Origin of the sequence: Shewanella sp. Pdp11 (assembly GCF_002838165.1) — a bacterium.
GTDB lineage: Bacteria > Pseudomonadota > Gammaproteobacteria > Enterobacterales > Shewanellaceae > Shewanella > Shewanella hafniensis.
This window is the reverse complement of sequence record NZ_CP015194.1, coordinates 2,356,812-2,414,482: the sequence shown is the minus strand read 5'-3', so window position 1 is coordinate 2,414,482 and position 57,671 is coordinate 2,356,812. Positions and strand designations below refer to the sequence as shown.

Sequence of the window (57,671 nt, the reverse complement as noted above, 5' to 3'; positions counted from 1 at the left end):
GAGCAGGCACATTGAATATCATGCACACTCAGAAACTCATGACTAATAACACTAGAGTGACGCTTTAAGTCTTGCCATCCCTTCATTGATAGAGACAAGTGCGCGATAGCCTAAATCCCGCTTGGCGGCGCTAATATCAAAATAATGACTGCAGGATAACTGCCTTGCCACGAAGCGCGTCATCATGGGCTCTTCTTGCTTCTTTAGTAGAAAATACACAGTTTCCAGCACTGTGCCTGCCACATAGGCCACAGATTGCGGCACGCGCTTAGTGACTGGCGGTAAAGCATCGCAGGCCAAAATCAGATTGAGCATTTTTGCCATAGTAATGGGTTCATCGTTACTCAAAAAATAGGCTTTTCCCTGACACTTGGGCTTTGCTTGACACAGCTCTAGCGCGGCCAGCACATGGGCATAGGCGGCGTTGTCTATGTAGATGGTATCGACTAGCTTATCTTCGCGGCCAACCAGTTTAAGCTTACCTAAACGGCCGCGCGCCAGTACTCGAGGTACAAGATGGGGATCGCCAGGACCCCAGATTAAATGCGGCCTGAGTGCGACGGTTTTTAACGCATAGGGTGCAGTGGCTTGAGTCGTCACTTGGCTAGATACTTGAGTCACACTAGGATTTTCAAGTGGCATGTCACCCACTTGATTGGCATCAAGCATCATCTTTTCAGCGATGGCTTTAGAATGGGCATAATAATTAAGGAATCTTGTGGCATAGGGAGTAGACTCATCAATACCCGATTCATCCTGCCCAGCAAAGGTCACACTCGGGGTACTGGTATAAACTAACTTATCTATTTTTAATGTCTTACAAGCGACAATCACATTGGCTGCGCCCTTCACATTTGGGCAAAAATAGCTGTCTCTATCGCCCCAAACGCCGGCTTTAGACGCCACATGGAACACGATATCGCAGCCTTGCATCGCCTGTTGCAGTTGGTCTTTATTGACTAAATCCCCTTGCAGCATGACTACGCCCAGCGCTTCAAGTTCGGGATAGTGCCCACGGGCAAAACCTGTGACCTTAATGCCCGCGGCTAACAATCTCAAACAAATCGCTTTACCTAAAAATCCCCCAGCTCCCGTGACAAAGGCGTGTTGCACTTTAAGGGCTAGCTGCGCGAGTGCCGTTTGTTCAGCAGCATCAAATTGCGCAAGCGTCGTGCTCTTGATTGGGTTTATCGTCATTTAGGTATCAACCTTTCGTTTGTGATTGTGCCCAAACGGCTAATTTTTCTCTAAAAATCTTGGCATTATGCCGCACATCCACAGGGAAATCAGGATGGATAAGAAACCGCCTTATGCCCTGAGTCTGGATAAATTGCTCGGCGATGGCGATCAAATCTTGGTACAACTGCTGACTCTTATTGCACACCAATGACTGGTCGAGTTCGATACAGATCAAGGGCTCTATCTCGTTCGCCACTTTCACTCCAACTAAGGCAGAGCGCTTCACATTGGGATGGGTATTAAAAATGCGTTCACAGGGAATGGAATAGTAACGCTTAGCAAATATGCCATTACGGGTGGCGTCGACTCTGTGGGCCTTGCGACCGCACATCCATAGCCGACCTTGGTCATCGAGATAGCCCAAATCGCCCATGCGGTGCCTAACGGTATTGGTAGCTGAGTCCCACATTTTGGCCGCCGCAGTTGCGCGATTGCCTTGGCTATCGTGCTGACTATCGTTTTGCCTATCATGTTGGCTATTGTTTAGATAATAGGACTGACTCACCATAGGCCCCTGCACCACGATTTCGCCGATTTCACCGTTATTCAGCACTAAGGACTCATCCCACTCGGGAATAACGGCTTCACTAATACCTATGATGCGAATCGTCACGCCTTCAATAGCGCGACCAACACAGATACCACCGCCGTTATCTGTGATATCTGTGGTGGCAAATAACGCATCGCTGGCAATCATACTAATGGGCAAAGATTCGGTTGCGCCGTAGGAATTTAAAATCGGCACACCTTGGCTCAGCATCTGGCTAAATCGAGCGATGGAAGCAATGGTCGCTGGCGCGCCCGCGGAGATAACCCGCTGTACGCTGGGCAGTTTATGTTGTTTCTGTTCACCTGCGCGGCCTAAACGTTCGAGCAAGGCGGGATTCACAAAAATATTGCTGCATTGATATTTCTCAATCGCGGCAAACAGGAACTCAGGATTGGCGGTAATGGGCTTGCTGGCATCCATTTCAGGAACAATAGACGCCATACCCAGTGCGGGGCCAAAGAGTGAAAACAGTGGAAACGTCGCGAGATCGCGCTCGCCATGGCAAATGCCATAATCGTTTTTTAATGCTTGAATTTGCGCCTCAAACATACCATGGCTATACACAACGCCTTTAGGCGTGCCGGTACTGCCACTGGTGAATAAAATCGCCGCCATCTCATCAGATTTAAGCATCACCATGGGATATTCAGCATGTTGCGCTGAGGCATGTTTAGCCGAGGCGTTTAGTGAAGATGACTGTCGTGAAGAGTCGTTTTGCAGCAGAGTCGATAAACTGATCGCGCCAGTAGCGATGCGCATCAATCTTGCCGCTAAGCCTGTTTTGCCGTCATCAACATTGAGCAATGACTTAATGCTACCCTTACCCCAACCAAATAAACGTCTAGCAATATGGGCTTTGGGAATACCGATAAAGGCATCGGGAGCGGCTTCGGCAAAACATTGCTTAAGATTGTTAATCCCCATACCTGGGTCAACAAGGATAGGAATAATTCCCGCTTTAAACAGCGCAAAAGTAAGTGCAAAAAAATCCAGACTCGGCGTGACCATAAGCACGGCCTTCATGCCGTGCTCAATGCCATGGGCGTTCAGCGCAAAGGCTATCGCATCGCTTTGTCTGTCTAAATTTAGGAAGTCCAACTCGCTGTAACGCAAATTCGCCACAGAAGCGCCCTGAGCGCTTTGAACTGCTACCGCAAGATGGTGTGGAATGGCATGGGCGGCTTGCTTGAGATGACGGCAAATATTGGCGTCACAGGCCATTACTGACATAGAAGTGCCCGTTAAAAGTGACGATTCCAACGGCGTCTCTACAGCAGCCAGCAAAGGAGTCACTTCAGTTTCAAGCAAGGTCGACATTAACCTGCAGCCTGTTCGGACTGCGCCGCGGCTTGGTCGTCAGCCATAAAGCCTTTGATATGGGCAATCACTTCATCACTGGCATCTTCCAGAATGTAGTGACCACAATCGGCAAACTCATGCACGGTCGCATGGGGCATGTGCTGACGCCATTTTGCTAAAAAGTGCTTATCGAATACAAAGTCCTTGAGACCCCAACAAATCAAAGTCGGCACTTTGGCAAACTGCGGTAAACTCGCAGCGATATCAGAGACTAACTGATAGTTTCTATCGCCTTCACGCAGCGGAATATCCTGCACAAAACGCAGCGTCGAAATGCGATTAGCCCAAGAGTTAAAGGGCGCGACATAGGCTTCGCGAATGTATTTCGACATCGGCTGGCGCTTAACACCCACATAGGAAGCAATAGACGAAAAAGCATTAAAACCACGTACTAGCACTGTGCCTAACAGGGTATTACGACAGATCCACAGCGGCCAAGGGAATGGTTTAGTCTCAGGCAGATGGAAAGCGCCTGTGTTCAATATCACTAGGCGTTTAATGCGCTCAGGATAACGCGCCGCATAACCCATACCTATCATGCCGCCCCAGTCGTGTACGACTAAGGTAATGTTTTCTTTCACATTCAGGCTATCGAGCAGGGCTTCGAGATCATCGATACGGTTCTTAAGGGTATAGTCATAACCACTGTCGTCCGGCTTATCCGACAGGCCACAGCCGATATGATCCGGCACTATGCATTGGTGAGTGTCTTTTAAGGCGCTAACAAGATTGCGGTAGTAAAACGACCAGCTAGGATTACCGTGAACCATCACCACAGGCTCGCCTTGGCCCTCGTTGATATAATGTAGCTTGTTGCCATTACGGCTCAGAAAATGACGTTTAAAAGGCAACAGAGTGTCTAACATGACGCTTCCTATCTTGATTCTTTATGAGAGCGAATAACGGGTTATGTACAGCTGGCTTAGCTTATCGACTGAACTAAAGACTAAGCTATCAACTGAATCATGGACTTACTGGGTTGACTCGAATGTATGCCAGCCATCAAGCAAAGGCGTGAAAAGGTGCAATGCACCCTACCACTTAATGCCTAACATCATGCAATTCAATCCACTGCCTATGCCTAAAAAGCTCACTTGATCGCCCGCTTGTAAAAAGCCTTGATCGTGCGCCATCGCAGCGGTCACAGGTAACGACACTGTGCCCATATTGCCCAGTAGCTGATACGTTGGAAATTCTTTTTCGGGGGGAATATTGAGCGCACTCAGTACTTGCTTACGATTTGAAGCGCCTACTTGATGGCAAATCACTTTGTCCACTTGCTCAACCAGCCAATTACGCTGCTCAAGGAAATGCTCCCAAGTGTGCTTCGCCAATTCAACGCCTTCTTTAAGCAAGGTAACGGCATCGGTACGCATAAACTCGCGATACAGGTTATGCCCCACTTCCTGCAGACCCCATTGACACAACTGATGATGCTCAGGCGCCGATAAGTGCGATGCACCCAGCAATTGATGCTGACGCACATTTGTCAGCGGCAAGCTGCCATCGGTAAGGATCACCGCCACGGCACCAGAACCACCGGTTAAGGTCGCCAGTGACTGGGCAAAATTCTGCATGGTCGGATCGGCCAGCATGTTATCGATAGTGACATCGACAATATCCCGCGCCGACTCACAGGACACCACCATACCCGCCTTGATTTGACCCAACTCAATACGGTTAGCGATATCTAAAATGCCCGATAACACCCCAAGGCAAGCATTGCTGATATCGTAAATCGCAGTGTCTTTTGACACCCCCAATTCGGCAGCAATACGACACGCGGTCGCGGGTTCGTGTTGATCGCGGCACACGCCGGTATAGACAACAGCACCTAAATCGGCGACATCAATCCCAGTTTCAACCATGGCTTTACGGGCAGCTTTAATCGCACCGTCGGACAATTGATGTCCTTTTGGCCACCAGCGGCGTTCGGTAATCCCAGTCAATGCGGCAAGCTGTCCCATAGGAATACGGAACTTTTGATACAAAGGAGCAAGACGAGACTCTAGCTCACTACTGGAAACCACAACAGGCGCCAGTTCATAGGCCAGGCTATTAATAAATACGCGGGAATATTTCATGAAACTGTTTTATTCGCTCACTAGAATGACTGACCAAGAGGTCAGCTTTCAGTTGTTATTCGTCATTAATGCGACATTTGAACAAGAAAAGCCCGATGATTCAATAAAAAACCATCTTGAGTGTAAGACTTGTCTCACAGCGCAGCTTCCAAACACGACGGCCCTGAATTCACTATCACTAAACTTAAATGCGCTAATATAGAAATAATTCATAAAAAACATCACAGTACAGCATATTTTCAGACACTCAAAATTATACCGCCATTTTTTGCGCTAAAATCAGCGTGTTTCTAGGTGTGACGCTGTTTGCACAAAATTCACCCACGCAAACACCATATCCTTGTTCCTGCAAAAAACAAGCGCGATCTAAGATGAGCCACTGCTCGAGTACAGTGCGGAACAAATGCGCCACTAAATCGATACGGCGAGTTAATTGTTGTCTTTGTCGCCCTATCTCAAGCCAAGCCTCAAAATCCCTGTTTTTCGCTAAATTAACCGCCTTCGTCTGCGCCGCCCACAGGCAAAAATCCGTAAAACTGCCGCTCAACTGGCTCTGTTTTAACGAAGGTAAAGGTAAATATGCGTCGATTTGCCGACATTGACGTTGCAGTGCATCAAAGCCTAAGCGCCACGCGATTTCTTGATGGCGCAGCGCCTGTTGTTTGGGATTGGCGATCACGCTCTGCTGCAGCGGTAACTGTAAATCATGGCGGCTAAGCTTTAGGCTGCTATGCTGAGCAAGATTGGATAATGGCTTATAATGGCTCGCTTGAATTAAATGATAACAACAGGGGGAAATCGCCAATGCCTGCGTGCCCGCCTCGGCCGCCAGCGTTAACAGCCGAACATGCAAATCACCGCAGGCATGCAATGCAACCGCTTGCTGCCTTGCAGTTAAGGGATTAGTTGTTAACGGATTGGCTGCTGAGGGATGTTCAACTGTGGTTATGGATGCGTTTGTCGCAGCATGTTCTGCACCAATAGCAAAGGCATCGGCGCAAATAAAGGTCTGCGATAACTGCCACTTATCGGCAAAGGTCTGCCCTGCTTCGCACAGCTGTGCTTGCCACTCTAAGCTCAGCACATCGGCACCGCGTGCTTTAGCAATTAAGCGGCCCAAATGCCCTTTACCCGCACACCATTCCAACACAGGTAAATTAAGCTGGGGTAAATGCTGCACAAAGGCGGTAATTTGCTGCCATTTACGGCCTTTGATGTGCGCACTGAAATGCGCTTCATCGTCAAAGGACAAGCAGCCTTGCTGCGCTGCGGTGTTATCCGCAAGCGACGGTTCAGCCACGCCAGCCTTATCAGTAACCGTCTTATCGTTAAAAACCGTACCTTCGGCAATGGATGCGGTGAGCAATGACAAGTCCCAATCTTGGCCTAATGCCTTAAGATCTAGGCTTAATGCCGGTGACAGCGCCTTAACCAGCAAAGATTGCTCGGCGTCGAGTCCATCCAGCTCAGCGTCAGCCAGTGCCCACACAGCTTCAGCCAATTGCGGAAAAGCCTCTGCCCAAGGTAAAGCGTTCGCCTCAAATGCACGCACTTGCCACAGGGCAGCACTCTTTTCAAGCAACTGATTAAGCTGGCTAAATCGCTGTGAATAAGTGGATGGTTGCTGCAGATGTTCTTGGTTCACGTCATGCCCAGTGTAAAAAATACTTGTCTCACCTTAGGCCAAGGGAATGCGCCCTAAAGATGACTTTATGTGAAAAAATGTTAGTATCGCGGCCTTTAAAGACTCAACCATATCGTTAGCTTAGAAGACTCGGTTAACCAGCTTCGGTTAACTAGCCATAATGCTCCAGAGGACACCTATGCTTTCACCTTGCGTCGCACGCTGCGGTTTAAATGATGAAGACTACTGCATGGGCTGCTTTCGACATATCGATGAAATCGTCAGTTGGCGCACGAGTAGCGAAGCGCAACAGGCGGCCATTTGTCAGCAACTCCCCGCCCGTAAAGCTTTATTTGAAGGCAGTGAAAATCAGCATATTTTAAGCCGTGATAAATGGTTAGCTGCCGAGGCGCGTTTAACCGATAAGGACTAAACCCGCTCGCTAACGTCATCCTCTGCGCAACGTCATCCTGCTAATAGCCCACAAGACTATTTTTTCAGCATTGATTTCAAGTCAGCAAAAGGATTGTAGGTCGCCGCCGCTTGCTTGGTTTCTGTGGTGCTGCCGTAACGGATCAATTCTTCGAAACGAGAATGTTCGTTATCGTGGCAATACAAGCACAATAACTCCCAGTTTGAACCGTCTGATGGATTGTTATCGTGGTTATGATCGCGATGATGCACAGTCAGTTCACTTAAGTTTTTCGGGGTAAACTCGCGGGTACAACGGCCACACACCCAAGGATAAAGTTTTAACGCCTGCTCACGGTAACCGCTCTCACGCTTAGCTTTGTACTCCCGCGCATCGGCTAATACTTTATCTAACTTACTCTGGCCTGGTACTGACGACATAATGTAATCCCTAAAACAAACCCTAAAAAAATTGCCCCAAGGATAATCCGAGTTATCACTTGGGGCAATATATCCCGCACTTTACGGGCCAATGGTGCGGGATTTATCGACGTAAATGGCTCAGCCGACCTAGGTCATTGATCTCAATTTAAGTCACATGGCCTTGTTCGGCATTTGAGAGATGCAAATAGTGCAAGTATTTTTCATACTGAGTCACTACATCCGCGAGAATTTGCTCCTCGGTATACCCCATCACATCGTAATGCTGACCACCTTGCTCTAAATACACTTCGGCGCGGTAATACAAGGTATTGCCTTGTTCGATTTCAGTCCCTATCGGGTTGATGATTTCGAAACAACGGGTTCGTACCCCATATACAAAAGGCAGGTTCACCTCGTTACTGATCACTAAGCGTACTCGGCCATCTAAGTATTCAAGATCCGCCACTATGCCTTTGGTCATAAAGTGTTGACACACCTTAGATAAAGCGGGCGTTGCCACATTATTCAAGAACACTTGCGCTTCTTCATGGGTAGGATGCGAGACCAGCACGCCAATACGCTCTTCCCAGCTCATATTCGTTTTGGCGTATTGCACACTGGTATTGTGTAACTGCACACTGTTGATCTTAAGCCAGTCATTTTTCAGGGCTTTAAATAATCCCAGACACATGAATAACATCACCACGAGGAACGGCATTGCACTGGCGATAGCCGCCGTTTGCAGCGCCTGTAACCCTCCGGCTAACAACAAAACCGAGGCAACAACACCTTGCAACAGTGCCCAAAACACGCGCTGCCACACAGGGGCATTATTATCGCCACCTGACGTAAGATTATCGATCACTAAGGACCCCGAATCCGACGAAGTCACAAAGAAGGTCACGACTAAACAAATCGCAATCCCTGAGAGTAATGTCGGGAACGGCATGTGCTCGAAAAACACAAATAAGGCCACTGACACATCGGTATTGACCGCTTCAGCAAGATAGGTCGCGCCTTGATTCATGATTGAATCAATCGCCGAGTTACCAAACACTGTCATCCACAAAAAGGTCAGCGCCGATGGCACAAATAGCACACCAATTAAAAACTCACGAATGGTACGGCCGCGACTGACTCGCGCGATAAAGGTGCCGACAAAAGGTGACCAGGAAATCCACCAGCCCCAATAGAGCAAGGTCCAGCCGCCAAGCCAATCTTCCTTATGCTGATAAGCGTACAAGTTAAAGGTTTTGCTCACGAGATCACTTAAATAACCACCGGTATTCTGCACAAAGGCCTGTAATAACATGACCGTCGGGCCAAGGATCAACACTATGATTAACAATGAAATGGCCAGTATAAGGTTAAGTTCACTTAAGCGTTTGACACCTTTGTCGAGGCCAGAAAACACCGACAGGGTCGCGAGCAAGGTAATACCGATAATCAGGCACACCTGCACGACAGCATTATTGGGTAAACCTTCAAATAAATAACTCAAACCCGAGTTAACTTGTAACACGCCAAAGCCCAGTGAGGTTGCCACGCCAAACATAGTGCCGAGCACGGCAAAGGTATCGACGGCATGACCTATAGGGCCATAAATACGCTCACCGATTAAGGGATAAAGCGCACTGCGTGGCAATAGCGGTAACTTATGCCGATAGGAAAAGTAGGCCAGACTCAATGCCACTACGGCATAAATCGCCCAAGCATGCAGTCCCCAATGGAAGAAAGTAATCTTCATCGCCTCTTTGGCGGCGGCGAGACTTTCAGGCGTAGCATCAGGCGGCGCCAGATAGTGCATGACAGGTTCGGCGACCCCAAAAAACATCAGGCCAATCCCCATACCTGCCGAAAACAACATGGCAATCCAGCTTTTATAGCTATAATCCGGCACAGAATGATCTGGCCCGAGTTTGATATCGCCAAAGCGACTGACCATGACAAAGATGATAAAAATCAAGAAAAACGCCACGCTCAGAATGTAAAGCCAACCGGCTTTCACTTCTATCCATGACTGTATTGATCTAAAAACGGTGTTAGCCTCGGTGGGCCATACTGCACAAATCATCACCATCAAGATGATGAAAAAAACCGACGAATAAAATACCGGCGGATTAATACTCGACTTGATCGACATTGACTCTCCCTATTTCTAGCGGGTTCACTCTCCAAATATCTCAGCGCACCAACGGCGAGATAAAACAAAACTTATACTCAAAATATGTTTAATGCTGCGGGCTCATCTATGACCAGTATGGACTCAATCCCACAGATCAATGCAACGACTCGCTATGGCTAAACGTGACAGGATCTGAACAACGGGATTAACAACACACGACTTTGACAGCCGATGATTGATGGATAAATAGCGTGAACACCACTAAGGCAGTCAAAGCATACCTTTAGCATAAAACAAATTTATAATTAGAATATTCAGCACAAAAAATGGCGACCATATTGGTCGCCAAAAAATTATACCACAAAAATCATCAAATTTAATTTTAAACGCTAAAACGCTTCAATCCACATCCGGTTACTGAGATGGTGTTTGCGAAATGCCAGCGGTTAAATTAAAGCGCATCGCCTCTTCAAACGACCAGTCGACCATGACTAAATCGTCCCGTTTGATCAAGCTCGTCACGCCCGCCATTTGGTAACTCAATTGGAACAACACTGGCACCCAATCGCCCTCAGGCAACGCATCTAACAAAGGCTGCGGCGGCGTATCTGTCATGATAAATCCCACCACAAAACTGCCATTCGCCTGTTTCACTAACACTGTCTTTTGGCTGGTCGGCTTGCCATCTCGATTCATCAAAGAGGCGATATCACGGATACTGCCATAAACCGATTTAAACAATGGGAAACGCATCAACTGGCGCTCAAGCCAACCATAAAGCCACACAATCGGGCTGACTGAAAACAGCAGGCCCACCGCAAAAACTAATGCCACCACCAGCATAAAACCAGCGCCAACAAAGTGTTGGTTAATCCCTACCAACTCTAAAATCACAATTCCTAAACCATCTAACGATACAAACAGCGACCAAAACAGCCACAAACTCAAGGCCATAGGTAATAGATTCATCAAGCCGCGGGCTAAGGTTTTCTTCATCACTCTCTCATTCGGTCATAGGGATATAGTAGGCACAAAATATTTACGCAAAAAAACGCCACAAATGCTACCCCAGAGTCACTTTTGCACCAGCACATGATGTAAGGTATCTGACTCATATTCGTCTCAAGTATAGAGATAGCGTTCAAAATCAGAGCCCACTCTGAGCCATTCTAAGGAAAGTAAAATGCGCGTAACCCGCTTAGATCATTTGGTCTTAACCGTAAAAGACATCGCCGTCAGTGTCGAATTTTATCAAACCGTGCTCGGGATGAAGAAAGTGGTATTTGGCAATCAGCGTATTGCGTTAAGTTTTGGCGACCAAAAGATTAATCTGCACCAAGCGGGCGCCGAATTTGAACCTAAGGCCGCGGTAGCGACGCCCGGCAGTGCCGATCTGTGTTTTGTAGTCAGCCATAACATAGAAGAAGTGATCGCGCATTTAAACGCTCTTCAGATTGAAATCATTGAAGGCCCAGTGCTACGAACCGGCGCCACAGGCCGGATAAACTCTGTCTATATCCGCGACCCAGATTGTAACCTGCTTGAGCTATCAGAATATCTGCCCGCCTGCACTGGGTGAGCGAATTGGGGCAATATCAGCAGTAGTTCTGCTAGCACGCGGCGAGCAGAACTGCAGCTGACGTTATACTGGTTCACTGTTGTTTGCGATAAGACTCTCGACAGTTGAGTGGCATTTATTGTCATTACTTCCCCAGTGACTCGTCGCCCTTTAATTTAAGAAAGTATCTCTATAGGCTCAACGACGACATTAATGTCGTCGTTGGTCACTGTAACAACAATGCCAATCCTCACGACCCCTCTAGCTGTTTGTACTGGTCAGCTAAACTGCTACTGCCCCAAAGCAAGATAACTTTATCGTCAGTTGTGCAGCATAAATTGACATTGTTTCCCCAGTGACTCGCCATAAACTCGTCCCTGAGGGCTCTACTAAAACATCCATGTTTTAGAAGGCAGGGTGAGATCGCGAACAAATTTTAGCCATTCAAATGGGTAAGGCTTTTCAATTTAACGGCGTTGTGATCTGATACTCTCTTTTGTTGAGACCCTATCATGAGCCTTCTTTCCCTTACCAAGCACTTTGAACTTATTGAAGACCACCGACAGGCCGCCAAAGTGACTTATCCCTTGTTCGATGTGTTGTTCTTAACCGTGGTGGCGGTCATCGGTGGCGCTGAGGGCTGGGAAGATATTGAAGACTTTGGTCATTGTCACTTGGAATTACTGAAGAAGTATGGTGATTTCAGCAACGGTATTCCTGTTCATGACACCATCGCACGAATTATCAGCAAAGTTGATCCAGAAGCGTTGCAACAAGCGTTTATTTCATGGATGCAGGCAACCCAACAATTGACTCAAGGCCAAGTCATTGCCATTGATGGCAAAACCTTACGCGGTTCTTATAACAGAGAAGAGCGTCAGTCCGCTATTCATATGGTGAATGCTTTCTCTGTCACCCATGGTGTGGTGATGGGGCAACTTAAAACTGATGCGAAGTCTAATGAAATCACTGCTATTCCTGAGTTATTAGCCTTATTGGATATTAAAGGCGCACTGGTCACCATTGATGCTATGGGTACTCAAGCAGATATTGCGTATACCATCATAGACAGAGGTGCCGACTTCCTGTTAGCCGTCAAAGGCAATCAAAGTGTTTTGCATCAGCGGGTAAAAGAGGCCTTTGCCGCTCAGTCTGAGGAAGCAGAAAACGTCACTCAAATCGAGGCGCAACGTGGCCGAAAAGAATATCGGGAATACCAAACCATAGATGCACCCAAGGAGCTGATTGATACCAAATGGCCGACAATACAAACGTTTGGCAAAGTCATTAGCTATCGAGTACACAAAGGTAAAGGAAAGCTGCAGACACGTTACTACATCAGTTCCGCGATATTATCGGCCGAAGAGTTAGCCAGCGCAGCTCGTGGTCATTGGGCGGTTGAAAATCAGCTTCATTGGGTGTTGGATGTGACAATGAATGAGGATGCTTGCCAGATATCTCGAGGCGATGGAGCAGAAAATCTAGCAAGAATGCGGCAGGCTACCGTCAATATACTGAAAAAAGAACCGAGCAAATTAAGTCTACGGCGCAATAGACGCCTAGCCGCAATGAATTCAGCGTATTTGGACAAGATAATAAATGCTTAAAAAACATTCACGCTCTTGCCCTGTTTTAGAAGGTCACTGGTGCAACAATGCCAATCTTAACTAAGTCCTTAATTCACAAATCCGCCCAAACAGCTTTCTGCCCCGAAGTTGGTTAGGATCAAAGTTCTATTTAACAATGCTTGCCTTCGTTTTCCATACAAAAGCTAATCGATATTGCTCTTCTAAAGAGACTATTTATTACTGCCTAGATTGCATAATCTAATGAGCTTGTTTTATATACAGTTATAATACTTTTTGGCTTAATTTATATCAAACCACTAGATAAGTAAGTCTAAGGTAGTAAATATCAATTATGCGATCAAACTTAATCTATTGATATTGAAGTAAATAAATTTCTCTGGCGATTTTGCGAGCACTTTATTTTGGCTACCTCGGTTTTTTTGGTTTTGCGAATAACTTATCGCTTTACATCAACGACATAGCAAATGTAGGATTGATATTAATCAATAACTTAAGCGGCCGACTTTATTTGGCGAGCCGTTCAATAGGCTTTATGCATCAAGAGAACAATCATGTTCATCGTAAATATTGAGTATCCAGGTACTTGGCTAGAACTTCCAGATAGAGACAAGGCATTCGAAATGAAAAGTCTTATTTCATCTATGGAAACGGCCGTTACAGATATGGCTATTACACTTACCATGTTTGTAGATTGCCAACGTGCATCTAATGAGGAGCATAGCTCTGAAGCTTTTAAAGATTCATGGGAACGAGATAGGCAATTACGTATGCGTATAGAGGATGAGTACCGTAATAAATTACCAAAAGAGCATGACTTCTATAATCAACATGAATATCACCGTTTAGAAACTGAAAAACTTTATAGACAGGAAAAGCTAAAATCTGGTGAGGTGCCTAGAAGCTACAAACATCGTTTTGCATTTATTCATGCTCACAGTTACTTATCTTCAGCAGACACCTTCTCTAAGTACTTATCAGTTCTAGCAGATGAAACAGAGCTTGATCATGTAATAAAGATAAAAAAGCAGTTCAATGATACTTTTCCGTCATTAGCGAAAATACGTAATAGCGCTCAACACTCTGAAGATCGGAGTCGAGGATATGGTAAACCAGCAGACGTTCGAAAAAAGGTAAAAATGGATTTAAAACCTATCGATAACGGTTTTATTAAAGCAGAAGGTGGTGGAGTTCTAGCACTTAGCAACTTAAACGGAGATCGGCTTGGTTATACAATAGATGATGGTACTTACCAAGAATTCGAAATTAACCAAAACTCGTTAGGGCTTGTTGCTGATTTATTCCAACAACTAATTATCGGTTTTCAATGGTCTGGCCCTGTTGAAATTAGTCCACATATATAATGCATAACAAAGCAATCTTGCGGCGTTAGGCGATGGGTGCTTAAACATGGGTAGAAAAAGCAGACTGAAACGGGAGCGCCGAGAGCTAAAAGAACATGGATTGTCAGAAATCTCATCTCGAGCGATCGTTCTGTTTGATGAGCACAGCCAATCTGTATATCGATTCTTTCAGGAGGAGTGGCAAGCTGATGCGCTCGCGAGGGGTGATGTTTGGCTAAGTACCCTAGAAACTTGCAGAGCTTACGAGAATCCTGAGCAAGGCGATTCCGAGGAGGCTCACGAGACCTACAATTCAGGTCATGCAGTGGGGGGCAGTTGCGATCCGGAATTGGTCGAGGTCGCAAGAAGAAGTGGGATTCATATAGGACCAGGGTGCAGCAACATTACGATAAGCAATAATACAAGGAGGTCAGTCCTTCCCGACGCTTACGTGTTCTGTACAACCACTGAATACTCGCCTGAAAAATTGGGCGAAACTTTTGGCAGGTACTGCGTTGAAATAACCAATCCCAGACAATTCTTTATTGCCGCATCAGAGGTTCTTGAGAGCATAGTTTCGATTAGAGAAGCTGCGGCTGGGAAGGTGATTTATAAAAACAGATTCTACATCGGTATGGAGCGTCCGCCCGGGCCAATTGGATTTGTAAAGCCGCCTGACCTTTATTCGAGTCAAAAGGAGTTTAGGCTTTTGTGGGTTCCTAGGGAAGCCAATGGGTTAAATCCATTTCTCTTAAAGTGTCCAGAAGTGGGTCATTTGTGTAAAAGAATTGCCTAATCGGGTAGCCGAAGGTGTTTAACTTCCAGCTCCTACACCACACTGCATATGGCTCCGCACAGGGCGGTTCATTTAGAATGCTTAACTTAAACTTTCTGGTTAGCCTCTTGGTTTCGGGAGTGAACTGCTATCCATTCTTCTCTCAGTGAATGCAATCTAGCTTTGTTAAGATAATCATTACTAATGGTAATGCAAAACGGAGGCGGTAGAGTTTCAACTCTAAATGGTTTCTGTCCAAAAGTGTGTTGCGTATGTCTTTTAGATCTACAGGTTATGTGAATGCACGAAAGGTGAGCCATGGTGATTAGCGAGACGACCGTCCGCCCCATGGACGGGGCGGTCGAGCATCCAAGGACGGACTTGCTGCGTGTCGGTGAGTAAGTACCATAGCAAGCCTATATGCGTGGATACCAGCCAACGCCTAGCAACTAAAATGACAGTTCACTCAGCTATACTAGCCTGCAGAATTTTCCAATGCGTTTTTACCAAATCGAATTGACTCATCATTGCTATTAGTACTGTCAAATCAGTCTATAAAAGCAGTCGGCATTTATTAAGCCGCATTTAAAAGCCCTAAAAGCAAAACGCTCCACAGAGGCTGCGGAGCGTTGTATTGAGGCATTACAACAGCAGATTAATGCGTGTGTTAGCCTTTCATGTCCTTTTCCATATCTTCGTAGGAAGTATGGCGAACGTCTTTGCCTTTAACATAGTAGATGATGTATTCACAGATATTTTTACAACGGTCGCCAACACGCTCAACCGCACGCGCTGCCCACAGTACGTCTAAAACGTCTGGGATTGAGCGCGGATCTTCCATCATATAGGTCATTAACTGACGGATAATCCCTTCGTATTCGCGGTCAAGTTTGGCATCTTCTTTGTGCAGCTCTAAGGCAGTATCAGCATCCATACGTGCCAAGGCATCTAAGGTTGCATGCAACATGCGGGTCGCGTGACGGCCCATATTTTCAATGCTAACTAACAAAGGTTGCTGATTATTCAATCGTTTATCTAATGCTGCTTTTGCGATACGCACACAAGCATCACCAATACGTTCAAGATCGGCGATGGTTTTTGAGATGGCGATAATCAGGCGTAAGTCGCTGGCCGCAGGTTGACGCTTGGCGATAATGCGGGTGCACTCTTCGTCGATAGACACTTCCATGCCATTGACCTTGTGATCGCCATCGATAACCCGCTGCGCAAGTTCAGCATCAAGCGCGCTGAGCGCGTCAATGGCTTGCTCAAGCTGACGTTCAACCAAGCCACCCATAGCGAGTACGCGATTGCGGATATCATCCAGTTCAGCGGTAAACTGTCCTGAGATGTGCTTACTTAAATTCATGTTTTCCATTTAGCCAACCTTTTACTTAACTGTTTACCAAGCATGCTCAAAGCCTGCGGTTGCGGCTTTATCCGAACGCTACCGAGCTGATTAACCGTAACGTCCTGTGATGTAATCTTCGGTCTTACGTTTTTTCGGCGTGGTGAAAATCGTGTTGGTATCCGCGTATTCGACCAATTCACCCATATACATAAAGGCCGTTTGATCTGACACCCGCGCCGCCTGTTGCATGTTGTGAGTCACAATAACCACAGTGTATTTCGTCTTAAGCTCGGTGATCAGCTCTTCAATCGTCAATGTCGAAATCGGGTCGAGTGCCGATGTGGGTTCATCGAGTAACAACACTTCAGGCTCGATGGCAATGGCACGGGCAATTACCAGACGTTGTTGCTGACCGCCAGATAAACCAAAGGCATTATCGTGCAATCTGTCTTTGACTTCGTCCCAAATCGCCGCGCCGCGCAGCGAACGCTCGGCCGCTTCGTCGAGTTCACGACGGTTATTCAACCCTTGCAATCTCAAACCATAAACGACGTTTTCATAAATCGACTTAGGAAACGGATTCGGGCGCTGGAACACCATGCCCACGTTACGGCGCAGGGCCGCGACGTCGATTTTCTTGTCGTAAATATTCTGACCGTGCAGCAAAATTTCACCGTCGATATGGCAGTTATCCACCAAGTCGTTCATGCGATTAATACAGCGCAATAATGTTGACTTACCACAACCACTAGGGCCGATAAAGGCGGTCACTTGTTTTTTGGGGATCTTCATCGATACATTAAACAGCGCTTGTTTACTGCCATAGCGCAAATCTAAGTTACGGATCTCCAACGCTGTGTCAGTCTGGCTTAAGTTCGCTAAATCAAAGTTGTTGGTTTTCATTGCTGTCGAATCTATAGAAATCATATTCAGTCCTAATACTTTCAGGATAATCGCTGATTAGTGCTCAAGCGAACGATATTTTTCACGTAAATGGTTACGTACGCCAATGGCCGTCAAGTTAAGTGCCACGATCACAGACACCAGCAAGAAGGAGGTCGCATACACCAGAGGACGTGCCGCTTCAACGTTAGGGCTCTGGAAGCCCACATCATAAATATGGAAGCCTAAGTGCATGAACTTACGTTCTAAATGCACAAACGGGAAGTTAAAGTCCAGTGGTAATGTGGGTGCGAGTTTCACTACACCCACCAACATCAATGGGGCCACTTCACCGGCGGCGCGGGCGACCGCTAAAATCAAACCCGTCATGATAGCTGGGCTCGCCATTGGGATCACAATGCGCCACAGTGTCTCAGCTTTCGTGGCGCCCAGTGCCAAACTACCCTGACGCACCGCGCTCGGAATACGGCTCAAACCTTCTTCGGTTGAGACGATAACCACAGGCAAGGTTAAAATGGCTAAGGTTAATGCCGACCAAATCACCCCAGGTGAACCAAAGGTCGGTGACGGTAACGCTTCAGGGTAAAACAATTGGTCGATAGAGCCGCCCATCATGTAGACGAAGAAACCTAAACCAAACACGCCATACACAATTGATGGCACACCTGCTAAGTTAATCACCGCAATGCGGATCATCTTAGTAATAGGACCTTTCTTCGCATATTCATGCAGATACACAGCCGCGACCACACCAAATGGCGTTACAATAACGGCCATTAGCAGCACCATAAAAACGGTACCAAAAATCGCGGGGAACACGCCGCCCTCAGTGTTGGCTTCACGCGGGTCGTCACTCACAAAGCGGCCGATACCGACGAACCATTTACCTATTTTGCCAATGAAGCTTAAGTGGTTTACATAGGTCACATCCAGCACGCTATCCAGCTTAAGCTCGACTTCTTCACCGCGCATATCACGCACGATGACCGAGTCACGCGCTGCTTCATCACGTAAGGCAAATAACGCTTTTTCAAGCACTAAGTAATCTTTCTGCAGTTGTGCTCGCTTGGCCTCTAACTCAGCTTTGTTGCTATCAGTGAGTTCACCCTCTAACTCGTAACGACGCTCCTGCAAACGCAGCTTTTCAATCGCGTAGTTGATCGAGCCAATGTCTTGCTTCTGCAAATCCACCGCTTTGTCCGATAAGGCCACAGCGCGTTCGATATGCTCCATCAAGGAAGATTCAATCGCATCGTTGACTAAATCCAGACGCTTGCCGTTTTCAATCACAGCGATTGGATAACCGTAGAAGTTACCGTTTTTAGCCCGCTCAATCATGGCGACATCGCTTGGCGTAGAACGGCTCAGAATGTCAGTGCTTAATATCCAGCGGAAATCCAGCCCCACAAATTCGCGGTTACCTGTCTTCACTAAGTAACGGGTGACGAACTCGCCAGGATGCTCTTTAAACACATGGCCCGCAGCAATCAAACGCTCAGTCGGGACTTCTTCCCTATCGTAAACTTCCCCAATTAAGGTCGAACGTACCCCAGTGTTATCTTCGAGTTCCCACTGGTAAACCGTTGCTGGCCAAAAGTAACTTAAGCCACGCCAAGCGATTAACAGTAATAAGCCTAAGACGGCAATCAAACTGATGCTCACCGCACCGCCCGTCATCCATATCCATGGCGAGCCTGATTTTACCCACTTACCCATTGCACAAACCTCTCAAGGTCACTGGCGAAATTGTATTTAGTGTCATTGTCTTATCCCCGTTACAGCGAGCTATAGCGTTCACGTAGACGCTGTCTCACCACTTCTGCAATGGTGTTAAAGAAGAATGTAAAGATGAATAGTACGAACGCCGCGAGGAAGAGCACGCGGTAATGCGAACTACCAATTGCCGACTCAGGCATTTCAACCGCAATGTTTGCTGCCAAGGTTCGCATCCCTTCAAACACGCTCCATTCCATAATCGCAGTGTTACCTGTGGCCATCAGTACTATCATGGTCTCGCCCACAGCGCGGCCTAGCCCCATCATGATGGCCGAGAAAATACCTGGACTTGCGGTTAACAACACCACGCGTGTCAGTGTCTGCCAAGGCGTCGCACCTAAGGCTAAACTGCCGTTCGATAAATGACGTGGCACAGAGAAAATGGCATCTTCAGCGATGGAGAAAATCGTTGGAATAACCGCAAAGCCCATGGCGATACCGACTACCAGCGCGTTACGTTGGTCGAAGGTAATGCCCAGTTCATTAGTGATAAATTGACGGGTATTACCATCAAACAGCGCCACTTCGATGATAGGGCTGATGGCAAAAGAGAACCAACCCACGAAACAGACCACAGGGATCAACATCAGCTCTTGGTACACTTCGGGTAAACGTTGTTTCCAAGCTGCAGGTAACTGACTCCAGCCATAGGCCGATGCGAGAATAGAGGTTGGCAAGAGGATCAATAAGATCAGGATGCCGGGAAGATGTTCTTCGATCAGCGGCGCTAACCACAGACCCGCCAAGAAACCTAAGATAACCGTCGGTAAGGCTTCCATGATTTCGATGGTCGGTTTAACGAAACCGCGCACCTTAGGCGACATAAAGTAAGCAGTGTAAATCGCACCGGCAATGGCTAAAGGCACGGCAAACAACATGGCATAGAATGCCGCTTTCATCGTACCGTAGGCCAATGGCATTAAGCTCAGCTTAGCTTCGAAATCGTCAGAACCCGAGGTTGATTGCCACACGTATTTAGGCTCTGGATAACCTTCGTACCACACCTTGTCCCACATAGCGCTCCATGACACTTCTGGGTGAGAGTTTTCCACACTGAAGATATGCAGCTTTTTATCCGCTTCAACGACTATGCCGTTTGAGCGGGGGGTAAAGCCCATTTTACCTGGGTTTTTAAGGTCGAATTTTTCGTCAAACAGTTCACGATGACTCGTGGTGTAGAGCAATGTCAGCTCGCCCTCTGGGCTCACAGTTGCAAAACTCTTACGGTAGAATTCAGAGGTAAGTGACTCAATAGGCGGTAAGTCATCAAACTGGCGAATTTCCTGATATAAACGCCCTTTTGGACCACTAACTTGGAAGTACTGAGCCACAATACCTGTGTCATAGCTGACCAGTAATGAACTCGCGCCCGCCAGCAAAGCCACATTATTCACTTGGGCTTTAGCCCGTTCAACATCAATCACCTGCAGCAAATCTAGGCTGTCAATATCACGGATGTCATACACGAAGATTTTATTGCCGGTTTGCAACATCAATTGACGTTGGTCTGGCGTCATCAGCTCATGGGAGACTTTCTTCGGCGCATCTTGAATTTGTGAGGTAGTAGAAACCCACTCCACTTCTTCAGTCATCATGTTCTCTTGCCCTTCGAGGCGAGTCAGACGCCAAATGCCGTTCTCATCTTGATAGGCAAAACTCATTTTGTCTGAACTATAGCTGAAGGTCAGTTTATTAATCGCCCCACCCGTTTCATTAATGGTGATCGGGGTTTCGCCTGCGGGATAACGCAGTTTAGGCGTGATTAAACGCTTGTTGTTTGGGTAACTCAAACCAAACTCTAGGCCAGCCACGAGCACCTGACCATTACTTAATCCCAGCGCAAAACGCTGTTCGCTCGGCACGGCAACGGCGGCACTGGTCACAGTCACGCCCGCTGGTAATGGCGGTGTAAAGCTAGAAAGTAAGTTACCGTCGGCAACGGTATAAAAGTCCACTTGGCCATCAACAGCCACACGGTACATCACCTCATTTTGCTCTTCAGCGCCCACCATTAATGTCGGAACATCCGCGTGTTGATAGCTCACCGTCTTCACAGGTGTGACATCAGCACTATCGAAAATAGGTTTGATCACATACAACAGATAAAAGAAGATCAACAATAAGGCGACAAACACCATAGTGCCGCCGATAGTGACGCCGATTTGCGCCGCTTTATCCTTAAATGCCCTGCGATTCGAGCGTCCGCCTTTAAGCATACTGTGCGATGCAGAACCAGGTTGAGTGACCTGACTTTCCATTAAGAACCTCTATTATTAATAGCCAGCGAGTTTTTTCGCTAGGATTTGCCGAGTGCTATGCTTACACTGTTTGAACGTAAACTGAGCAATAACAACATCCTTTATTCTAAGTGCGTTGGATTATATGACGCAAAGATGACAGTTGTGTTACACCCCGTTTTAAAACAGGTGCCTTTTACAAAAAATAGGAGTCAGTCACTATGCTACGATATTTAATCACACTACAAGCACCTGATAGAAAAGGATTAGTAGAACAAATCGCCCATGCAGTGAGCCGCCACGGCGGTAACTGGCTCGACTCAGAATTGCGCCATATCGACGGTATCTTTGCCGCTATTCTGCTGCTCGAAGTGCCTGCCTTGCGTATGGACGAACTCATTGAGGCGCTGGAGTGCATCGATAGCCTCACCCTCACCTACGCCAAAACCTCGGTCGCCCTTAAGCCCATCAAACGTTTAAGCTACAGCCTAGTGGCCTACGACAGACCCGGACTCGTGCTCGATATCTCAAATAAAATCAATGCCCTTGGCATCAATATCGAGCAGTTTAGTAGCCAATATGAAACCGCTGGCCACACAGGTATCGCCCTGTTTCGGGCGACTATCGGCCTTGGACTCACAGATCTCGCCCAAGAAGATCAACTGGTAACATCCCTCTATGCCCTAGGTGATGATCTCGTGCTCGATAGATTAAGCCGTTAACCTTTACGACGAGCGAAACTTAGCACGCCAACACGTTTAGAGCGTGCATTTGCCATAGCACTTTCAAACAGCACTTAAATGGCACTTAAGAACGGTTTTTAAAATGCTAAAAATACAAACGCCGCTAAGCAGATGCCAGCGGCGTTTTTGTTTAACTCACTTTTTGATGCCGAGATTTGACTAAGTAACGCAGTGGCACTTGGGAGATCAACATCCCCAGCAACATCAAGCCACAGCCGAATAATGCCCGTACACTCAAACTCTCATCGAGGAAGATAATACCGCCAATGGCCGCAAATACGGTTTCTAAACTGAGGATAATCGCCGCATGGGCAGGATGCGCATTTTTCTGCGCCAACACTTGCAAGGTATAAGCAATCCCTACCGAAATCAGCCCAGCATAGAAAAGTGAACCCCAAGCTGCCAACACGCCATCGAGCGTGGTGACTTCAATCACCGCCGACACCATCAAACTCAGCACGCCGCAGACAAAAAACTGCATCATGGCTAACACCACGGGCGAAATCCGCTTGGCAAAATGATCCACCGCCAAAATGTGCAATGCCCAAAACAAGGCGCCCACCAACTGCAAGGCATCGCCATAACCTATGCTCATGCCATCTTTAACGCTTAAAAAATACAAACCGACCGCGGCAATCGCGCAGCCAAGCCAAGTATTCAAGCCGGTCGTATGTTTTAGCGCTAACCCAAGCACAGGCACTAACACTATATATAGGCCAGTGATAAAACCCGCGTTCGCTGCCGTGGTGTATTGCAAACCGACCTGCTGAAATGACGCGCCCGCAAACAGTAAAACCCCGACCAGCAAACTGCCGCGCACTAAATCCTTTGGCGCACTCACATGCAGCTTATTTTGCCGACGCAAGTACCACACCAAAGGCACTAAACTAAACGTCCCCATTAAAAAGCGAATACCATTAAACGCAAAGGGGGAAAGATGTTCCATGCCTAAGGTTTGGGCAACAAATCCAAAGCCCCAAATCGCGGCGGCAAGCAGTAATAACAGGTTGGCAGGCAAGATAAATTCTCGACGAACAAAAAGATCACAAGATTACCTAGCGGCGTGAGACTTGTCCAAACATGTTGCAACTTTGTAGTCAACCCCTCTCTTGGAGCGGTTACTTTTTCGCTTGCGACTGCAAGTGTTTAGCTTGACTGAGGATCTCATTTAAAAACACGGAATCCGTTTGTTTTGCCAGTAACACGGCTTTATCGGAGGCTTTAATCGCCTGCTCAAGCTGCCCATCCAGATCATAGGCGGTCGCTAAACTGTCCCAAAGCACCTCTGAATTGGGGAACATGCGCGTCCCTTCTTCAAGAATTTCAACGCCCCAAGCCGTTTTTTGTTCATAAGTGGCTTTGAGTCCATAAACATTATATTGCTGAGCAAAGAGTGGAAATTCATAGCCAAACTCAGCGCTCTTTTGTCGATAGAAGTGTTTTATGTCCTTGAGTGGCATAACGGCAATTTCAGGCACAGCATTCCAACCGGCAAAAAGGGTCTTTAACGCCTCAATATTGCCAACAAGCGGCGTACTGTCGTGGGTTTCATCGGGGAAGTGTTTGTAAAACCAATGCAGTTGCTTTGATGCGTTACCCGTGCCCGATGGGTTTGGGCCTAAGCTGTCTTGCAACTGCTTAATTTGCGCCGCAAACGCGCTCGCCATTTCATTGGGTTCACTTGCCATACTCAAAAACCAGCGCAGTGGTTTTGCACGCTTAGCGTGTAATAACTCGGCCGACTTAAGCACTAGCCAATCACTGTCCCACCATAAACTGGGACTGATTGAAATCACCGCATCAAATTGGCTATTAGGCGTCAAGGCCACATAACTCGTAAACAGCCCAGCTAAGGAATGGCCCGTAAGTATTTGATAATCCGAGGTGCGGTATTTTTTGCCTAATTCGCTGAGTAGCTCTTGCTCTAAAAATTGCCTGAACCGTTCAGCATCACCGGAGCTGTCTTTAAATTTAGCGATTTGAGTCGGCGTGAAATACTTCATCCGTTGATTCGAACTCACGCCAACGGTGATCATTTCCGGAATGATGGCATAAGTACTTAAAAAACCGACATTCGCCGCCACATGCTCAAATTGGGTCGAGCCATCTAATACGATTAATACCGGATAGTTAAAATCGTTGGAATGCGCATAGGTATCTGGCAAATGGATTTGTAAGTTGATGTCATCATTCAAGATTTCTGAATGAATTACCGTCTTATCCGTCTGTGCGAAGACAGCCGTTGAAAAGAAAAACATCAGCACTAAAACCAACCGCATAAGTACACCTCCATTTGTAATGCTAGGTAACTTACTGGTTTTCATCATAAGACTCAAATCATTACCCTCAAAAAGTCTGATTGAGATGATGGAGTTGAGTACAGTTTATAAAGACTCACTTATCGAAAAATCCTATCTAAACTGGCTTGGATAATCTTGTATACTGACGGCCACGCAATGAAGATATAACGAAAGCGTGCACTAGACCGCATGATGAGCGACTAAGCTGCACCAGAACGCAACACATTAGGATTACCATGTTAGGAACGCTAAAAAAGATGCGCGTACAGTTAGATGACGCGCAACAAGTGCAATATCAACTCGTTGTCGGTGATGAGTTACTCCCGCTCAATCCATTGATAGGCAAGCAATTAACCTTGACCCACACTGGCAATATCTTCTGCTGCAACTGCGGTAAAAAGAGTAAGAAGAGTTACTCGCAGGGCCACTGTTTTGTCTGTATGCAAAAGCTGGCGAGTTGCGATATGTGCATCATGAAGCCGGAAACTTGCCATTACGACCAAGGCACTTGCCGCGAACCCGAGTGGGCCCAGAGCCACTGTTTTGTGCCGCATTATGTGTATTTGGCGAATACTTCGGGCGTTAAAGTCGGCATTACCCGCCACACGCAACTGCCTACCCGCTGGATTGACCAAGGTGCCACCCAAGGTTTGCCGATTTTTAAAGTGTCAACAAGGCAACTCTCAGGCTTAGTCGAAGTAGAATTGGCCAAACTGGTGAACGATAAAACCCATTGGCAAGCGATGCTCAAGGGCCACGCCGACGATATCGATTTAAAGGCTAAAGCTGCAGAACTGATCCCGCAAATTGAGGCCAAGTTGCACGAAATCGGCATGCAAAAAGGCGATTACAGTATCGAGCGTTTAGATGAAACGATTCAGTCGATTCACTATCCCATCGACACCTTTCCGAAGAAGATCACTTCCCACAACTTCGATAAAAATGGGGTGGTAAGCGGGATTTTACAGGGGATTAAAGGTCAGTATCTGATCTTCGATACGGGCGTGATTAACATTCGTAAATTCACCGCCTATGAAGTGAGCGTAGAGCTAATATAAATTCATTTTTATACAATTCAGTGTGTTGCTATCTGTCATGGTTATCAACACACTGATAGCGAAACCTCGGCATGCTCATGCTGAAGCATTGAAACTGTGCCAGAGCATAGGTTAATTGATTGCCGCCGTCTCGTTATTACCCCGAGGAACTCGAGCCTTGCCTCCGTATGGATGAAAATGGCGCTTGGCTTCCACAAAGTAAAAACATCTTTATATGGAATATTTTTGATGAAACAAGGACCTCAACATTTTATCCGTCGCTGTGCATTCCAACAAAAATTACGTAGTAAGCAATCTGGAATATTTTTGCTCTTGATAATCCCGCTGATAATAGCAAGCGGTCCTTGGAAGGAACTGACGGCATCGCTTTCGACAGAACCATGGGATATAGGATTTACTATTGTTGTCGTTTTAGCCGTTGTGGTGGCATTTTTCTTCGTCTTCATGATCATTTCTGAATCGATAAGACTAGGCAAAGCCGCTAAAAATGAACAAAGGAAATTAGCCGAAGCGGGGCCAGATGGCTATTACATTGATATCTATCAAGAAGGCCTCGTTTTTCATGTTTACGATGCCGAATTTCATCTTTTTGAGATGAAGCAGCAGTTTGTCCCTTTGGATGAGATTACCAGTACAAAATACTCAAAACGCAGAGGCATACGTAGCTTCACGATCAACTTTGCCCACATTTCCGGCCAAGTGTCGTTCACGCCTAGGGAAATAAATGTGGATGATTTTGATTTTATAAAGGAATTTCTTGAGACTCATATTTCCAACCGAGGGAATAAGCCAGCTTAAGATAGGCTGGTTAATTAAACATAGGCGCGCTGCCTTGTGTACAGCTTAGGTCTCACGCAACGCGCGCTATTATTAAACAAGCTTGGTTTAGAGGAATGTGCAAGAGGATGCACTAACCCACTTGCGCTGCCATATGAACAAGTTCCCAGATATGCCCATCGGGATCTTCAAACGCATGGCCATACATAAATCCTTGATCTTGCGCTTGACGATAGGCTTTGCCGCCATGCTGCTCGGCAAGCTTAACCAAGTGATCGACACGCTCTCGACTGTCGCAGTCTAGGCAATTGAGCACTTCTGTCGTGATATGAGCATCCGCAATCACCTTATCGGTAAAACCAGAGAAAAAAGGCTTAGCCAGCAGCATCACATAAATATTGTCCGCAATGACGACGCAGGCAGCCTGCTCATTGCTGTATTGCTCATTGATGCCAAAACCAAGACCTGAGTAGAAAGCGCGTGAATCCTGAACGCTCTCGACTGCCAAATTAACAAAGATACTTTGCGCCATAATAATCTCCCTTTATAAGTGCTAACCGGACGTCAGACTAAGTCCTATAAACAGGACGGTAAATCGTCCTGTTTATGCTTGTTACAGCCTAAACTATGATCACTAAAAGAATAAAGCGAGTATCTCACTCGCCTTATGATTGCGCCTAGTTGACGGCATTATTGCACCGCTTATTGCACCGCATGGGTGACGGGCAGCGCTGACAACATTTCATCGATTAAACCATCGAAGCGGGTTTTTACTTCATCCATATCTTTAATGTTAGCAAAGCCTTGGGCAAGGACTCGCCATACCATTTCAGAAGATTGCCCCACGATCGCTGTCGGCTTAAAAAGGCTAATGAGTACTGAACCCTTATCGTATTTTTTAGGATCCACACCTTGGTTTGACAGACCCGGCACTAAGCCTGCAGCGGCCAATATCTGCTCGTCAGACATTTGTGTACCCATGGCAACCCCAAAACCTACTTGGAAGTCAGCGAGTTGCGTATCTTCTACCCAGCGATACCCTTTCGTCAGTAGCACCTTTTTAAGGGTATCCTGCATATGTTGCTGGACTTGCTGTTTATCGAGCCTAGGATCAACAAAGATTTTCTGTAAAGTGGGGTGCCAACTGTAGGTCATGGCGCTCGGCGGTAATTGGCTCAAATCCCCCGAAGTCACGACTGTGGTTCGCAACACCTGCGAATCCTCCACACTCACACAGGCCGTCAACACGGCCAAACTGATGGTTAAAAACGTCAATAAACGCCCAATTTTTTGTGGTAAATACATGTTCTTTCCCTTATTGCGATTTTTACAGCTTAAGGATAGTTGCTATTTCTCAGACTGAAAGTCTATATGCATCATGGTGTTAAATCGTGCTTATCGACAAGGACTACGGTAAGACAATCACCCCGGTCCAATTCGTTATGATTTGTTACTTATAAAGCCCACCCTGCGTATAGGCGCGGTTCCGTTTACCCGCTAGAATGCTTCGCTTAACGTCAGTGATAGTCATACTTCGGCACGTAAATTCGAGGTAGATTTCCCTATCATAATGCCAAAAACGACAACAAAAGGTGTGAGATCTATCCATGGAGTTAATACTCGCTATCGCGCTATTCGCCTTCTCATCGGGGATCACCCCAGGGCCGAACAATATAATGCTGATGACCTCAGGGGTTAACTTTGGCGTGAAACGCAGTATTCCGCATCTGCTGGGAATAAGCCTTGGCTTCCCAACCATGATCCTCGCAATTGGCTTAGGCTTAAGCGCGCTCTTCCAAAGCTATCCTATCATCCATCAAGTGATTAAAGTCGTCGGCATAGGTTACCTTTTGTATCTGTCTTGGCTAATCGCCAACAGCAGTAGCAAGATGGAAGGCAAAGCCATTGCCAAACCCTTTAGTTTTATTCAAGCCGCAGCGTTTCAATGGGTGAATCCTAAGGGCTGGATCATGGCGGTGGGCGCAATTGCAACATTCACGTCAGTACAGCAAGATTTAACTCCGCAAGTGATTACTATCGCAACGGTATTTTTATGTGTCGCCTTCCCCTGCGCCATTGTGTGGCTCGGTTTTGGCGTGGCCCTTAAGCGCATTTTAAAAAATGAGCGCCAACAGAAGATCTTCAATATCACTATGGCAGTCTTGCTTGTGGCGTCTATCATCCCTATGATCGCCCCCTAATTTTTGTCAGCACGAGCCACGACCACCATGAACGAAATCGACATGATCATTGAACAAACCGACAACTGGGTCAAAAAAGTGATCATGAAATACAATATTTGCCCCTTCGCCAGACAAGAAGTCGAGCGCGGCAGTATTCGGTATCTAGTGGTGGAACAAACCAAAGTCAAACTCGTGCTCAAGGCATTGATTGAAGAGTGCCAATACCTCGACGCCCACCCCGAAGCCGAAACCACGCTGTTTATTCTCCCCCGAGGTTTTGAGGGTTTTTATGCCTATCTCGACCTCGTCGACATGGCAACCGATACGCTTATCGAACACGAGTACGAAGGCACATATCAACTCGCCACCTTCCACCCAGACTATTGTTTCGATGGTGAGCCACAGGACGGGGCAGCCAACTTCACCAACCGCGCGCCCTATCCAACCCTGCACATCATCCGCGAAGCCAGCATGGAGTTAGCCCTTGCTAACTACAACGATCCCGAAACCATCCCAGAACGTAATATTGCCTTTTGCGAACGCAAAGGCAGCGACTTTTTCGTCAAACTGTTAGCAGAGTGCATGGGGAAATAGCTTGAGCGCCTCAGAAATAACTGAGAGAGATGGTAAATATAGGAAGTTATAGAGCAATCACTTAACCTTGGTATCCAAAAATTAAGCACTGTCACTCCAGTGACACGCCGTAAACGATACCAAAACAGAAATAGCCATCTAAGCAGACAGCACTTTGCCCCTTACTTGCACAGTTCCAATAAGGAAAATACTATGCCTGACCTGTCTTTTTCTTGCGGCATAACACGCTCCAACATCGACAACTTATTTCGATCTAATGGAAGTGCAAACACTAGGTTTTAATTTAAATGACTTGATTTTCGTCTTTCAAAACTGCTTATGCACCGATGTTTGCGCTCATAACCAGTACATTTATACCTTTATAATTGACCTGTTCTATAGGCTCAAAGCCGTGTTGCAAATACAAACCTCCGGTTAAATCCTCTGTTTGAAGGTACAGGTTTTTAACGCCTATTTTATGCGCTAGCGATATGATCTCTTTTACTAGTTTTGAGGCGACGCCTTGTCCCCTAGCCTGCTTAGTGACGTAAACACCACCAAGCCAAAATTCAAATTCTGGATATATGTCCATTTCTCGAATTTTTAGTTCTGCTGATCCAGCAAGAACGCCATTCACTTTCCCGATGATCAGAATTGGAGCGGTATCTCGATTTATAGATGCTGAAACTTTTTTAACTACTTCATCCTCGGTATAACTACCACTATCTCGGCACCATTCGTTGAAATACCATCTAGCGACAGTTTCTATAGCTGAAGGATTATCGGCAAGTAATGAAATTTCCATATATCTCCGTACATGTATCACGCTCACTTAAGCGTTTTACTTACTTTGGTTAAAATGCTTGTGGGACGAAGCAGCTTTGCTGCAAAAAATAAATCAGCTTGTTATTTGTGATTAGCCAAACCAGCGCTTCATTTTGGCAAACAACGACTGACTGTAAAAAGGTTTGGCTTTTTCAACACAAAACTGTCCGAGGGGTTCTTGAACATCTGCGCGTATTTGATGCACTTTCACCTCCCAACTATTGGGATCCATTTTACGCTGCATTCTATCCACATCCGCCCTTACTCGGCTTAAATCATCGGCATTGTCAGCGACAAACTGCACCATCAAACAGAGCGCATGATCTGTGCAACTCCTACTAAAATTCAACGAGTTGGATTCGATAAGATAGGCTTTCTGGACACGCTGATAGTTTGAGAGTATTTCCTTTAACTCCGCAAAAATGGGCAGTTCATCACTGAAGACTTTGCCCAGAATAACCAGTGCGCCCCTTTGTTCAACCAAAGAAAAATCCGGTAATAGCATGTAGCGGATCTCATCTTCATCTAAGGTTTTCGACATATTACTGTTGGGATTCAGCGCCATATCGTTGCCCGACTGCAATAGCAGCTGAAAAATCGTGGCCGCTTCGAGTTCCATCACGCCATGGTAATCAGTGCCTTCGCTTTTCATCAGCTCAATGGCTTTATCAACCGCGATTTGGGAGGTAAAAATAGGGGTAAAAGGATGATCGCTGCCATCTTCTAAGGGGATATACCATTGCTTGATGCTGATAGCGATAGCGCCATCACCCGCCTGCGGCGCATCCTCGCTACCCTCACTCAAGATAAAGAGTTTTGCTTGGCTCAATTGCTGATAAAACGCCTCAGCATACGCATTATTGCTTAATGCCTTTTCAAAACATTGTTCGAGTGGATTGGTCGCTTCTAAGTGGTATAGCATTGACAAACATCCTTTTATTTAGCAGTTCAGTCCTTTCTTATCATAGCGTTAAAATACTTTAAGCAATTCAATTAACACTGAACAGATAATATCGTGCGGGCATATTAAAACATTGGGCGCGGGGGATCTAGTACGCCCGGCCTACCTCTCTTTATGTTTATGCTTGCCATAAATGAAGACTGAGCGACAGTTCAGAACGAGGGATCAACCTAAAAACTACAGTCTTAATCCCCACACATCAAAGGCATCACGACTTAATTGTTCCCTAAAATCTGGGTGAGCGATGGCGATCAACGCTTGTGCCCGTTCGCGCAGGCTGCGGCCGCGTAGATTAGCAGCGCCGTATTCGGTCACAATGTAATACACATGGGCCCGAGTGGTGACAACCCCTGCGCCAGGTGATAACACGCTTGCAATGCGAGAAAGCGTTCCCCCCGCGGCAGTGCTGGGCAGCGCAATCACAGAACGACCACCTTCAGATAACCCTGCTCCGCGGATGAAATCCATCTGGCCCCCGACACCAGAATAGATTTTAGTGCCAATGGAATCGGCACACACTTGGCCTGAAAGGTCGACCTGCAGCGCCGAGTTAATCGCCATCACATTGGGATTTTTACGGATAATGGCCGTATCGTTAACTTGCTCTATGTCCATAAAGATGACCGCAGGATTATCATCAACATAGTCGTATAATTTCTGGCTACCCAGGGCGAAACCTGTGACGAGTTTTCCCGGATAAAAACGCTTCTTGCTGTTGTTAATCACACCCTTTTCAACCAGTTGCAATATACCGTCAGAAAATAGCTCAGTGTGGACGCCTAAGTCTTTATGTTCGGTTAAGCAAGACAGCACGGCATCGGGGATCGCACCTATACCCATTTGCAGGCAATCGCCATTACGCACCAATTGGGCAACATTTTTACCGATCGCCAGACTCACGGCATCGCCCGTACCAAAAGAATGGATCGGCAAGGCCGCACTTTCTTCATACACAGCGGCAAAACGGTCGATATGGATAAACCCATCGCCGTGGGTACGTGGCATTTGTGGATTAATATGGGCGATGATCTTGCCCGCCACTTGGCAGGCTGCGAGCGTGGCTTCAACCGAAATGCCTAAGGAACACATGCCATGCTTATCGGGTGGCGACACTTGGATAATTGCGGTATCAATTTTTTGCTCGCCGGAACGAAATAACTTAGGCACTTCAGACAGGAAAATCGGCACATAATCCGCGTCACCACTTTGCAGTAATGCCCGCGTTGGCAGCCCACCGAAAAAACATCGATGGCGTAAATGCCCCTGTAAACTGGGATGACTTAAGGATTCGGCGCCTTCAGTATGTAACTGTAACAGGGTGAGATTTTCTTTGGTGAGTGCATGCTGCGCCAACGCATCTAATAAAATGCGCGGAGTGGCGCCCATGGAATGAGTCCACAGCGTCTCGCCGCTTTGAATTAAAGCAACCGCATCGAGCGCGCTATGACAAATGATTGGAGGCATAATGAATTCCCTTCGCTAAGCATGATGGCGGCAATCGCCCTAGCGGCAGTGTAAGGGATATCCTAATTAAGCAACATCGATTTCAATGGCTTAGCGCGAATGTTTACTGATAATTTGCGCTATATCAAAACTCGACACTTTGCCCTTGATGATGAAACTCAGTACAGGGTTAATCCAAGCGCTTCGAAAATCTCATACTGGCGATCAATAACCCAATACAAGTAAAACCTATCATCCACAGGGCATCAAATTGCAGATCCATCACTTGGGCATCGCGTAGCACTATGGCCCGTGACATGCGCATAAAGTGAGTTGCCGGTAAGGCTTCGGCAATCCACTGCGCCGCGATGGGCATGGCTTCGTAGGGGAACATAAACCCCGACAAGAGAATCGATGGCAGCAGGATAAATACCGTCATTTGCATCGATTGCAACTGGGTTTTCGCTATGGTCGAAATCACTAATCCTAAAGTTAAACTGGCGCAAATAAACAACATAGCGGCAAGGGCGATAGAATCAAGCCCGCCGCGAATGGGCACATCAAACAACAGATGCCCTGCGCTCAGGATAATGGTCACTTGCACAAAGCCAACCATCACATAGGGCACGATTTTACCCAGCATCAACTCCAGTGGCCGCACAGGCGTAGTGATCAAAAACTCCATATTGCCCTGCTCGCGCTCACGCACTATGGCGGCGGAAGTAAACATCACCATGGTCATAGTCAAAATCACCCCCAACAGACCGGGCACTATGTTGACCACAGAACGTTGTTCTGGGTTGAAATATTGCACCACTTCAAAACTCGGTATCGCCGTTTTTAGTGCTCTTCCTGCGACTTCATCCAGTGGCATTTGCCTAAGGCTAAGAATAGTTGAAGCGACAACCGTATCTGAACCATCCACCAGCCATTGGCCAGCGGGTTGTGCGATATAGGACTGCGCTAAATATTGCTGACCCACAAAACTAGGGTGACGCACTAAACGCTCATCAAGATCGGCGGGCAAATACAGCACAGCTTTAACTTCGCCGCGAGTGATCGCCGCCTCAGCCTCCGCGGCACTTAAATAACGCTGTTTAAAATCTACTACCTGCGTTGCTTCCACCGCCTTAACCAGTGCGCGACTGTAGGCAGAATCACTCAAATTAACTAACCCAGCAGGCAGATGGCGAGCATCAGTATTGATCGCATAACCAAACAACATCAGTTGCACTAACGGGATAATGACTATCATGCCAAAGGTCATGCGATCCCGCGACAACTGCCGCAGCTCTTTGACCACAATCGCAAAAATCCTACGCCACATGGTCAGTCTCTCCCTTGGAAACCCCAGCCAAGCGCTCGCCAGTACAAGTGACAAACACATCTTCTAAGCTAGCGCGCACTTCTTCCATCGTCCGGCTGGCAACCCTTGGTTTAAGCCAAGCAAGCGGATCTTCAATATCGCTGCGCACTAACACCCGCAAACGACTGCCTATTTGCGCCGCCGACAATACCGCAGACTCGCTGATCAATGATTGCTTTAAATTACGTAAATCATCCCCTGAAATTTCAACCACCCGAGCGCCCATCGCCGCCATCAGCTGCTGGGGTGAACCGTCGGCGCGTTTTATCCCCCGCTCTAAAATCGCCAGACCGTGGCAACGCTCGGCCTCATCCATATAGTGAGTCGACACAAGAATCGTGGTGCCTTGGGCGCAGAGATCAAATAAGCGCTCCCAAAACTCGCGCCGATTCTCGGGATCGACCGCCGATGTCGGCTCATCGAGAAACAATAATTCGGGGTGATGTAAGGTCGCTGCCGCTAAGGCCAAACGCTGTTTCTGGCCGCCACTCATGGAGCCCGCCATTTGTTTCTCGCGGCCGACTAAATCGTATAGCGTGACTAACTCGGCTATTCGCAGCTTTGATGCTCGGCGGTTAAGGCCATAAATTTGCGCGACAAACTCTAAGTTTTCCCGCACCGAAAGATTGTCGTACAGGGAGAATTTTTGCGTCATATAGCCTATGCGGCGACGCAGTTTTTCCTCGGCGCCGGGTAAGGTTTCACCCAAAACACGAATATTCCCCGATGTTGGACTGAGCAACCCAGTCAACATGCGAATTGAAGTGGACTTTCCGCAGCCATTGGGGCCAAGAAATCCATAAATAGTGCCCTTGGGAATGGCGAGATCGAGGTCTGCCACCGCATTCACGCCACCAAAGGCGCGGGTCATGCCTTGGGTCTCGATAGCAAAGTCGGTGTGGCTCATGGCAGCTCCACGGCTAATGCCATGCCCGTCGGTAAATCCTGCCCCTCGGCAGAAATCGTAATATCTGTCAGATACATCAACCGTGCTCGGTCACGCTCATTCAGCGCATAAAACGGCGTATAAGCGGGCTGACTGCGGATATTACGCACAGTGCCAGCAATCGGCATTTCGCGGCCATCCACTCGGATATTGACCTTATCACCCGCCTTCACTCTATCTAACCAAGTCGCGGGCAGATAAACCCGCACATAGGGATGCTCGCTCGCCAACAAACCAATCAACTGAGTGCCCGCCGCAATACGATCGCCCACTCGCCAAGGTAGCGTATCGACAACGGAGTCACGCGCCGCCACTAAGCTCAAGTCGGCTAAGGCTTTTTGTTCAATAGCGACACTGGCGCTGGCGGCGGCCACCGCGGCTTTAGCTTGTTCTAGCTGCTCACTACGGGTGCCATTTTCTAATAGACGCAGGCTTTGCTCCGCCTCGGCTTGCTTGGCTAAACTGGTATCCCGCGCCGCACGGGCGGTATCTAAATCCGCTTGGCTCAGCACTTTAGTGGCATACAAACGGTTGGTACGCTCAAACGCACGCTGCGCTTCTTTCACGCTGGCATTCGCCCCATCGAGCACGGCCTTAGCGCGTTCTATATCCTCTAAACGCGCACCAGTCACCGCCTCAGACAGCTTAGCCTTGGCTTGTTCAAGCTCGGCTTGACGCAGGGCAAGGCGCGCATTGGCCGAGGTCGAATCGAGTGTGAGTAGCACTTCGCCCGCCTTAACCTGCTGACCTTCAACCACATTCACCCGAGTAATCAACTCACCCACGGGCGCGGTAAGCGTCAGCCTGTCACGCTCGACTGTGCCAAGGACGCTCGGCGGCGCTTCGCTGCAAGCCGCTAATTGCAGCAGCAAACAGCCTAAAACGACACCTGTCATGATTCGCTTGGCTAATGCAATGTTGTTGCTTAACTGACTGCCATTTAACAAGGTCAACCCCTTCGTTGGGCTCATGACTGGCTCCTTGGATCACGTAAAAGTCCCTGCGTAAAAACCTGCATATTGTGCAAGGCCAAACGCTGTAAACCGTCGGTATCGGCACTAAAAAAGCCGAACTGACGCATCAATACGGGCGGGGCAATAAGCGGAAATACCATAAGACTTACAAAACTTAGCCGTGCTAAATCGGGGTCGACGCCCTCTTTTAATAATCCCGAATTAACTAACGTGGATTCGAGCCATTGCCGCGACAAAGTTAACACTTGCTCAAACACAGACAAAATAATCCGATAGGGTTCCGAGCCATCGCCTTCCTGCAACACCCGTATAATCAGCCGTGGCAAGCCAGGGTTGGGCGCCATAACGCGATAGTAGGTCTGCATAATTTCGCCGACATTATTCGGCGCTTCAGCCGCAGATATTTCGCGTAAGCGGGTGAATACGGGCTCAAGGGTTTCCCGCACCATTTGTTCGAACAAACCCGCTTTCGAACCAAAATAGTAACGGATAAGCGCGGCATCGACCTCGGCTTCGCGGGCGATTTCACGGGTAGACACAGTAGGATAACTGCGATGACTAAAGAGACTTAAAGCAGCGGTAATTAAGCGTTGGCGCGCGTCTGAGTTCCCCTTTGGACGACCGAGAATGGGCGGCGATTCAGCTTGGGCAGTAAATGGAACAACGCCCCTAGGACGACCGGGAATAAGCGACATGGCAGGCTCCAGCAAAATTCATCTACTGATGAATATACTGAAACGCCGCGTAAAAAGGCAGCAGTTAAATTCCTCATTTTCATGGGTATTGAGGAATTTAACTCTAAAATACCAAGACTAAAATTTATCCACCTTTGACTATGGCACCTAAACGGCTAACAAATTGCTGCACGGCTTCGACTGTGTCAAAGCTAAAGGCAAGGCCATAGTGGGTTTCGGTCAGACTCTTATGCAAACGCTTAGGAAAACGGGTCATCTCCCCATTATGGAAATAATCATATTTGGCATGCACGCCTGCAATGGTGGCGAGTTCGCCAGAAAAAACCTCAAATGCGGGCCGAATAATCAAGTTCGGTGATTTACCGTCGAGGTGTAAATAGAAGGCCTCTTTAGTATCTGGGAGCATGTATTCGGTAATGTTTTTTATGCTGAAGTTAGTGCGGCATTGTAATCCACTTAAGCAGCTCACCATCTCATTATGTTCTATCGCCAAACTTATTCTCCCTTATCCCTGTAAAAACTACCCAATTTGTATTTATCACATTGATACTACGTTAACTCAGCTCAGCCTAATCGGTTTACGCTGTAAATGCACTAAGCTGATGTCGATCTCACAAAGCGAGTGGCTAAGTTTAGCGAATTTATCCAAAAAACCTTTATATACAGAACGATAAACCGATTAATTCAAACGCAAAGCCAATGTCACAGAAAATTCTTTTGCGTAATCGAGCCATGATTTCAAACACCATAAAACGCAGCACCATTTATTAGTCATTGCTTATCATCACCTTATCACCCTCGATATTGATATTAAAACGCATGCTTTAAAATACTGCCATGCTATTCAATTATATGGTGATTTTTTACTTGCCAGCTAAAAATGTTACGTCTAGGTTAAGAAGCTTGAGTTAAGTCCTGTTGATAATGGCTAAGTTACGGCAATCACATTGGCTGCCAACCTAAACTAGCGCATTCACCCTATCCCGTCGTATTCAGGCCTTAAATCATGTTCTACCCAAAGTGAGTAACCCGCGTCTATGGCGCATATAACCCGAGCCATGTCAGCCGATTTAACGCTAAATTACGGCAAATCCTCAGCATTAACCGATTTGCCCTAAACAGTCACAACGGACTGCGCGGTCACTATCAACAAGACCAACAACACGAGATATACCCATGAAGATCAAAAAAGCCCTCATGCTCTTGGGTCTGTTAGCTGTCAGCCCAGCGACACTCGCTGCAACCGGAGTCGCCTTTATCCATGGTACGGGTCACCAGACCAATGCCTTAGCCGATTACTGGACGCCCGAATTTGTTAACTCAGTGCGCCAAGGCATCCCAGTGCCAAACAATTACACAGTGATCAACTGCGACTTTGACCAATATATGTGGGAAGAAAGCGCCGCAGGTTGTCTGGCGACCCAGCTCAATAGCTTTATCCAAGCCAAAAATATCGACGACTTAATTCTGCTGACCCACTCCAATGGTGGCAACGTAGTGCGGTGGATTTTATCTAACCCAACGTGGGACAGCCGTTATCCTGCAGTGATCAACGCCACCTCAAAGGTTATCGCCATCGCGCCTTCCAGTGCTGGTACGCCGCTGGCCGACGCGGTGAACCAAGGTAATGTGTTCGAAACCAGCTTAGGCTGGCTCTTAGGCTATGGCAGCAACGCGGTGAAACAACAGCAAGTCGGTTGGATGGCAAACTACAACAACGCTTGGCTTAATGGCACAGCGGGTCGCCCATCGCTGGGTAAACCCTTCGAAGTCGTGGTGGGCTCAGATGTTGATTCCGCTATTTGGGACAGCGACAGTTACTGCGCGGGTTATCAATACCAAGTCGCGCTCGAAACCACCCAAAACTGGCTCGATAGCTGCTCCGACGGCTTCTTAAATTGCAGCTCACAAAAGGCGGCTGGCACAGTCTGGTTTACTGATAAACAAAAGACCCGTGGCCAAGAGCCCTTAAGCCATCAGCAGAGCCGTCGTACGTGTTTCAATTTAGACACGCTGATCCGCAACCACATTTAAGGAGCACTAAGATGCACACACTCAGCAAACTTGCCAGTGTCTTGGCGCTAAGCGGACTGCTTGCAGCCTGCCAAGATGAAGCCACACCCATAGATCCCAAAACCAATGCCAGCCCAATGTACGCCAAAGGGTTAACCCTAGCCGCGCCGAGCGATACCGATTTAGTCGATAGCAATATTGCCAGCCCAACACTCACGCCCATCAACACCAGTACGGATTACATTAGCTTTATCACCCCGCTGTACGGCGAGTATCAGGCAAGTGCGCCGCAGCTTGAGCAAGCCAGCCAAAGTGACGAGTATTGGGTCAATGTAACAGGCGCACAGCTTAATGCGGGCGTGGGCCTCACCATGAGCCAAGCGTCGAGCTTAGTGCGCATTGCACCTCGGGGCGATACCAGCTCTGGTACTTTGATGCACGCCGAGGTCATCGCCCCTGAGCGCGTACAAATTCAACGCGTTACCCCTAATCAGTCACCCCAAGGCAAAGCAGCCAACAGCAGCGGGATAAACACCAATGAGTCACTGGTTAAATCAATGGTCAACGCCGATGCTTTGGCTAGCGCAGGGTTAACCGATGATTCCAGTGCATTGCAAATGTCGGCGAAGGCCACACCGGGCGAATATCGCCTGCAGGTCAGCCAGCCGTTAACACCGAGCGCCAGCTACTTAGTCAATGTGAAGGAAAAAGGCTCACCCTATCAACTGAGCGTCAAAGCCCCCATAGCCATCGCGGCTGATGCGCAAACCCTTGGGCTTGAACTCGCACTCAGCCAAAGTGATAACACCTTCGTGCCGCAGGCAACACTCAAACAAGCCGATGGCGATATGCGACCACTCTTGATGGTAAAACAAGGTGAGGCATGGCAAGCGGTGATCCCCACAGGCGTGGCACTTTCGAGCAGCAATGCAGGTTTCAGTGAAATTGAAATCACAGTGCAAACCCAAGTCGATGGCCGCCCAGTGCAGCGCACGGTCAAATCTGTCTTTAAGTCCTATGTCAATTCGGCGAGCATCAAGCCCGAAGTGCTCACGGTTTGGGATAAAGGACTGCCTAACCAAATCAACTTTGAGTTATCGGTCGCCGAGGCGGGACGTTTTGGCTTAAGTGGCACGTTAACCGGCACCAATGCCGAAGGTCAAAAGGTGGCGATTCTACGTACCCAAGCGGCTAATTGGCTGACCCCAGAGTCGCCAAAGTTAAAGCTGATGTTAGATCCTAAGCTCATCCAAGCCTCGGGTTTACAGCCGCCATTCGAACTCAATGAGTTAGAACTGCAAGATCAAGGTCAAATGGCCAGATTAAGCTATCAAGCCAAGGCACTAACCTTAACGCGCTAATCCAAAGTGCCCAATCACGGGCACTTTTTTATTATTGATCTTTTGCAATCTACACCTAAAAGCCATCACCTTATTTAACATCTAGCGTAAAGCACAAACTGTTGACAGAAAAATGACAAGCTAAAGACTATTCACCACACATCACCCTGATAAAATTTACATTGATTATCAAGGGTTATTCCTTTTAAATAACAATCATCAACGGCATAATGTCAACGTCTTGACGTCAGACCTTTGAATGACAAGCACACGGATCTTTATAACAATACGTATAACAATAAGAGTGACTCACGGCGCAAGTTTTTACCGTGCCATGGTCAATACTCAATAAATGGACATCGTTATGAGTGACAGCACATTTTTTTTTGGTGAATGGCAAATCAATCCCAGCGCCAATAGTCTGCTCCTTGGCAAACAAGTCAAACAACTTGAGCCCAAGGCGATGGATGTGTTGTTGTTTCTCTGTCAACGGGCGGGCGAAGTCGTCAGCAGTGATGAAATAGTCAGCCACTGCTGGCCGGGGGTCGACACTGGCGACAATCCACTACACAAGATTATCAATCAGTTACGTCGCGCATTAGGCGATAGCGCCACCGAACCCACCTATATAGAAACCATACGCAAACGCGGCTATCGCACCTTAGCCGAAGTGCGTTTTCCTATCGGACACCAAGCCACCGCCAGCCCACAGAGTTGGCAAGGCGGCTCGCCCTTTCCGGGTCTGCAAGCCTATAGCGCTAACTATGCCGAGGTGTTTTTTGGTCGCAGTGAACAAATCAGCACTTTGCTTAACCGTATCAGCCAGCAAATCATCTATGGTCGTGCCTTCTGTCTGGTTTTAGGCCCAAGTGGCAGCGGTAAATCTTCCCTGATTAATGCGGGTGTTGTGCCCAATTTAATGAAGGGCGACGGCTATAACGGCATTGGTGTCGCGTCATTCAGCAGCTTAGATTTTGCCGATGTGAGTAAAGGACAACTACTCACCGATCTTGCCAGTGCTATGCTCGACTGGGAAATCAACGACATCCCAGTATTCGAAGGCATGAGCGCTGAGACTCTGGCGATTCAACTCGTCGAAGATATCCAAAGCGTGATCAACCAGTGCACCCAAGCGCTCAAGGCTAAACCCTTTTCCAATCCGTTTTTTGCCTTATTTATCGACCGATTAGAAGTGTTGCTCTCATCACCGCTATTTAGCGATACCGAACGAACCCAGTTCATAGAATTATTGGAGCAACTCGCCACCTCAAAAGCCGTGATTATCATCAGTGCCTGTCGCAACGATTTTTATCCTTTATTGGTCAATTACCCAAGCTTAATGGCGGGTAAAGCCCGCGGCGCCCATTTTGACTTAGCGCCGCCAACCCGCACTGAGCTATTACAAATGATCCGCCTGCCAGCCGTTGCCGCCAATTTAACTTGGGAAATCGATAGCGACACTGCCATGCCGCTCGATGAAATGCTCTGTAGCGATGCCGCCAGCAACCCAGATGCGTTGCCCATGTTGCAATACACACTGCAGGCCTTGTATTTGCAACGCAGCGACGATGACAAACTATTAGTCTCTGTGTATCGCACCTTGGGCGGTATCGAAGGCGCTATCGGTAAAAATGCCGAGCAGGCCATCTCCCATTTAACCGATGCCGAAAAAGCCAGTCTGCCGCGGATTTTGTCCCTGTTAGTCACCCTGCGTGAAGATGAAAAATCCATCACCAGCCGCACCGCCCGCTGGTCGCAGCTGCAAAGCGCGGCCGAAACCGCCCTAGTGCAAGCCATGGTCGATAGCCGCTTATTTGTGTCCCATCTGCAAAATGGTGAGCCCTGTTTTAGCATCGCCCATGAAGCCCTGCTGCGTCGCTGGCCAAGGGCGACTGCGTGGATCAGCGAACATAGCGACAGCTTGAGTATTAAGAGTCGCCTACATCATCTTTCAACACGCTGGCTCAGCGAAGCCAAACACAGCGCCTATCTACTCGCTGAAGGTAAACCTTTAAAAGAAGCCCAAAGCCTCAGCCAAAATCCGTTATTCGATTTAGACGATCCCGAAACCGCCTTTATTGCCGCCTCCAGCAAACGCGCCACTATGCTGCGCTGGACGAGGCGCATCACAGTCGCCCTGCTGTGCGTACTCACCTTAACCTCGGTCATTATGAGCGTTCGCAGTATCGAAGCCGAAAAGCTTGCCCAGCAAAAACGCCTCGCCGCCGAAGATCTGCTTGGGTTTATGGTGGGTGACTTCGCCGATAAGATGCGCGGCATCGGCCGAATGGATTTACTCGACGGCATCAGTAATAAGGCATTGGAATATTTCAGTGATTTTTCCAATAAAGAAGATGATACGCACTTAAGTTTTGATGCCCGTTTCCAACACGGCCAAACCTTAGAGGCCATGGGCGAAGTCGCCTATTCGCGCAATAAAATCGATGAAGCCCGCAGCGCCCTGCTCGCCGCGCAGGAAAAAATGCTACCGCTGCTCGAATTGCAGCCGGAAAACTTAGCCCTACTGAAAACCTTAGGTGCCAATGCCTTTTGGTTAGGACAATTAAAATATGATGTCAGTGATTGGGCGGCGTCACGCCCTTTTTACGAGCAATACTTAAAATACAGCCAAACCATGTACGCCCTTGCGCCAGAGGATAAAGATGCGCTGATGGAGCTGTCCTATGCCCATAACACTTTGGGCTCAGTTTCGATGAAACAGCAGGAATTTGCCAAAGCGCAGCAAGATTTTGAAGAGTCATTAAGGCTTAAATTGCTCGCCTTGGCAAAAGCGCCTGAGGATAGTCAGTTGATTGCGGATGTGGCGGATACGCGCTCTTGGTTAGCCAGCGCTGCGGTTTCACAAGGCGATGTAATTTCGGCAATACGAATCCACACTCAGCTCCAACAAGAATTAAGCAAAAATAATAAGCAGCCATATATTTTAGATAGGCTATCAGCTAGTCATCAAATTCTTGCAGAATTATATGACTATCAAGCCCAACCCGAACAGGCTCTAAAACAAGCCAGACTTGGTTTAGAAGCTATTTCAGCGGCACTTGAGAAAGATCCTAATAATGATATTTGGGAAAACCAAAAGTATTACCAATATTTCAAAGTCTTAGTTTTCTCTCATTCTGTAGGTGATGAAATTGAAAGATTAAAATCATTAATTGACTCAGATATTGCATTAAACTCTTCATCAAAGAAAGATGATGTTTATGCCAGTTTCTTTCTGGCAGCAGCAAAAAACCTACAACAACAAGGGAGATTTTCTGAGAGTATAGAATTTGTCATGCAAGCAAAAAATGAATTCTTTAAACTATCTAAAAAATACCACCAAAACACTAATTACATATCTAAATTATCAGAAAGTATTTTATTAGAGGCGAAAACTGCTAAAGACAAAAATATCAAACATAAACTATGCCTCGATTCAAAAAAATTACTTTCACCAATAATTGAAAAAGATAAATCACCAAACTTTACTGTTCCCTACATTAAGTCTATTGACTGCTTAGGTGAAGTCATTAATGATGAGTCTTTAAATAAGTTATTAATTGAATCTCAAATACAAAACACTAGATTTTAACCCAAAAAAAGGAAGTTAATATGTTTGCACCACAAGGCTTAGCTCAATTTATAAAAGTCAATGTAACCCTAGAAAATGGTGAACCCGTATTTATTTATACCGATGCCAATGGTCAAGTGTGCCAAGGTGATATCACCGTCACTCAAGCTGGCACAATAACTTACTTACTCAACGACCAAACCGGTAAAGGGTTAAAATTTGTCGGTGTAGGCTTTGTAACCCCATTTGATGGCATTGTCGATGCGGTTACCATTAGCAGCGATGGTATGTTACTACAACTTGTAGACCTCGATAGAACCACTGGTACTACAAAGTTCCAATTTGTATTAAGTAATACAGCTAATACATTACTCGTTTTAAGTCCAGATCCTCAAATTATCAATCGCCCACAAAACTAAGAAGGGAGAAGTGGGGACAGCCATATCTTTTCGAGATAAGTGCCTCCTGAAAAAGCTGGGACATATATGGTCACCTCGGGTTTAGCAAGGCCAATGTCCTACTTTATTCAAATTAATTTGTGCTAATGGAGCTAAAAGCTGGAGCTAAAAGCTGGGACAGCCATGTCTTTTTGTGCTTTGTCCCCTCTTCTACTAGTCTTTAAATTATCTTCACCTTGTCTGTTTGGAGCGAGTCATGACCTCGGCCAGAAGAATGCTTATCGATGCTAATACAACGCCCTTCTATCATGTGATAAATCGCTGTGTCAGAAGGGCTTTTCTGTGCGGTGAGGATAAACTCTCAGGCCGCAGTTATGAGCATAGACGTGGCTGGATTGTCGATAAAATCAAAGCATTATCCACCATCTTTTGTATCGACATTTGCGCCTATGCAGTGATGAACAACCATTACCATTTAGTACTTAAAATTGATGTTGAGGAAGCAAAAACCTTAAGCCCAAAAGAGGTTATCAGCCGCTGGTGCCAAATCACTAAAGGCCATGCCATTGCCACTAAATATATGAATGGTGATGCCTTAATCGACGGTGAACGCATGTTACTCGATGTCTTAATTGCCGAGTGGCAAGAGCGATTAAGCAGTATTTCTTGGTTTATGCGCTGCCTAAATGAAGAGATTGCCCGTAAAGCAAATCGAGAAGATGAGTGTAAAGGTGCCTTCTGGGAAGGCCGTTTCAAATCCCAAGCTTTGCTAGATGAGCAAGCCTTACTAGCCTGCATGATGTACGTGGATTTAAACCCTATTCGAGCAGGGATTACCGACTCTTTGCAATCCTCTGATTTTACATCAATTCAAGAACGTCTAAATGCACTTTCCCCTAACAGCGTCACACCACTGATAACCCAACCCCCTGTAGATAACTCTCAGCCAACACCACATAAATCCCTCGCAAAATTTGATGGTGCAACGCACCTTCATCGGCAAACGGGCATCCCCTTTCATTTTGCCGATTATCTGGAACTTATCGATTGGACGGGTCGCGCGATTCGCCATGATAAAAAAGGCTGTATCGATAACCAGCGACCAAAACTGCTCAATGAGTTAGGGATTGCATCAGATGCTTGGCTCAGCTCTGCTAAAGATTTTCGCCGCCAGTACAGTGGCATCAGCGGTCGTTGGGATGCGATGTGTGCTTTTAAACTTCAGCAAGGTGGTAAATGGTGTAGGGGAAAATCGAGTAGCGAAGCTCTGCATCCAAATCAACCTTTAGGGTGAACGAGCCGTTTCCCCACTCTTTATCTGCGGTTAAATTTCGATACTAACTTCCTTTGCGCTTGCCACTTAATAGCCAAAAATCCACTCATGAGTGCCACTCTTTCAACTTAGCCATGCCCAAAAATCTCGCACGTTTCCGCTAAACCGGAGAATTCACCGCGAAAAGAGTAAATTTAAAACCTTTATAAACAATAGATTAAATCGGAAGGTAAGCAGAAGGTATCTTTTCTTTGCGAAGAATAAAGTCATCATCAGAAAAGCGCTTAGCGCAGATGACATTAGGTTCTCGGAGAATGATAACAATGACAAGCTCACCTAAACAGACTCGCTCACAACATCCATTATCACTTGTGGGTGAAGACAATGGCTTACAGTGTACTGCGCAGCAAGGCTTGGTCGAGCCCGCATTGCCGTTAACCTTCTTCGAGCATGCCTCGATTGAAACGATTCAACAGTTTATTCAGCATCTAACTGAGCCTGTGATTATCGTCAATGCCCAAGGTTACATTTACTTTAGCAATAGCAAAGGTGCTGACTTACTGACATGCCCGCAGGCCAGTTTGAAGGGACAAGATTGGCGTAACTTTTTGACCGAGCACCATCAAGCTCGCTACGACAATCTGCTAAGCAATGATATTAAGCTAGGCAAAAACTGCGGCATTCCAGTTCAGCACTGCGCCGAAGAAATCACCCTCATTACCGCCTCAGGCAAAGCAAAAGATGTCGAACTCTCCATTTCCTACATCCCCAGCCATGAACCTCTGTTCGTGATGATGATGCACGATTTAACGCAGCACAAAGCGGAGAATCAAAAGCTACGTAAATTAGCCGCCACAGACTCACTGACAGGGCTGGCGAACCGCCGATACTTCGACGAAATGCTGCATCACTATTGGGAAGAATGCACAGGTAAGCTGCGCCCTATCAGCGTGGTGATTATCGATGTGGATTATTTCAAAGTGTTCAACGACCAATTCGGCCATATCCAAGGCGACGAATGCCTACGCAAGATTGCCAAAGTGATTGCTGACATAGTGCCGATAGACATTGGCCTGGCAGCGCGTTACGGCGGTGAAGAATTCGCGCTAATACTACCAAGCCACAATGCCAAAATGGCACTGACGATTGCCCAAAAAGTGCAGCAAGGGATTAATGACCTGCGCTTTACTGAGCAAGGGCTGCGCAACTATGTCTCTGTGAGCGCGAGCCAAGGGATTGCGAGTGAAATCAATGGCCAGTACCGTACCTCACTCGCCATGCTGTGCGCTGCCGATACCGCATTGTACCGCGCCAAAGCCGATGGCCGTGACAGGATTAACGCGTCACTTTAATCCCCATTTATTGGCGACTGATTTACCCAAAACTGATTTATCCAAAACAACATAGTTACCCGCGGTTTAGTTAGCAAAACTGAGTTACATAATGGATTAACCACGGGATGAATGACACCAGTCGCGCTTTAGCGCACTGAGTAAAACATAAAAAACACACGAAAGGACGCACGAATATGGACAAGCTTGAGGCATCAAGAAATATACGGGCAGTGATTGAAAAAAGCTTACCCGTGAGCACGTCACCCCTTGCCATATTCACTTACCAGTGTTGGGTAAAAACCAGCGCAGCTGGGCGTGTGTTCCATTATAAAACTGATCGAGAAGATACCTATTTCGCGGTGGATATTAATTCACTGGGGCATATTGAATGCGTGATTAATACCACCTTACTGCGGGTAGAGGCAATATCAACCTTAGGTGGACTCAACGATGGCCAGTGGCACTTATTAACTATTTGCCACGAATACCATGAAATCAGTTGTTATGTGGATGGTGAAATTACCCATACACAGCTCAATAATCTGTCACTGGTTGCCGACAATGAATTTTTAATTGAAAACGTGTCTTTACCGAATCACAGTGACACACATTTCAATGACGAAATATTTGCCATCACCTTGCTCAGCCGATTATTAACCCGAACCGAAATCGTCGACTATTATCGTAATCCAGCGCAACAGAAATCAATTACCGAAAATAACCTTTACATTTATCAGCATCAAGATACGCATAATTTCCGCGATGAAAACTTTATTCCACTCAAAAGACAAAAAGTATTACTGGTTATATTTAATGACACTGAACATCAATTTATAAAAAGTACTGCGGATAGCAACACCTATAATCAACAGCTGCCAAAGATTATTCCGCCCCACGAACGCCGAGCTTATATTATTGAGTGCGACTATAACACTTGGCCTAATTTTAATTATGTCGTTAATTACGCGGCGAGCAACCAAGCGGATATCACACTCAATATTGAAGTGTTTAAATCGCTGACGGCCTATCGCTCGAGCATTAACGTGACCGTCGCAAATGAACTCGAACGGGATTGTTTGATTATTCAATCGACCGAAGAAGAATTAAGTGCAGAAGTACGTATTAGTGAAAACGTAGTGATCACCCAAGCCAAAAACTTTGTTAACTTTATCAATGAAGTTCGCGCACACATTCCGGCCGACAATATTATTACCAGTGGCCATTATTATAGTGAACAGCAATTCTCGGTCAGCACGGGTAAGCAAATGATTGCCTACCAACAGGCTTGCCAGCTGTTCAACCGCAGGTTACAAAAAAAACCTCTGGCGATCATCAAATGCACTTCCACTGAAGAAGTCAAAACCGCCTATAAAGCGGCCATCGATTATAACTTGCCGATCAGCGTGCGCTCGGGTGGGAATGATCACGAAGGAGAAAGCACTGAGACCAATACCATAGTGTTGGATCTGCTGAAGATGAATAGCCTCACTTTAGATCCCATCACAGGTATTGCGGCCATTGGCCCAGGCAATCGCTTTATCGAACTCACCACAGCCCTTGCAAAAAAAGGCGTGATGATCCCCCATAGTACGAGCGGCTGCGTTGCCTTAGCGGGATTTATTATGGGAGGCGGCTCAGGACCTTGGACCCGCAAATACGGCATGTGCTGCGAATCCCTATTACAGGCAGAAATTGTCCTCGGTATTGGTGAAACCCAAGTCGTCTCGGTTGCCAATAAACCTGAGTTACTCTGGGCGCTCAAAGGTGGCGGCGGGTTAAGTTACGGCATAGTGACCCGCTTTTTTGTGCAAACCTTTCCACTACCGCCAAGCCTTATCAAGTTTGAGTTAGAGTGGAATTGCTATGATAAACAAACCCATGAAATCATTGAGCACACCCCAACAAAAGACATTTTACAGCGCTGGGAAGCCATCATAAATGCCGACAGCACTGGCTGTTTGGTTGGCACTAATCTCAAGATAAATGCCAAAAATTTCCCCGCAGAACAACACAAAACGCCAGACATAGACACAGATTCGATTAAGCATAACTGCTTGATGTATGGTTTTTGGGAGGGCAATTCCGCCAGCCTAAACCACTTTATCCAGACACAATTTAATGAATTTGGCCTAGTGCCCAATGATATTCGCATTGAGGGTATGGGCGGACTCACCAAAGCCTACGGTGAAAACCTAATGCCCTGTTGGGAAAGGGAATCTTTTCATCATCTGCAAGCTGACTTACAAGGCATAAGCCGCTCACCTAATCCAACCGATGTGGATGAACCCGCGCCCCATAAAGTCACCTCACGCTTAGTCAATCAAACGGGGCTAAGGGATGGTTATAAGCCACTGCTCGAAAGCTTAACTTCGCACTATGTGCTCGAAGGCAATCGCCAATTGGGGCTATTTACCTATGTTACCCTTGGCGCCATTACGGGCGATTACTATCGCACTATGGGTGAAGAGCAAAAGCGCCGCAGCGCCTTCCCCTACAAGGACAGACAATACACGATTCAATATCAAACTTGGTGGAATAACGCCCTGCAAGAGAAACAACAATTGCAGGATAGCCAAGTGTTTACTCGCATTAATCGTGCGCTCGATTGGATTGATGCCAGCCGAAATTATGACATCCCCAACACCTCAGGCGCTTTTATCAGCTTCAAAGATAAGGCCATCCCCACTGATGTGTACTTCGACCATAACTACGCCGCGTTAAAACGGATTAAAGCGGCCTACAGCCAAGATAGCTTTAACCATTTCCGCTCACGTAAAAGCATTATTTAGTTAATACACTGACATAGCCTAGGGTGAGTTTTTAGGGCAAAATCGACGCCGTCCACAGGACGGTGTCGATTTTGCCCATTATTTCTTTGCCGAGAAACTCACCCGCTTAAGCATGGCAAGCGTAGTGCTCGCGCTGATGGGCTTTATCAGTCAGCGCAAAGTGCGGGTTGCAAGCGAGTAAGCCACAAGGCTTCGCCGAGACGGCTTTAGACAACAGAACTTTAACTAACAGAACTTTTACCAACAGAAGCCAAGTAGCTGAAATAATATGAAGAAAATAGTGTAAGCTCGACAGAGGATTGATTGAACATTTAACTCAAGATATACGACTAAGACTTAGGATCAGGAGGTCAAATTGAGAAAGCTACTGTTAGTCATTAGTATATTTTTGCTCAGCGGTTGTTTAGGCATGCCTAAGTTGGTTCAACCCGTTAATGATTTTGAGCTGAATAAATACTTAGGTAAATGGTACGAAATTGCACGATTAGATCATTCATTCGAAAGAGGCTTAAGCCAAGTTAGCGCAGAATACAGCCTGAAAGAGGATGGTGGTGTTAGGGTCATTAACCGTGGATTTTCCGCGGCTAAAAATGAATGGAAAGAAGCCGAAGGTAAGGCCTATTTTGTGAATGGGGACTCAGAAGGCTATTTGAAAGTCTCCTTCTTTGGGCCATTTTATGGATCGTATGTGGTCTTCGAATTAGATCATGAAAACTATCAATACGCTTTTATATCGGGACCCGACACAGGTTATTTGTGGCTATTGGCTAAAACCCCGACTGTGCCACCCGAGGTGTTGCAAAAGTTTGTTGAAATGTCTAAAGCACGCGGCTTTGATACCGACAATTTGATTTATGTGCAGCAAGAGTCAGCGCCCTAACGAGTGCCGCCAATGCGCTAAAATCGAGTGCGCGAAAAGCTAATCGCTAGATAAAAGACAACCAATGGATACAAAAACGCCGCAATGAATCGCGGCGTTTTTATTGATGCTGCATTTAGCTGCACTGTATTTAAATGCATGTATTTAAATGCATGTATTTACACATGCAGCTAAATAACAAATAGCGTTAGACTTCAATGCCTTTGCTGGCAAGGAACTCATCGTAAGTGCCTCTGAAGTCATTCACGCCTGTGTGAGTCACTTCAAGGATACGGTTTGCCAGCGACGATACGAATGCACGGTCATGACTCACGAAAATCAAGGTGCCTTCATACATTTCCAGCGCGTTGTTCAATGATTCGATCGATTCCATATCCATGTGGTTGGTCGGTTCGTCGAGCACTAAAATATTGGCTTTTTGCATGATGAGCTTGCCGAATAACATACGGCCTTTCTCACCACCAGACAGCACTTTGACTGACTTTTTAATGTCGTCAGAGCCAAACAACATACGGCCTAAAATGCCACGTACCGATTGGTCGTCATCTTCTGGTTTGCGCCATTGGCTCATCCACTCGAACAAGGTCATATCGTTAGCGAAATCAGACTCATGATCCTGTGCATAGTAACCAATGTTGGCGTTTTCAGACCATTGGATAGTACCTGCATCCTGCGGGATATCGTGGATCAGGGTACGTAACAGGGTCGTTTTACCGATACCATTTTCGCCCAGTACCGCAATGCGCTCGCCCACTTCAACAATCAAGTCTAAGTCTTTAAATAGTGGCTTATCGTAACCTTTAGTTAGGTTTTCAATCACTAAAGCATTACGGAACAGTTTCTTCTCTTGCTCGAAACGAATGAAGGGGTTCACACGGCTAGAGGCTTTGACTTCGTCTAACTTAATCTTGTCGATTTGACGGGCACGAGAGGTGGCTTGTTTGGCCTTAGACGCGTTAGCCGAGAAACGTGCTACGAAGGTTTGCAGCTCAGAGATCTGGGCTTTTTTCTTCGCATTATCAGACAATAAACGCTCGCGAGCTTGAGTCGCCGCTTGCATATATTCGTCGTAGTTACCAGGGTAAACGCGCAGTTCGCCGTAGTCTAAGTCAGCCATGTGCGTACAGACTGAGTTTAAGAAATATCTATCATGCGAAATAATAACCATAGTACTGCTACGTTGGTTCAACATGTCTTGCAACCAACGGATAGTGTCGATGTCCAAGTTGTTGGTAGGTTCGTCGAGCAGCAGCACGTCTGGATCAGAGAACAGGGCTTGTGCAAGAAGCACACGCAGTTTTAAACCCGGGGCGATTTCAGACATCAAACCAAAATGGCTTTCAATACCGATACCTACACCTAACAGTAATTCACCGGCACGAGATTCGGCGGTATAACCGTCCATCTCAGCAAAATCCATTTCTAGGTTGGCAACGGCAATACCATCTTCTTCACTCATTTCAGGCAAAGAATAAATACGGTCGCGTTCTTGTTTTACCTTCCACAGTTCGCGGTGACCCATGATCACAGTATCGATCAGGTTGAATTCTTCATAACCGAACTGGTTCTGGCTTAGTTTACCCAGACGCTCATTCACATCTAACGAAACGTTACCGCTGCTAGGGTCTAGATCACCACACAGGATCTTCATGAAGGTCGATTTACCACAGCCATTTGCGCCGATAAGACCGTAACGGTTACCACCGCCAAATTTAACTGAGATGTTTTCAAACAGTGGCTTAGCGCCGAACTGCATGGTGATATTTGCTGTTGTGATCAAAATGAACTTCCAAATCGAGTAATGTTGGCCGAGCCAGCTGGCGCCGCTTAAGTAAGCATAAACCAAATAACGCTATGCCGAAGGGGTAAAAATAAACGTGGCACTATAGCAGTTTGGGCTAAATTATCAACTACCAAGGCCAATCTAAAGCCAGAGTAAGTGCCAAAATCGCCCCACTATGCCAGCGTGAGAAGCGTAATTAATTTTATCCTATTGGCTTAGCTTTCAATGTATTCGAACAGAATGACAATCTGATGACCCTTAGCGTTGCACTGCTTGCCAACGCTAAGGGCTTATGTGAATAGTAAAGACTACAACTTCTGCCGTCTTAAGCGGTTGGCGTTCGTCACCACAGTCAGTGAAGACAAGGCCATGGCAGCCCCCGCAATCACAGGGCTTAATAACATGCCCGTGAGTGGATAAAGCACGCCCGCCGCAACCGGAATACCCAAACTGTTATACACAAAGGCGCCGAACAGATTCTGCTTAATATTGGTAATCGTCGCCCGCGATAATGCCAATAAGTTAGCAATCACTATCAACTGCTGAGACAACAAGGTGATATCCGCACTTTCAATCGCCACCTCAGTGCCTGATCCCATCGCAATCCCCACATCGGCGCTCATCAGGGCGGGCGCATCGTTAATGCCATCCCCAACCATAGCCACCACATGCCCTTGTTTTTGCAAATCCAGCACATGCTGTTGTTTTTGCTCTGGCAGTACGCCAGCAATCACTTCGGTGATGCCTACTTGGTCGGCCACTGCCTGCGCCGTTTGTGGGTTATCCCCCGTTAACAGCACGACGCGAATCCCCCTTTGCAGCATGGCCGCGATGGCGTCTTTCGCATCGGGTTTAATCGGATCGGCAAGCGCGATAGTGGCCACTAACTTGCCCGCTTTGGCGACATAAATCGGGGTTTTACCTTGATTTGCAAAGCTTAATGTCGAGTTAGAATCTAAGGCACTGCCATCGGGATTGACAATCTCCAAAGCTGTCATCAAGGCGAGATTACCAATCGCCAGCGATACGCCATCGACCTTGCCCTCAATCCCCTTACCTTGATGGTTCGTAAATGCCTGTGTGTCGAGTAATTGTGACAGGGATCCCTTGGCATAACTGACAATTGCCCCCGCTAAAGGATGCTCAGAGTGCTGCTCAAGGCTCGCAATCTCGCCCAGCAAGGTTTCTTTGTCGGCATCACTCAGCGTTTGCACTAAAGTAAAATCAGTGACCTGCGGCTTGCCTAAGGTGACAGTGCCGGTTTTATCCAGTACCACACAATCGACTTTACTGGCGGTTTGCAAGGCCTCGCCATTTTTAACTAACACGCCCATTTGGGCGGCGCGGCCAACAGCCACCATGATAGACATAGGTGTCGCCAGCCCCAGCGCACAGGGGCACGCTATGATGAGCACACTCGTCAGCACCACTAACGCATGGCTTAAGGCGGGTGCTGGCCCCACAAAATACCAAATTGCCGCTGCCAACAGCGCTATCGCCACCACAGTCGGGACAAATACCGCTGAGATTCTGTCAGCCAATCGACCTATGGGCAATTTTGACGTTTGTGCCTGTTGCACCAGTGCAATGATTTTGGCGAGTTTAGTATCTTCTTGCCCCGCTGTTACTCGGTAAACTAAGCTGCCGTTGCCATTGACTGTGCCCGCGCTCAGACTATCTCCCCGATTTTTAAGCACGGGAATAGGCTCACCTGTGAGCATGGCTTCATCGAGTAGGGATTGTCCTGTTTCGACCTCACCATCAAGGGCAACTCGGTCACCGGGGCGCAAACGCAGCTTATCGCCCAGTTTCAACTGACTTATCTCAACCTTTTCATCCCCCTTATCTGTAATACGAATCGCAGTGGTGGATTGCAATCCAAGTAATCGCTGCACCGCTTCGCTGGTTTTGCCCCGCGCTTTAAGCTCGAGTCCATGACCTAAGTTAATCAAACCTAGAATCATCACACTCGCCTCAAAGTACACATGGCGGGTATCCATAGGGAATGCGCTCGGCATAATGACCACCAGCATGGAATAAGCCCATGCCGTACTAGTGCCCAGCACAATCAGCGTATCCATATTGGTGGTTTTGGCTTTGAGCGCCCGCCACATACCTTGGTAGAAATGTCCGCCCGTGGTGATGAGTAAGGCCAAAGTGACCAGTCCCATAATGCCCCAGCCAAGCTGCATCGCTGGACTGTTGATCATCATCTCGCCGCCCAATAATCCCCACAGCATCATAGGCACGCCCACAACGAGCGCGGCTATGGCTTGGCGCATCCGCAAACGATACTCGGCGGCATCTTCAAGGCGTTTTTCTTCGGCGGCGACTTTTGCATCCACTACTATCTGCGCCGGATAACCTGCATTTTCCATCACAGTTAAGGCAGTATCGGCGCTCATCTTACCTTCTACCGTCACTTGTTTATCGGCGAGATTCACACGCGCTTCGACGCCCGCTTGGGCGGCAAACGCCTTTTCAATTTTCGCAACGCAGCCAGCACAATTCATATTGGCGACATAGAGTCTGGTCATAGACATGGGAGATCCCTCACTTGATGTTTTACACTATAGGTCTAAGATAAAGTCTCCCATTGCGGGAGAGTCAAGGATGAATTTGCTCAATGTGATCACATCGACAATTAATTGCTGGGCGAAAGGGATAAGACCATTCAGTTACTCAAAGAAGAGGTCAAGATGAAGATAGGCGAAGTGGCGAAACAAACAGGCTTGAGTGTTAAGAGTATCCGTTATTACCATGATATTGGCTTAGTGTGCGGCGAGCGCAATGAGGCAGGTTATCGGGTTTATCGCCATCAAGATATTGAAGCGCTTAAGTTTGTGCATCAATGTCGCGACTTAGGTTTTAGTCTAGAAGATTGCAAATCCTTGCTTGGCCTTAAGGGCAATGAAAGCCGTAATGCCGAGGACGTTAAGCAGCTTACCCAAACTCACCTTGCCTATGTCGAAGAGCAAATTAATAAGTTGCAACAGCTTAGGGCGCAATTACACCACATGGTGACCCTATGCCAAGGCGGCGAACAACCTCATTGCGCCATTATCGATAGCCTGAGCCACGAGGACCACGATACTGACGATGACAAGTGCCAAAAAGACCAAAGCCTGCACGATGCAGGCTCTGAGTGTTGCGCTAAAAACCTGAAGTAATAACGACAAATAAGATCAATAACCACGAGTTGCGCGGGGATGACCTTTCAAGACGGGCGGCTTTAACGCCGCAGCATTATCCAGCACCAGTGTGGCCAATTTGCCCGCGGGAATGAAGTTAAACACTTGGCCATAAAATGCGAGTTCGGTCTCTAATCCTGCGGCCCTGTGCTCGGGTTTCCAACCGCCGTGTGGCTCATCTTGATAAGCGATATAAGCCGTTGGCACGCCTCTCACTTTTAAGGCCTCATAAATTTTTCGCGACTGCTGTGGCGGCACAATTTGATCCCGCAGACCTTGAAAAATTAACAAGGGCTCATTCAAGCCTTCAAGATGATACAGCGGCGACAGCTCCCTATATCGGGCTTGATTATTCGCATAAGGCCCAATGAGTTGATCTAAATACCCAGTCTCAAACTTATGGGTACTCTTGGCTAGCTGTTCAAAATCACTGATCCCCGCGTAACTGACACCCGCTTGAAACACATCATAAAAAGCCAAGGACGACATCACAGTTAACCCACCAGCGCTTACGCCTCGAATCGCCAGCTTTTGTCCATCAACCCAGCCTTTATCAACCAAATAACGGGCCGCATTGACCGCATCTTCCACATCGGCCTGGCCCCATTTTCCGTAAATACTTTGACGATAGGCACGGCCAAAACCACTGCTACCGCGAAAATTAACATCGAGCACCGCAAAGCCACGGCTGGTCCAAAATTGAATATCACTGCGATAAGCCAAACTCGCTCGCGCCGTTGGACCACCGTGCAGCATCACGATGAGCGGCGGACGGGTATCATGGGGCGCAGTATAGTTGGGGTTAACTGGACCATAAAAATAACCGTAGGCTTGCTGGTTAACGCCGGTTTTAAAGGTAATATTTTTTGCCCGAGAAATATAATTGGGGTCTAGCTTTGGCAAGCTAGGCGTATACACCAACTCAGTGCCGCGGCCGATGACCTTATAAATGCCCTTCTCTGGCGTCGCCTTAGCACCCACAAAATAGACGGCATCTTCGCCTCTGATCACTTGGGTAATTTCGCCGAAATCGACAGCTAAGGACTCGGTCAAACCCGAATCCAAATGCAGCCGGATTAGCGCCGCCTGACTGCCAAGCATATAACTGGCAATAATGGTTGTTTCAGATTCGAAGGCGTAGTTGTGATTACCTAAATGCCAATCAGCCACGGCAAACTCGGCTTTTTTGCTCAGCACAGGGGCTAAGGTATTTTGTGCTGTGACTCGATAGATATTCCACCAGTTACTGATATCTGATACGACATACAATTGTCCATCAGGGCTGAATAATGGCTGCGTCACGGAAGAATCTGTAGGCGTGTTGACCTTACGAATATTGTGTAATTGCCCTTTACGGTCGAGATCGCCAAGCCAGAGAATACTGCTGTCCCATGGCATGTAGGGATGTTCCCACGTGATCCACGCCAGTTGGCTATTATCGGGCGAGATGGCGGGCGAAGAAATAAAATCATGCCCCGAGACAAAGGTATCACCTTCGCCAGCAAAGTTAAGATTGATTGTTACTAGACTCGCCTTGGGCTCACCGGGCTGGCGATGATCCTCACGCACACAGATAATTCGCGATCCTTTGGGATAAGCAATACAGTCGGCATGACGGGTGCCATTGGGCGTTAACGGCAACGGAGGTTGATTAGGAGCGAAACGATAAAACAGTTGGTCCTGTGCCTTAGTGGCAAACAAACTCTGACCTATCCCTAAAAAGGCGGCGCCGCCGTATTCATGGACGGTGGATTTAACATTAAAGCTTGGTGGTACAACGTCAGTGATATTACCCTTTTTATCGAGACGCTTAATCCCTACTTGACCTTGTCTATCACCATCGGCTTCAGAAAAATAAATCGCCCCATCTACGCTTTGCAACTCGGCCACATTATCGGCCTGTTCAAATACCTCATTTGCCGATAAGGGAGACAGCCAACTGCCATAGGGCGCAATGATACGCCCACCATTATCACTTAGATGCGGTGTTTCTTTGTTCGAGCGCTCGCAAGCCCCCAAACAAAACAAACTCCCAAGCACCCATAAATATCCATGTAACTTCATTGTTTCTCCCCAATGTTTGCCAACTTCACAAACCGAAACAAAATAGGAACGTACGAAAATTGGTTATTTTTTAAATTTTTTTAAGAACCAATTTACCACTTGCACTTGCTGTACTTGCGTTAAGCCAAAATAAATACACACCCAAGGTGAGATAAGGAAAAACCACGGGATCACGGCCACGGAGCGACCACTGAAGAGCAGAAAAAAGAACCCGCAATAGATCACAATCAACCCTAAGACACCCACGATCAACATCATGCGTTTAGTGATTTTCTCAAGCCAGAGGGCTTTATCCTGCCAAGACATCCGGATGTTAAGCTCCATTACATGCGACAACATGTATGTAAAGTTATGTAAAAAAACGGGAGGGCGATTGTTGAAGGTTAACAACTAAATGTCAACTCCAACAGTAAAATCTAAATAAATCCAAAGACTGAGTTTAAAAAACCACTATGTTTCTTTACGCAATAAAAAACCGAGCCTCGGCTCGGTTTTTATGAATATCAATAAGATACCGCCATTATAGACGGATACCACCATCAATTTCGAACACGCGACCATTGACATAGTCGTTCTCGATAATAAAGCGTACGGTAGAGGCTATCTCGTCGGCATGACCCAAGCGCCCTACTGGCACTAGCTTCTCTAAACGCTCCAGCGCCTCAGGTTTCATTGCCGCTGTCATCTCAGTAGCAATAACGCCCGGTGCAACCGCGGCACTACGGATATTGTAACGCGCTAATTCCTTCGCCCAGCCAACAGACATGGCCGCGACGCCTGCTTTTGAAGCGGCATAGTTCGACTGACCCATGTTGCCTGCTTTCGCTAAGCTAGAGATATTAACAAT

Annotated in this window: 48 protein-coding genes (1 of these 48 only partly in view); 19 read left to right on the top strand and 29 right to left on the bottom strand. The window is 47.1% G+C overall.

Features of this window, described 5'->3' with window-relative positions:
* Positions 1-51 precede the first annotated feature (51 nt).
* From oleD to AYJ58_RS10640, 5 genes are all read right to left on the bottom strand, one after another.
* Positions 52-1,197 (bottom strand): 2-alkyl-3-oxoalkanoate reductase, encoded by a 1,146-nt coding sequence (oleD, locus tag AYJ58_RS10665; RefSeq protein ID WP_106650104.1) that lies wholly within the window; start codon positions 1,195-1,197, stop codon positions 52-54.
* 7 nt (positions 1,198-1,204) lie between these two features.
* Positions 1,205-3,106, bottom strand: a complete 1,902-nt coding sequence (oleC, locus tag AYJ58_RS10660) for an olefin beta-lactone synthetase (RefSeq protein ID WP_106650103.1) — start codon at positions 3,104-3,106, stop codon at positions 1,205-1,207.
* Complete coding sequence (locus tag AYJ58_RS10655; protein WP_106650102.1) at positions 3,106-4,014, bottom strand: alpha/beta fold hydrolase; 909 nt, start codon at positions 4,012-4,014, stop codon at positions 3,106-3,108. The genes oleC and AYJ58_RS10655 overlap by 1 nt, the downstream gene beginning before the upstream one ends.
* Before the next feature lie 168 nt (positions 4,015-4,182).
* On the bottom strand, positions 4,183-5,232 hold the full coding sequence (locus AYJ58_RS10650) for a 3-oxoacyl-ACP synthase III (protein WP_028760522.1): 1,050 nt from the start codon (positions 5,230-5,232) through the stop codon (positions 4,183-4,185).
* 253 nt (positions 5,233-5,485) lie between these two features.
* On the bottom strand, positions 5,486-6,877 hold the full coding sequence (locus AYJ58_RS10640; RefSeq protein WP_106650100.1) for a methyltransferase: 1,392 nt from the start codon (positions 6,875-6,877) through the stop codon (positions 5,486-5,488).
* Positions 6,878-7,055: 178 nt separating this feature from the next.
* Between AYJ58_RS10640 and AYJ58_RS10635 the strand changes: the two genes are divergently transcribed.
* Positions 7,056-7,289 carry a DUF1289 domain-containing protein gene (locus AYJ58_RS10635; protein WP_006085323.1) on the top strand — a complete coding sequence of 78 codons (234 nt, stop codon included), beginning with the start codon at positions 7,056-7,058 and terminating at the stop codon, positions 7,287-7,289.
* 56 nt (positions 7,290-7,345) lie between these two features.
* Here the strand turns inward: AYJ58_RS10635 and AYJ58_RS10630 are convergent, their stop codons facing one another.
* From AYJ58_RS10630 to AYJ58_RS10620, 3 genes are all read right to left on the bottom strand, one after another.
* Positions 7,346-7,708, bottom strand: a complete 363-nt coding sequence (locus tag AYJ58_RS10630; protein ID WP_028760525.1) for a YajD family HNH nuclease — start codon at positions 7,706-7,708, stop codon at positions 7,346-7,348.
* A gap of 148 nt (positions 7,709-7,856) precedes the next feature.
* A complete protein-coding gene (locus AYJ58_RS10625) occupies positions 7,857-9,833 on the bottom strand; it encodes a BCCT family transporter (RefSeq protein WP_106650099.1) in 1,977 nt (658 codons plus the stop codon).
* 396 nt (positions 9,834-10,229) lie between these two features.
* On the bottom strand, positions 10,230-10,811 hold the full coding sequence (locus AYJ58_RS10620; RefSeq protein WP_106650098.1) for a DUF502 domain-containing protein: 582 nt from the start codon (positions 10,809-10,811) through the stop codon (positions 10,230-10,232).
* A gap of 187 nt (positions 10,812-10,998) precedes the next feature.
* Here AYJ58_RS10620 and AYJ58_RS10615 point away from each other — a divergent pair, with 187 nt between their 5' ends.
* From AYJ58_RS10615 to AYJ58_RS10600, 4 genes are all read left to right on the top strand, one after another.
* Entirely contained in the window at positions 10,999-11,394 is a 396-nt protein-coding gene (locus tag AYJ58_RS10615; protein WP_106650097.1) for a VOC family protein, read from the top strand.
* A 491-nt stretch (positions 11,395-11,885) separates the two neighbouring features.
* Positions 11,886-12,980, top strand: coding sequence for an ISAs1 family transposase (locus AYJ58_RS10610; RefSeq protein ID WP_106650096.1), 1,095 nt, complete (start codon positions 11,886-11,888; stop codon positions 12,978-12,980).
* A 533-nt stretch (positions 12,981-13,513) separates the two neighbouring features.
* Positions 13,514-14,323 (top strand): hypothetical protein, encoded by an 810-nt coding sequence (locus AYJ58_RS10605; protein WP_106650095.1) that lies wholly within the window; start codon positions 13,514-13,516, stop codon positions 14,321-14,323.
* Between the two features lie 46 nt (positions 14,324-14,369).
* Positions 14,370-15,098, top strand: a complete 729-nt coding sequence (locus AYJ58_RS10600) for a hypothetical protein (protein ID WP_106650094.1) — start codon at positions 14,370-14,372, stop codon at positions 15,096-15,098.
* 646 nt (positions 15,099-15,744) lie between these two features.
* On the opposite strand, the gene phoU is transcribed toward AYJ58_RS10600, so the two are convergent.
* The 4 genes from phoU to AYJ58_RS10580 all read right to left on the bottom strand — a co-directional run bounded on the left by phoU (position 15,745) and on the right by AYJ58_RS10580 (position 21,365).
* Entirely contained in the window at positions 15,745-16,455 is a 711-nt protein-coding gene (phoU, locus tag AYJ58_RS10595; RefSeq protein WP_106650093.1) for a phosphate signaling complex protein PhoU, read from the bottom strand.
* 81 nt (positions 16,456-16,536) lie between these two features.
* Positions 16,537-17,355, bottom strand: a complete 819-nt coding sequence (gene pstB, locus AYJ58_RS10590) for a phosphate ABC transporter ATP-binding protein PstB (protein ID WP_106650092.1) — start codon at positions 17,353-17,355, stop codon at positions 16,537-16,539.
* A 33-nt stretch (positions 17,356-17,388) separates the two neighbouring features.
* Positions 17,389-19,047 carry a phosphate ABC transporter permease PstA gene (gene pstA, locus AYJ58_RS10585; RefSeq protein ID WP_106650091.1) on the bottom strand — a complete coding sequence of 553 codons (1,659 nt, stop codon included), beginning with the start codon at positions 19,045-19,047 and terminating at the stop codon, positions 17,389-17,391.
* 59 nt (positions 19,048-19,106) lie between these two features.
* Positions 19,107-21,365 carry an ABC transporter permease subunit gene (locus AYJ58_RS10580; RefSeq protein WP_106650090.1) on the bottom strand — a complete coding sequence of 753 codons (2,259 nt, stop codon included), beginning with the start codon at positions 21,363-21,365 and terminating at the stop codon, positions 19,107-19,109.
* 200 nt (positions 21,366-21,565) lie between these two features.
* Between AYJ58_RS10580 and AYJ58_RS10575 the strand changes: the two genes are divergently transcribed.
* Positions 21,566-22,066 (top strand): glycine cleavage system protein R, encoded by a 501-nt coding sequence (locus AYJ58_RS10575; RefSeq protein WP_106650089.1) that lies wholly within the window; start codon positions 21,566-21,568, stop codon positions 22,064-22,066.
* Between the two features lie 151 nt (positions 22,067-22,217).
* Here the strand turns inward: AYJ58_RS10575 and AYJ58_RS10570 are convergent, their stop codons facing one another.
* Together AYJ58_RS10570 and AYJ58_RS10565 are read right to left on the bottom strand one after the other, a co-directional pair.
* Entirely contained in the window at positions 22,218-23,105 is an 888-nt protein-coding gene (locus AYJ58_RS10570) for a DMT family transporter (RefSeq protein WP_106650088.1), read from the bottom strand.
* Positions 23,106-23,205: 100 nt separating this feature from the next.
* Positions 23,206-24,366: an alpha/beta hydrolase-fold protein gene (locus tag AYJ58_RS10565; RefSeq protein WP_106650087.1), complete on the bottom strand. Its 1,161-nt coding sequence runs from the start codon at positions 24,364-24,366 to the stop codon at positions 23,206-23,208.
* 257 nt (positions 24,367-24,623) lie between these two features.
* On the opposite strand from AYJ58_RS10565, the gene AYJ58_RS10560 reads away from it, so the two are divergent.
* Both AYJ58_RS10560 and AYJ58_RS10555 read left to right on the top strand, forming a co-directional pair.
* The gene (locus AYJ58_RS10560) at positions 24,624-25,445 is read left to right on the top strand and encodes a DUF2797 domain-containing protein (RefSeq protein ID WP_106650086.1); all 822 of its coding nucleotides are present in this window, start codon (positions 24,624-24,626) and stop codon (positions 25,443-25,445) included.
* A 228-nt stretch (positions 25,446-25,673) separates the two neighbouring features.
* On the top strand, positions 25,674-26,243 hold the full coding sequence (locus AYJ58_RS10555) for a hypothetical protein (RefSeq protein WP_106651803.1): 570 nt from the start codon (positions 25,674-25,676) through the stop codon (positions 26,241-26,243).
* A 112-nt stretch (positions 26,244-26,355) separates the two neighbouring features.
* Here the strand turns inward: AYJ58_RS10555 and AYJ58_RS10550 are convergent, their stop codons facing one another.
* Positions 26,356-26,754, bottom strand: coding sequence for a VOC family protein (locus tag AYJ58_RS10550; protein WP_106650085.1), 399 nt, complete (start codon positions 26,752-26,754; stop codon positions 26,356-26,358).
* A gap of 170 nt (positions 26,755-26,924) precedes the next feature.
* Positions 26,925-27,527, bottom strand: coding sequence for a DUF4136 domain-containing protein (locus AYJ58_RS10545; RefSeq protein ID WP_106650084.1), 603 nt, complete (start codon positions 27,525-27,527; stop codon positions 26,925-26,927).
* Positions 27,528-27,829: 302 nt separating this feature from the next.
* Here AYJ58_RS10545 and AYJ58_RS10540 point away from each other — a divergent pair, with 302 nt between their 5' ends.
* The gene (locus AYJ58_RS10540; RefSeq protein ID WP_012088771.1) at positions 27,830-28,423 is read left to right on the top strand and encodes a LysE family translocator; all 594 of its coding nucleotides are present in this window, start codon (positions 27,830-27,832) and stop codon (positions 28,421-28,423) included.
* A gap of 27 nt (positions 28,424-28,450) precedes the next feature.
* Positions 28,451-28,999, top strand: a complete 549-nt coding sequence (locus tag AYJ58_RS10535) for a DUF1415 domain-containing protein (protein ID WP_106650083.1) — start codon at positions 28,451-28,453, stop codon at positions 28,997-28,999.
* Positions 29,000-29,315: 316 nt separating this feature from the next.
* Here the strand turns inward: AYJ58_RS10535 and AYJ58_RS10530 are convergent, their stop codons facing one another.
* From AYJ58_RS10530 to AYJ58_RS10495, 8 genes are all read right to left on the bottom strand, one after another.
* Positions 29,316-29,783, bottom strand: coding sequence for a GNAT family N-acetyltransferase (locus AYJ58_RS10530; protein WP_106650082.1), 468 nt, complete (start codon positions 29,781-29,783; stop codon positions 29,316-29,318).
* A 111-nt stretch (positions 29,784-29,894) separates the two neighbouring features.
* The gene (locus AYJ58_RS10525; RefSeq protein ID WP_106650081.1) at positions 29,895-30,725 is read right to left on the bottom strand and encodes an SseB family protein; all 831 of its coding nucleotides are present in this window, start codon (positions 30,723-30,725) and stop codon (positions 29,895-29,897) included.
* A 216-nt stretch (positions 30,726-30,941) separates the two neighbouring features.
* On the bottom strand, positions 30,942-32,228 hold the full coding sequence (locus AYJ58_RS10520) for an acetyl-CoA hydrolase/transferase family protein (protein ID WP_106650080.1): 1,287 nt from the start codon (positions 32,226-32,228) through the stop codon (positions 30,942-30,944).
* Between the two features lie 169 nt (positions 32,229-32,397).
* Positions 32,398-33,534: an ABC transporter permease gene (locus AYJ58_RS10515; protein WP_106650079.1), complete on the bottom strand. Its 1,137-nt coding sequence runs from the start codon at positions 33,532-33,534 to the stop codon at positions 32,398-32,400.
* Entirely contained in the window at positions 33,524-34,480 is a 957-nt protein-coding gene (locus AYJ58_RS10510) for an ABC transporter ATP-binding protein (RefSeq protein WP_106650078.1), read from the bottom strand. Before AYJ58_RS10510 ends, AYJ58_RS10515 begins: the two co-directional genes overlap by 11 nt.
* Positions 34,477-35,415 (bottom strand): HlyD family secretion protein, encoded by a 939-nt coding sequence (locus tag AYJ58_RS10505; RefSeq protein ID WP_443019238.1) that lies wholly within the window; start codon positions 35,413-35,415, stop codon positions 34,477-34,479. The genes AYJ58_RS10510 and AYJ58_RS10505 overlap by 4 nt, the downstream gene beginning before the upstream one ends.
* 71 nt (positions 35,416-35,486) lie before the next feature.
* Positions 35,487-36,188, bottom strand: coding sequence for a TetR/AcrR family transcriptional regulator (locus tag AYJ58_RS10500; protein ID WP_106650076.1), 702 nt, complete (start codon positions 36,186-36,188; stop codon positions 35,487-35,489).
* Positions 36,189-36,312: 124 nt separating this feature from the next.
* Positions 36,313-36,660: a hypothetical protein gene (locus tag AYJ58_RS10495; RefSeq protein ID WP_106651802.1), complete on the bottom strand. Its 348-nt coding sequence runs from the start codon at positions 36,658-36,660 to the stop codon at positions 36,313-36,315.
* A 704-nt stretch (positions 36,661-37,364) separates the two neighbouring features.
* On the opposite strand from AYJ58_RS10495, the gene AYJ58_RS10490 reads away from it, so the two are divergent.
* From AYJ58_RS10490 to AYJ58_RS10455, 8 genes are all read left to right on the top strand, one after another.
* Positions 37,365-38,222, top strand: a complete 858-nt coding sequence (locus tag AYJ58_RS10490; protein WP_106650075.1) for a hypothetical protein — start codon at positions 37,365-37,367, stop codon at positions 38,220-38,222.
* Positions 38,223-38,233: 11 nt separating this feature from the next.
* On the top strand, positions 38,234-39,562 hold the full coding sequence (locus AYJ58_RS10485; protein ID WP_106650074.1) for a DUF4785 domain-containing protein: 1,329 nt from the start codon (positions 38,234-38,236) through the stop codon (positions 39,560-39,562).
* 343 nt (positions 39,563-39,905) lie between these two features.
* The gene (locus AYJ58_RS10480; RefSeq protein WP_106650073.1) at positions 39,906-43,133 is read left to right on the top strand and encodes an nSTAND1 domain-containing NTPase; all 3,228 of its coding nucleotides are present in this window, start codon (positions 39,906-39,908) and stop codon (positions 43,131-43,133) included.
* 20 nt (positions 43,134-43,153) lie between these two features.
* Complete coding sequence (locus tag AYJ58_RS10475; RefSeq protein ID WP_106650072.1) at positions 43,154-43,531, top strand: DP-EP family protein; 378 nt, start codon at positions 43,154-43,156, stop codon at positions 43,529-43,531.
* Between the two features lie 235 nt (positions 43,532-43,766).
* Positions 43,767-44,804 (top strand): transposase, encoded by a 1,038-nt coding sequence (locus AYJ58_RS10470; RefSeq protein WP_106650071.1) that lies wholly within the window; start codon positions 43,767-43,769, stop codon positions 44,802-44,804.
* A gap of 302 nt (positions 44,805-45,106) precedes the next feature.
* A complete protein-coding gene (locus AYJ58_RS10465) occupies positions 45,107-46,135 on the top strand; it encodes a sensor domain-containing diguanylate cyclase (RefSeq protein ID WP_106650070.1) in 1,029 nt (342 codons plus the stop codon).
* Between the two features lie 176 nt (positions 46,136-46,311).
* Complete coding sequence (locus AYJ58_RS10460; protein WP_106650069.1) at positions 46,312-48,906, top strand: FAD-binding protein; 2,595 nt, start codon at positions 46,312-46,314, stop codon at positions 48,904-48,906.
* A 355-nt stretch (positions 48,907-49,261) separates the two neighbouring features.
* Positions 49,262-49,786 (top strand): lipocalin family protein, encoded by a 525-nt coding sequence (locus AYJ58_RS10455; RefSeq protein ID WP_106650068.1) that lies wholly within the window; start codon positions 49,262-49,264, stop codon positions 49,784-49,786.
* A gap of 187 nt (positions 49,787-49,973) precedes the next feature.
* Here AYJ58_RS10455 and AYJ58_RS10450 read toward each other — a convergent pair whose 3' ends face one another.
* Both AYJ58_RS10450 and AYJ58_RS10445 read right to left on the bottom strand, forming a co-directional pair.
* Positions 49,974-51,566: an ABC-F family ATPase gene (locus AYJ58_RS10450; protein ID WP_106651801.1), complete on the bottom strand. Its 1,593-nt coding sequence runs from the start codon at positions 51,564-51,566 to the stop codon at positions 49,974-49,976.
* 311 nt (positions 51,567-51,877) lie between these two features.
* Entirely contained in the window at positions 51,878-54,112 is a 2,235-nt protein-coding gene (locus AYJ58_RS10445) for a heavy metal translocating P-type ATPase (protein ID WP_106650067.1), read from the bottom strand.
* Positions 54,113-54,268: 156 nt separating this feature from the next.
* On the opposite strand from AYJ58_RS10445, the gene AYJ58_RS10440 reads away from it, so the two are divergent.
* Positions 54,269-54,739: a MerR family DNA-binding protein gene (locus AYJ58_RS10440; protein ID WP_106651800.1), complete on the top strand. Its 471-nt coding sequence runs from the start codon at positions 54,269-54,271 to the stop codon at positions 54,737-54,739.
* A 15-nt stretch (positions 54,740-54,754) separates the two neighbouring features.
* Here the strand turns inward: AYJ58_RS10440 and AYJ58_RS10435 are convergent, their stop codons facing one another.
* The 3 genes from AYJ58_RS10435 to AYJ58_RS10425 all read right to left on the bottom strand — a co-directional run.
* The gene (locus tag AYJ58_RS10435; RefSeq protein WP_106650066.1) at positions 54,755-56,824 is read right to left on the bottom strand and encodes a S9 family peptidase; all 2,070 of its coding nucleotides are present in this window, start codon (positions 56,822-56,824) and stop codon (positions 54,755-54,757) included.
* Positions 56,825-56,887: 63 nt separating this feature from the next.
* Complete coding sequence (locus AYJ58_RS10430) at positions 56,888-57,130, bottom strand: hypothetical protein (protein WP_006081033.1); 243 nt, start codon at positions 57,128-57,130, stop codon at positions 56,888-56,890.
* A gap of 214 nt (positions 57,131-57,344) precedes the next feature.
* Positions 57,345-57,671, bottom strand: the final stretch of a protein-coding gene (locus tag AYJ58_RS10425) for an SDR family oxidoreductase (RefSeq protein ID WP_106650065.1). It continues 432 nt past the right edge of the window; the window shows 327 of its 759 coding nt (coding positions 433-759); its start codon lies off the right edge, out of view — the gene reads right to left on this strand; the stop codon is at positions 57,345-57,347.

Excerpts from the sequence above, each read along its gene's own strand:
- oleD (WP_106650104.1), bottom strand. The coding sequence starts at position 1,197 with ATGACGATAAACCCAATCAAGAGCACGACGCTTGCGCAATTTGATGCT.
- oleC (WP_106650103.1), bottom strand. The coding sequence starts at position 3,106 with ATGTCGACCTTGCTTGAAACTGAAGTGACTCCTTTGCTGGCTGCTGTA.
- AYJ58_RS10655 (WP_106650102.1), bottom strand. The coding sequence starts at position 4,014 with ATGTTAGACACTCTGTTGCCTTTTAAACGTCATTTTCTGAGCCGTAAT.
- AYJ58_RS10650 (WP_028760522.1), bottom strand. The coding sequence starts at position 5,232 with ATGAAATATTCCCGCGTATTTATTAATAGCCTGGCCTATGAACTGGCG.
- AYJ58_RS10635 (WP_006085323.1), top strand. The coding sequence starts at position 7,056 with ATGCTTTCACCTTGCGTCGCACGCTGCGGTTTAAATGATGAAGACTAC.
- AYJ58_RS10630 (WP_028760525.1), bottom strand. The coding sequence starts at position 7,708 with ATGTCGTCAGTACCAGGCCAGAGTAAGTTAGATAAAGTATTAGCCGAT.
- AYJ58_RS10625 (WP_106650099.1), bottom strand. The coding sequence starts at position 9,833 with ATGTCGATCAAGTCGAGTATTAATCCGCCGGTATTTTATTCGTCGGTT.
- AYJ58_RS10620 (WP_106650098.1), bottom strand. The coding sequence starts at position 10,811 with ATGAAGAAAACCTTAGCCCGCGGCTTGATGAATCTATTACCTATGGCC.
- AYJ58_RS10615 (WP_106650097.1), top strand. The coding sequence starts at position 10,999 with ATGCGCGTAACCCGCTTAGATCATTTGGTCTTAACCGTAAAAGACATC.
- AYJ58_RS10610 (WP_106650096.1), top strand. The coding sequence starts at position 11,886 with ATGAGCCTTCTTTCCCTTACCAAGCACTTTGAACTTATTGAAGACCAC.
- AYJ58_RS10605 (WP_106650095.1), top strand. The coding sequence starts at position 13,514 with ATGTTCATCGTAAATATTGAGTATCCAGGTACTTGGCTAGAACTTCCA.
- AYJ58_RS10600 (WP_106650094.1), top strand. The coding sequence starts at position 14,370 with ATGGGTAGAAAAAGCAGACTGAAACGGGAGCGCCGAGAGCTAAAAGAA.
- phoU (WP_106650093.1), bottom strand. The coding sequence starts at position 16,455 with ATGGAAAACATGAATTTAAGTAAGCACATCTCAGGACAGTTTACCGCT.
- pstB (WP_106650092.1), bottom strand. The coding sequence starts at position 17,355 with ATGATTTCTATAGATTCGACAGCAATGAAAACCAACAACTTTGATTTA.
- pstA (WP_106650091.1), bottom strand. The coding sequence starts at position 19,047 with ATGGGTAAGTGGGTAAAATCAGGCTCGCCATGGATATGGATGACGGGC.
- AYJ58_RS10580 (WP_106650090.1), bottom strand. The coding sequence starts at position 21,365 with ATGGAAAGTCAGGTCACTCAACCTGGTTCTGCATCGCACAGTATGCTT.
- AYJ58_RS10575 (WP_106650089.1), top strand. The coding sequence starts at position 21,566 with ATGCTACGATATTTAATCACACTACAAGCACCTGATAGAAAAGGATTA.
- AYJ58_RS10565 (WP_106650087.1), bottom strand. The coding sequence starts at position 24,366 with ATGCGGTTGGTTTTAGTGCTGATGTTTTTCTTTTCAACGGCTGTCTTC.
- AYJ58_RS10560 (WP_106650086.1), top strand. The coding sequence starts at position 24,624 with ATGTTAGGAACGCTAAAAAAGATGCGCGTACAGTTAGATGACGCGCAA.
- AYJ58_RS10555 (WP_106651803.1), top strand. The coding sequence starts at position 25,674 with ATGAAACAAGGACCTCAACATTTTATCCGTCGCTGTGCATTCCAACAA.
- AYJ58_RS10550 (WP_106650085.1), bottom strand. The coding sequence starts at position 26,754 with ATGGCGCAAAGTATCTTTGTTAATTTGGCAGTCGAGAGCGTTCAGGAT.
- AYJ58_RS10545 (WP_106650084.1), bottom strand. The coding sequence starts at position 27,527 with ATGTATTTACCACAAAAAATTGGGCGTTTATTGACGTTTTTAACCATC.
- AYJ58_RS10540 (WP_012088771.1), top strand. The coding sequence starts at position 27,830 with ATGGAGTTAATACTCGCTATCGCGCTATTCGCCTTCTCATCGGGGATC.
- AYJ58_RS10535 (WP_106650083.1), top strand. The coding sequence starts at position 28,451 with ATGAACGAAATCGACATGATCATTGAACAAACCGACAACTGGGTCAAA.
- AYJ58_RS10530 (WP_106650082.1), bottom strand. The coding sequence starts at position 29,783 with ATGGAAATTTCATTACTTGCCGATAATCCTTCAGCTATAGAAACTGTC.
- AYJ58_RS10525 (WP_106650081.1), bottom strand. The coding sequence starts at position 30,725 with ATGCTATACCACTTAGAAGCGACCAATCCACTCGAACAATGTTTTGAA.
- AYJ58_RS10520 (WP_106650080.1), bottom strand. The coding sequence starts at position 32,228 with ATGCCTCCAATCATTTGTCATAGCGCGCTCGATGCGGTTGCTTTAATT.
- AYJ58_RS10515 (WP_106650079.1), bottom strand. The coding sequence starts at position 33,534 with ATGTGGCGTAGGATTTTTGCGATTGTGGTCAAAGAGCTGCGGCAGTTG.
- AYJ58_RS10510 (WP_106650078.1), bottom strand. The coding sequence starts at position 34,480 with ATGAGCCACACCGACTTTGCTATCGAGACCCAAGGCATGACCCGCGCC.
- AYJ58_RS10505 (WP_443019238.1), bottom strand. The coding sequence starts at position 35,415 with ATGACAGGTGTCGTTTTAGGCTGTTTGCTGCTGCAATTAGCGGCTTGC.
- AYJ58_RS10500 (WP_106650076.1), bottom strand. The coding sequence starts at position 36,188 with ATGTCGCTTATTCCCGGTCGTCCTAGGGGCGTTGTTCCATTTACTGCC.
- AYJ58_RS10495 (WP_106651802.1), bottom strand. The coding sequence starts at position 36,660 with ATGGTGAGCTGCTTAAGTGGATTACAATGCCGCACTAACTTCAGCATA.
- AYJ58_RS10490 (WP_106650075.1), top strand. The coding sequence starts at position 37,365 with ATGAAGATCAAAAAAGCCCTCATGCTCTTGGGTCTGTTAGCTGTCAGC.
- AYJ58_RS10485 (WP_106650074.1), top strand. The coding sequence starts at position 38,234 with ATGCACACACTCAGCAAACTTGCCAGTGTCTTGGCGCTAAGCGGACTG.
- AYJ58_RS10480 (WP_106650073.1), top strand. The coding sequence starts at position 39,906 with ATGAGTGACAGCACATTTTTTTTTGGTGAATGGCAAATCAATCCCAGC.
- AYJ58_RS10475 (WP_106650072.1), top strand. The coding sequence starts at position 43,154 with ATGTTTGCACCACAAGGCTTAGCTCAATTTATAAAAGTCAATGTAACC.
- AYJ58_RS10470 (WP_106650071.1), top strand. The coding sequence starts at position 43,767 with ATGACCTCGGCCAGAAGAATGCTTATCGATGCTAATACAACGCCCTTC.
- AYJ58_RS10465 (WP_106650070.1), top strand. The coding sequence starts at position 45,107 with ATGACAAGCTCACCTAAACAGACTCGCTCACAACATCCATTATCACTT.
- AYJ58_RS10460 (WP_106650069.1), top strand. The coding sequence starts at position 46,312 with ATGGACAAGCTTGAGGCATCAAGAAATATACGGGCAGTGATTGAAAAA.
- AYJ58_RS10445 (WP_106650067.1), bottom strand. The coding sequence starts at position 54,112 with ATGTCTATGACCAGACTCTATGTCGCCAATATGAATTGTGCTGGCTGC.
- AYJ58_RS10440 (WP_106651800.1), top strand. The coding sequence starts at position 54,269 with ATGAAGATAGGCGAAGTGGCGAAACAAACAGGCTTGAGTGTTAAGAGT.
- AYJ58_RS10435 (WP_106650066.1), bottom strand. The coding sequence starts at position 56,824 with ATGAAGTTACATGGATATTTATGGGTGCTTGGGAGTTTGTTTTGTTTG.
- AYJ58_RS10430 (WP_006081033.1), bottom strand. The coding sequence starts at position 57,130 with ATGTCTTGGCAGGATAAAGCCCTCTGGCTTGAGAAAATCACTAAACGC.